Below are 57,671 nucleotides of genomic sequence, written 5' to 3'. Positions count from 1 at the left end.
TCTGATTCCTCGTTTGTGGCATTGCCGTCTTCGTCCAGGGATTCTGGGACAGCCGGATCTGCGTCATCGGCGACCGGAGCCAACGGAGTCGCCGTCGGCACGGAACCGGTCTGTTGCTGGCCAGGAACCGACTCGCTCCGGGTATGACCAGCGGAGTTGCTGGGCAGGCTCGGTGACTGGGTAGCGCTCTGCTGCTGGTCATCGTCGTTATCATCGAACCCGGCAGCAATAACGGTGACCCGCACTTCATCGCCAAGATTATCGGAGATGACCGCACCGAAGATGATGTTGGCTTCGGGGTGAGCCACTTCTTGCACCATGCGTGCTGCTTCGTTGATTTCGAACAATCCAAGGTCGGAACCGCCCTGGACTGAGAGCAACACGCCGTGGGCGCCGTCGATCGAGGCTTCCAGCAAAGGAGAGGCGATGGCGGCTTCGGTGGCTTTCACAGCGCGTTCTTCGCCTTGGGCGGCACCAATACCCATCAGCGCCGAGCCGGCGCCTTGCATCACCGATTTCACGTCGGCGAAGTCGAGGTTGATCAAACCGGCGGTGGTGATCAGATCGGTGATGCCCTGGACACCGGAGAGTAGCACCTGGTCGGCCAGTTCAAAAGCTTCCATGACCGAGATGGAGGGGTCAGATACGGTCAGTAACCGGTCGTTGGGGATCACGATCAGCGTGTCGACTTCATCGCGTAGTGCCTCAATGCCGTTCTCTGCGCTGGTCGCGCGACGGCGACCTTCGAAAGTAAACGGGCGGGTGACAACACCGATGGTGAGTGCTCCCAGCGACCGGGCCACGCGGGCCACCACCGGAGCAGCGCCGGTACCGGTTCCGCCACCTTCACCGGCGGTCACAAACACCATGTCAGCACCTTGGAGGGCTTCTTCGATCTCTTGGACGTGATCCTCAGCAGCCTGTGCTCCGACCTCAGGGTTGGCACCGGCTCCCAGTCCACGGGTCAGTTCCCGACCCACGTCGAGCTTCACATCAGCCGAAGACATCAACAGAGCCTGTGCATCGGTGTTGACCGCAATGAATTCAACGCCGCGCAGTCCAACTTCGATCATGCGGTTGACGGCGTTCACGCCGCCTCCGCCGACGCCGACGACCTTAATGACGGCTAGATAATTCTGAGGTGATGCCACGATGTGATTCCCTTATCTGATGTCGGGTATGTCAGGCCGGCCACGGCTCGGGATCATCCCGAGTCCATTAAGCCTAAAAGTTCTACCCATGACGTTAGAGTGCCACGGCAGTCACGGCAATGACCGCCGTCGCGTGTCGTGTCGATATTTTCAGCGAATTATCGCGTCACCGGGTGGTCAGGTGCAGAGACGTCGTATTCGGAGATCTGGGCAGATTCCTCGTCAGGTAACGCCAACAACGCTTGTACCACACGTCCTTTCTTTTCGGCGTCTTGGGCATTACCCCACACCACGGTTTTGTCATTGGCCAGGGTGAGCTCAATCGAATCGATGGACTCTCCGGAGGCCTGAGTGACCTCCTGTCGCAGATCGTCGGGCAAGGAACCCAAGACTTCGGTGATGGTATTGAACAGCACCGGATCTTCGACGTCTTCGGCTGAGGACACGACCGGTAAGGTCTGGTCCTGTGCTTGGGCTGCGGTGATCGTTGCGATCTCTTCGGCTGCGTCGTTGAACACGGCGTATCCATCGCCCTTGGGGGCCATGGCTACCGGGGTGAATTCGTGCACTTCGACGAACAGGGTGTCTGGTGGTTCTGCGCGAGTGCTGACCGAGGCCACCGCTGGTGAAAAGGAGAGTAGCTCCATCACTTCGTCGTCGCCAACTTGCGGCAAGGGGCGCTCTTTGAGCGGTCCTAATAGTTCGGTAGCGCGCTGTTCGCTGAGTATCGAGGTTCCGGAGATCTCAATATTCTTGATCGCCAAAATGGGCGAATAGAACAGCACGGCAATGGCAACCAGAGCGAGTACGAGGACCCCGGCCAAAGAGATCCCCATGAGTTTCAGTCGTTTTTTCGTCAGCTGTGTGGCAGTGGGGGGAAGTTCCACCACGGTCTGATCAGCCAAGGTGCGGTCAGTTTTCTCGGTCTTGTCTTTGGTAGGACGGGAGAATCTGAGCCGAGGTTTTTTCGCTGGTTTATCCCGTTGTTCATCCCGTTGCGCAACCGGCCCTCCTGCCGGTTTTGCCGTCGGTGTTAGCTTCTGCTGGGTCGGGTCGCGTTCAGCACTGAAACTCCGCGACGGTGTCGTGGACTCAGACTCTTCGGTCTGTTCGGTATCCCGCAGATGCTCAGGCAGGGGCTTCGAGGCGCTCAGCGAGTCGTCTTCCGAGCGCTGAGCCAGCCCCGGGTATTTCTGTACTACGTCCGCGTCAGTGCTGGTGGCGGTGCGTGCGTTGGTGTCGTGAGTCTTGTTGTTCATACCGGACTGTCCGTGCTCACTGTTGTGGTGACTGTGCCCTGGCGGCCAGCTGGTCGAGGATCGTCTGGGTGGAGGCGTTAATATCTCCGGCTCCAAGCGTCAGGACCAGATCCCCGGGCTGAGCGCGGTCCACGATGGTCTCGATGGCCTCGGCAGGTGTGATGGCAACCTGGCCAGCGGCGGGAAAACCGGACCGTAGCGTCTCGGACAGCTCCTTGGTGATCAGCGAGGCGTCCACTCCGGGGATCGGTTCTTCTCGGGCGGGATAGATTTCCAAAACCCGCACGCTATCAGCTGTAGACAGTGCATTGGCAAACTCGGCGGCAAAATCCCGGGTACGAGAAAACAGGTGCGGTTGGAAAATGGCATGAACCTTTCCGCAACCGCTCAAGGTCTGGGCGGCATGGATTGCTGCCCGGACCTCAGTGGGGTGATGCGCGTAGTCATCGTAGACCTTCACCCCGGCGACTTCGCCGTGGAACTCAAAACGACGAGCCGAGCCGTGGAAGCGACGAAGACCGCGAGTACTCTCATCGGGTGAGATGCCGATCAGGTGTCCGGCTAAGACCACCGCCGCGGCGTTGAGTGCATTGTGGGTGCCCGGCTGGGCCAATGCGACACTGAGTTCCCCGGCATCGGCCAGTCGACCGGCGAAACGGTAGCTCACCCGTTGTCCGCTACCTGCTGGTTCAGAGTCGCACATCTCGAGATCCACCGGGTGGTCGCCACGACCATGTCCATAGAAATACACCTCGGGCACCGACGGGTTGTCAGCGCGAGTAGCCCTCAGCTGGTCTGCCAGGTGTCGGCAGCCGGGGTCATCTGCACACAGGATGAGCGCCCCGTCAGAGCTGACCAGGTGAGAGAAGTCTTCAAAGACCTGGTGGACGGCTTCTTCGGTGCCGTAGAAGTCGAGGTGATCGGCCTCGATGTTGGTGATGATAGCCATATCGGGACGGTAATTGAGTAGGGTTCCATCGGATTCATCGGCTTCGGCTACGAACCACTCGCCGGTTCCAGAATGGGCATTCGGGCCCAGCCCAGCCACCGCTGCTCCCACCGCGTAGGTGGGGTCCAGTCCGGCTTCGGTCAACACGGTGGCAGCCATTGACGACGTGGTGGTTTTACCGTGGGTTCCGGCCACGGTCAGGACCTTGTGGCCCTGCATGGCCATGGCTAAACCTTCCGAGCGGTGTAGCACCGGAATCCCGGCTGCCTCAGCGGCGTGGCGTTCGGGGTTTTCGGCGGTGGCTACCGAGGAGGCAATAACTAGCTCGATGGGTCCCAGTTCAGAGTCATGGTGAGCAGCGGCGAAGTTCTCGGCCCGGTAGCCCATGAAGACTCGGGCACCCTGCTCCGCCAATTCGTCAATCACGGGCAGGTGTTTGGCATCGCTACCGGAGACTTTATAACCCTGGGAGAGCATGATCCGGGCAATGCCGGAGACGCCCACTCCACCCAGTCCGAGGAAGTGCACGTGTGTCACGGTGTCGAAACGGTGGTCGGTCATCACGGGGCTCCTGGGGTTGGCACATCGGTTGTGGTCGGTGTACGGGAGGTGTTGGTCGGTGCTGGTTGGGTGCGAGCTGGTTGGCTACGAGCTGGAGCGAGACGTTAGTCGCCGGCGTGCTGGGTGACCACCTCGGTGACGATCTGGGCCATCACCTCATCGGCATCGGTCACCCCTTGCGCGGCGGCGGCCTCCGCCATGGTGGCCAGCCGTTGCGGATCGGTGAGCAACGCCGGTAAGTGGGTCCGGACCCACTCGTCGGTGAAGTCCTGGTCGTCTACCATCACTGCGGCCCCAGCATCGACGAGCCCGGCGCCGTTGAGGCGTTGCTCGCCGTTGCCGATCGGTAGCGGCACGAGGACAGCGGGTTTGCCCACGGCTGCCAACTCGCATACGGTGCCTGCTCCGGAGCGGGCTACCACCAGATCGGCGGCTTGAAAAACGGTTTCGAGCCCGTCGATATATTCGACTTGCCGGTACCCGTCCTGGCGGATCGGTGCGCCGTTCTCGTCCAATATGGTCTTGCCTTTTCCGGTCAGGTGCAGGATTTGGGCACCCGTGGCAGTCATCGCCTCACGGCTGGCAGCAATGGTCTCATTGAGGTGCTGGGCCCCGGAGGACCCACCGGTGACCACCACGGTGGTGCGGTCGGGGTCTAATCCAAGACTCTGACGTGCCCGGCGTTGGGCTGCGACGGAGGTGTCCAGGGTGGTGATTTCACGTCGCAGGGGCATGCCCACATGACGGGCACCAGGTAGCGGAGTACCTTCAAAGGCGGTGGCGACCGCGGCGGCCCGACGGGCACCGACCTTATTCGCCAGTCCGGGGCGAATATTGCCTTCGTGGACCACCACCGGGATCCGCTCGCGTTGTGCTGCCAAGTAGACGGGGGTCGCCGCGTATCCCCCCACGCCAACGACCACCTGCGCGCGCCTATCACGCAGGATCTCACGGGAGGCTTTGATCGCTGCACGCAACCGGAAAGGCATGGAGAACAGGTCCTTATTCACTGTTCGTGGCATCGGGACTTTGGGGATGGTTACTAACCGGAAGCCAGCTGCAGGCACCAGGTCGGCTTCGAGTCCTTCACGGGTACCGACCATGGTGATCTCAGCCTGTGGGTGGGCGCGCTGGATGGCCCGGGCGATTTGAATCATCGGTGACACATGGCCTGCGGTGCCACCGCCAGCCAAGACCACCCGGAGCACGGGTGGGGTGGCTGTTGAGGCGGTCGAAGTCGTGCCGGATCGTGGGCTCATCAGGAATTGACCTGCTTTCTACCAGGACGCCGCAGGGGCGAGGGTTTCTTCGGTGTGGTGCCAGGCACCGGGGCCGTCATCGACATGTCCTCGGTACCGGTGACTTCAGAGTGGTTGGCGTGGTGCTGTGTGCTGGGTCTTTCCGCATCGGCCGGCGGTGGCCCCAGCGGGGTGGTATCGTGGCTTGGCTCGTGCTCGGCCAGCTGGTCCCGGCGTTCTTGTCTGGTGAAGCTCAGCACTACCCCGACCGCCAACATGGCCATCATCATTGCCGAGCCACCGCGGGAGATAAACGGTAGTGGCACTCCGATGACCGGAAGCAGGCCGGTCACCATTGCGATATTCAAGAAGGCTTGGCCGATCAGCCAGGCGATAATGGCACCGGTGGTGATGCGCACGAAAGCGTGCTGGGTGCGAATAGCGACCCGAAACATCCCGATGGCCAGCACGATAAATAATGCCAGGGTAGCCAGTGCCCCCAGTAGCCCGAGTTCTTCACCGAGGATCGTGAAGATAAAGTCGTTTTCGGCTTCGGGGATATAGGACCATTTTTGACGCGATTGGCCCAATCCGACCCCCCACCAGCCTCCCGAGGCGAGGGCGTAGAAGCCGTGGTCGGACTGGTAGCACGGGTCCGAGGGATGATCGCAGTTACCGAACCAGGCGCCGATGCGCAACATGCGGTTATCGGACTGCATGGTGACCACCGCAACCCCGATTAGCCCGATTATTCCGGCCAGCGCGAGCCAACGGAACTTAATCCCTGCCATAAACAACAGCACGGCCAGCACCAGTAGCAAAACCAGCCCGGTGCCGAGATCTCGTCCCACCAGCACCAGGAGGATGATCATCCCGCCAACCGGCACCACCGGAAGCACCAGGTGTAACGGGTGGGTCGCATAGCGACCTTTGAGGGCGAGCACGTGGCCACCCCAGAGCGCCAGACCCAGCTTGGCTGCTTCAGCCGGCTGGAAAGAGAACCCGCCAATGCGCAACCAGTTACGATTCCCGTTAACTTCATGGCCCAGCGGGGTGAACACCAGGACCAACAGCAAGATGGAAGCGAGCACGATCCCCCAGGCCAAACGTCGCAGGGTTTCGGGTTTCAGTCGGGCGACCACCACCATCAGGATTACCCCGGCCAGGGCGTAAACCCCGTGGCTGAGCAGTGAGTCGTAGGACCCCACGGTGCCAATGTTTTCAACCGAGGAAGCCGAAAGCACCATCAACACTCCGAGAGCCGACAGCGCCAAGGTGGATCCCAGGATCAGCCAGTAGGAGGTTTTAGGCGATGACCCTTCAAGCCAGCGCCACACTCGTGAGTCCGAGGAGGAGTCAGCTGTGCTCATAACCTCGGTCTCCTGTCTGCGCTGGTGGTGGCTGAATGTCTACGACTCGTCGTCAGGTGCGTCGGTCGGCGGTGGGGCGATCCCCAGGTGTTGTCTCACGGCGTGCTGGAAGGCGTCGCCACGGTCTCCGTAGGAGCTGAACTGGTCGAAAGAGGCCGCAGCCGGAGAAAGCAACACCGTGTCTTCGTCGTCTGCCAGTTGCGCGGCCAACTCGACCACGTGCGTCATCACCGACCAGCCATCGGTGGGGTCACTGTTAGTGTCTCGCAGATACTGGGTGTAGACGGGGACCTCGGGTGCGTGTCGTGTGAGTGCCTCGGTCACAGGTGCTGGATCAAGACCGATCACGATAACAGCTTTCAGTCGCGAGGCGTGATCTTTCACCAGTTGGTCGTAGCTGAGTCCCTTGGGTAGGCCACCGGCCACCCAGATCACCGAGTTGAAGGCTTTCAGCGCCGCGTCGGTGGCATGCGGGTTGGTGGCCTTCGTATCGTCAATCCACAGGGTTTGCAGGGTCTCCCCCTGAGGCCCCCCAGCAATGAGTTCCACCCGGTGCGGTTCGGGAGCGTAGTTGCGTAGTCCCTGTTTCACCGCTTGGGGTGGGACGTCAATAGCCCGGACCAGCGCGGCGGCAGCCAGGGCGTTGGCGACCTGGTGCTCGGGGACGATCACGCCAATATCGGTAATGGCCGCCAGTTCCAAAGCGGAGTGGTGGCGGTCTTCCAAAAAGGCCCGGTCAACCAGCAACCCGTCGACCACGCCAAACATGGACCGAGCTGGTACGTCGGTGGTGAAGGAGATCGCGCGACAGCCTTCCTGCACATCGGCGTTTTCAACCATTCGCATCGTGGCCGGCTGGTTCTCGTTGAAAATACAGGCCACCCGGGTGTTCTCGTAAATCTTGGCTTTATCAGCGGCATAGTTATCGAAACCGCCGTGCCAGTCCAGGTGGTCTTCAGCTATGTTGAGCACCGCTGAGGCAGCTGGTTCGAAGTGGTGAGTCCAATGCAACTGGAAACTCGACAGCTCGATGATGAGCACATCGAAGCCTTCGGGACGGCGGATGGCATCCAGAATTGGGGTGCCGACATTGCCGACAGCAATGGCGTCGAGGCCGGCTGCTTGGGCCATGGACTCGGCCATGGTCACCACGGTGGTTTTTCCATTTGTTCCGGTCAGGGCCAGCCATTCAGCGGTGCGCCGACCCTCACGGATACGCACCCGCCAGGCCAAATCAATTTCTGACCAGATCGGTACCCCGGCGGTGGCTGCGGCAGCTAGGACGGGTTGAGCGGGGTTCCAGCCCGGCGAGGTGACCACCAACTCCAGGGGCCCGTCCCAGAGGTTCTCATCGGGTAGACCGGATACCGCCTGGTGACCGAGCAGTACCTCGCGCACGCCGACAATTTTCAGCGTGTCGGCGGCGTGACGGCGCTTGTCGTCGTCCTGGCCGTCAACCACCACGACCTCAGCGCCAAGTTCGGCCAGCGTGTCGGCCACCGAAAACCCGGTCACACCGAGCCCGGTGACCAGCACGCGAAGCCCGGCCCAGTCGGAGTCCCAGGTGGTCAGGGCCGATAGATCATGATGCACTGTCACCGCACGATCACCCATTCTGCGTAGAACATGGCCAGACCGGCCAGCGCGCACACCAATCCGACCAGCCAGAACCGAACGACCACGGTGACTTCGGCCCAGCCTTTGAGCTCAAAGTGGTGTTGTAACGGGGCCATCAGGAACACCCGCTTACCACCGGAGAGCTTGAAGTATCCGACCTGAATAATCACCGACAGCGCAATGGCCACCATCAACCCGGCCAAGACCACCAGCAACAATTCGGTGCGAGACAGAATTGCGAAGCCAGCCAGGGCACCACCCAGGGCCAACGAGCCGGTGTCTCCCATGAAAATTTTGGCAGGATTCGTGTTCCACCACAGGAATCCGATCAGACATCCGGTCAGGATAGCGGCCAGCAGGGCTAGGTCCATGGGATCGCGGGTCTGATAACACCCCGGCAGGTCTTCTGGCCCGCTACCGCAGGCCTGGTTGAGCTGGAAGACTGTGATAGCCCCGTAGGCCATGGTCACCAGCGCCACCGCGCCAGTGGCCAGACCGTCGAGCCCGTCGGTCAGGTTAACCGCGTTGGTGGTGGCGGTGGTGATCAAATTAGACCAGATCACAAACAGCACTACACCCACCACAGGTCCGGCAAAGGCCAGGTCGATACTGGTGTCGCGGAAGACAGAGATCGCAGTGGAGCCGGGAGTTAGTCCTCGGTCGTCGGGGAAGTTGAGCACCAGGATTGCAAAAGCAATACCAACCACGCCCTGCAGGATGATCTTGGCCCAGGCAGTCAGTCCCAACGAGCGTTGATTAGAGATCTTCGCGAAGTCGTCAAAGAAGCCGACCAGCCCCATTCCGGCGGTCAAAAACAGCAAGAGGAGCCCGGAGGCGGTGACTCCGGCATTGCCCAGCCCCATCAGGGACATGATGCCGTGGGTCAGGAAGTAAACGATCACCAGGTTCCCGACAATCACTGCCCCACCCATCGTGGGCGTACCGCGTTTGGTCTGGTGGCTGGTGGGCCCATCTTCACGGATGAATTGGCCGTAGTGTTTTTTCACCAAGACTTTGACCAGTAGCGGGGTGCCAATCAATGTCAGCACTAGCCCGAGCGCCAGCCCGATCAGGAGTCCGATCACTGCAGGTCACCTTGCCTTGGGGTTGTTGGGTCAGCGGTGAGCCGGTCTGCAAGTTTCCACAGGCCGGTCGAGTTCGATCCTTTAATAAATACAATGTCGCCGGGCTGAAGGCGCTGGTTGAGTAACTGTTCGGCCTCGTCGATGTCAGCCACATGGTCCACTTCGTCGCCCCAGGAGCCTTCCATAACCGCTCCAGTATAGAGCGGTCTGGCTTGTTGTCCGACCACCACCAGCTGCGAAATATTCAACCGGACCACGGCTTCACCGATGTGGATATGCTCTTTGATGCTGTTGGAACCCAGCTCGAGCATCTCCCCGAGCACCGCCCAGGTCCGCCGGCCGGTGCTACGTCCGGTGAGGGCCAATGTTTTCAGTCCGGCCCGCATGGATTCGGGATTGGCGTTATACGAGTCGTCGATGATGGTAATGCCGTCTGCTCGGTCGGTGCGGGCCATCCGGTGCTTCGAGACTGGCCCGCGTCCGTGCAGGAGGCCCCCGACCGTCTCCGGGTCGAGACCTGCCGTCACAGCCACGGCAGCGGTTGCAGCCAGATTCGTGGCGTGGTGGATACCGGTCAGTCCGCTGGTGACATAAGCTGTCGTCAGTTGTAGATCCGCCGGCTGCCCGGTGGGATTATATCCCAGGTAGAAGTGGGGGCGTTCGTTGTCGTCGGTGCTCAACTCGGCGGTGTAGACAATGGGTGCGTAGGCACTGTCATGGCGGTTGGCGGTGGAAAACCACAGCACCTCAGCCCCCTCGGGGACACGCTCTGCCATGGAGGCCACGCGCGGGTCATCAGCGTTGAGCACAGCGACCCCACCCTGGCTGAGACCTTCAACAATTTCGCCCTTCGTTTTGACAATATTCTCCACCGACCCGAAGGAGGCGGTGTGCGCGGAGCCAACGGTCAGTGCCACGGAGATATCCGGGCGCACCATCCGGCACAGGTCGGCAATATTGCCCACATGGTCGGCTCCCATTTCGACCACTAGATACCGGGTGGTGAGGCTGGCGCGGAAGATGGTCAACGGCACGCCCACTTCACCGTTATAGGAGTTTTGTGGGGCGATAACCGCGTCCGGGTCATCGGAGGCGACCGCCTCGGACAACAGCCCAGCGAGGAGATCCTTGGTGGTGGTTTTTCCGACCGAGCCGGTAATGCCAATCACCGTAGTGGGTGAATGTTCACGAATCCGGGCCACAATGTATTCGGCGAGATCACCCATGGCGACCACCGTGTCAGCGACGATAATACCGGGAACCGGGGTCCCGTTGTCATCGGAGACTTCGCGTTGCCCCAGCATCAGTTTCGCCCCGCGCTCCCGTGCGCTGAGCACAAAGTCGTGACCGTCGGCAAATTCTCCCGGTTTGGCCACAAACAATCCACCGGCGGTGATCTCGCGGGAGTCGGTGGTAGCTGAGTTAACGCTCGTGTCCGGATCGGTGCCAGCAACGAGCTGACCACCGGTCGCATCGGCAATCTGAGCAGCGGTGAGTTCAATCATAACGAGACGAGTTTATCCGTTACGGCTTTCGACCTGCTCACGACGCGACGAGTCCTCTCGTATTGTGACATATCCGTAATCCATCAGAGCCTGTTCTAAGGCCACTCGGTCGTCGAGCTCTACCGAGTGGGTGCCAAAGTCCTGGGAGGTCTCGTGCCCGCGACCGGCGGCCAGGATGATGTCGTGTTCTCCCGCCAGCTCTACGGCGTACGCCAGGGCCTTGTTGCGCGGGGCGATTTCGTGCAATGCGGTATCCAGCCCGTGTTCCTCGATGCTTTGGCGGGCCCCGGCCATTACGTCCAAGCGGATGGCAGTCGGGTCCTCGGAGTGCGGATCGTCATCGGAGACAATGACAATGTCGGCTCCGCGCACCGCAATGTCTCCCATCACCGCACGTTTAGTGGTATCGCGTTCGCCGGTGGCACCGAAGACCAGGATGGTTTTGCCCGGGTGCTCTGCAATCTGGTGTGCTTGGTTGACCGCTTCCAGGGCCTGGTAGAGCCCGTCAGGGTTATGGGCAAAGTCGACAATGGTGGTAGGAGCATTGGCGACAATTTCCATCCGCCCGGGCACCCGCACCGCACGGAAGGCACCGGGCTGGTCTTGGGTGGTTTCAGTCAACACGTTGGTGATCTCATCCCAGCGTTCGGTGGGATATCCGGTGAACAGCATCACCGCGGCCAGGGCGGCGTTGGCGACATTGAATTCACCGGGTAGGCCCACAGCGAGGTCGAGACAGAACCCGTCCCGGTGTTGCAACGTAAACACCGATCCTAGCCGGCGTGGCTGCAGATCGGTCACCTGCCAGATGGCGGGAATCTCTGCTTTGGTCAGCGCCGGATCAGCGATCTCGTGGGAGACGGCCGCTGGGCCGAGATCCAAGGTAATCACATGGTCGCCAAATGTATCGTCGCCATAGGCGGCCAACGCATGCTGGGCCATGTGGTAGCCGTAGTCGATCTGTGGGCCACCGTTGAGAGTGATCACCGAGGTCTGGGAATATTCGGGGGTGAACAGTTGCGCTTTGGCCAGGAAGTACTCCTGCATGCTCCCGTGCAGGTCCAGGTGATCCTGGGTGAGGTTGGTGAATCCGGACACAGCGAACTGCACGCCAGCCACCCGGCGATAAGACAGCGAATGGGAAGAGACTTCCATGGCGGTGGCTTGAATCTCACGCTCGCGCATGCTGGCTAATAACGCGTGCAGGTCGGGTGCTTCCGGGGTGGTGAATTTAGCCGGCACGTTGGCCCCACCGACCTGGATCTCGATCGTGCCGACTAGCCCGGTGGTCAACCCCATACCAGATAGCCCGGATTCCAGCAGGTAGGTCGTCGTCGTCTTGCCGTTGGTGCCGGTGACCGCATAGATCTGCGGGGCCCCGGGCGTGGCGACGGTGCCGTAGATCAGTGCCGAGACCGCACCGATCACCTCGCGGACCTGCTTGACCACAATGACCGGCAGTTGCTGACCCGAGGGATGTTCGCGCAGGATTTCCAAGCCTTCCGCATCGGTCAGGATGGCGACAGCGGGGGCGGCCACTGCGGTTTCGATAAACCGTGCGCCATGGACTTTCGCGCCGGGGACCCCAATGTAGAGGTCTCCGGATTGCACGTCGCGCGAATCCAACGCCACACCGGTAATTTCCGGGGTGTCCGTGCTGTGGGTTTGGGATGACTCGTCCTGGCCCGGGGGCACCACAATGGCCGGGGAGCCGGCCTGCTCGAGCACCGCAAGTACCTCGTCGATGCTATAGGCAGGCTGGTGCTCTGGTCGGAAGGAGGGGTTGTGTTGAGTCAAAGGATCTACCATGGGCGCTTCTGTGGGTCGTCGACAAATACGTCGTAGGCTTGCGAATCGGTTGTGGAGTGAGGCACCGAGTTCTTATTCAGAACGTAGGACATTACATCTGCTGCAGTATCGGTGACCTGCCAGGATTTCCAATTCCCCTCGGGGCGATACACCGTAACGGACACCACGTACTCGGGGTCTTCCAGCGGTGCCACCATCGCGTAGGTGGTGACGTGGCTATCATAGCCACCCGATTCACCGGCGACCTGACCGGTACCTGTTTTACCGCCAACCCGGTAACCGGGAATCTTGGAGGCACCACCGCTGCCGTTTTCGACCACGCCCTCCATGAGTTTCAGCATCTCGTCGGCGGTTTCTTCGCTGATCACCCGCTGGTCTTCACCGGCATCGTAAGCGTGCTCGGTGCCGTCGGGGTCCACGTAGGCGTCAATGAGTCGCGGATTCTTGCGCACTCCCCCGTTGGCCACGGTCTGGAAGATTTGGGCAGTGTGCAGGGCGGTCACGGAGTAGCCCTGACCGAACGTGGTGGTGAACTGTTGACGGCGGTCCCAGTCTTGCCAGTTGGCAAACTGCCCGGAAGAGGAATAGGGCAATCCGAGATCGATCGGATCTCCGATACCGAATTTTTTCATGTAGTCGTACCGCTGTTCTTTACTCAGCGTTTCGGCCACCTGCACCGTGCCGGTGTTATAGGACCGGGCGAAGATCCCGGCGGTGGTCATGTCATAGGTATCGTGTGGCATCGAGTCATTAATGACCTCGTGATCGAACTCCTGCTTATTCGGCACGGTATGGGGAGTAGTCGGGCCGACACCCCCTTCGTTCAGCGCGGCAGCAAAAATCGAGACTTTTCCGGTCGAGCCGGGTTCATAGGCCTGAGTCACCGAGGTAGGGCGCCAAAACAGTGAATCCGTTTTCGATGGATCGGAAGGATCAACCGTGGTGGAATCCGCGAGAGCGAGAATATTGCCGGTCTTGACTTCCTGGACCACAATATTGCCCCATTCGGCGTTGTACTCATCGACCTTTTCTGCGATCGCTTCCTGGGCGTACCACGAAACATCCTGGTCAATGGTCAACCGCAGGTCTTGGCCGTCGACCGGCTCGGTTTCTTCAAACGTGGCATGAGGGATCCGTACCCCGTTGGCGGCGATTTCAAACGTTCGCTCCCCGGGGGTACCTTCCAGAGAGGCTTCCTGGGATTGTTCCAATCCCTCCAGCCCGTGGCCTTCTTGGCCCAAGAAGCCCAAAATATTACCGGCCACGGCGCCATTGGGGTAACTACGCTCGGCGACAGGTTCAGCAATCAGACCGGGAATGTCCAGATCCAAAGCTTCATCACGGACCTCGGGGGTGACCCCGCGGGTGATGATTTGGTAGGGGCTATCACCCATCATTAATGCCCGCAGATCATCTGGGTCCATGTCCAGAATGGTGGCCAGTTCATCGATCCGATCATCGATGTCGTATTCTTGATACGAGCGACTTTCTTCGTCCCAGACGCGATAATCCTCGTTCAAGCGTTGATCGGCCACCAAGTTATAGCGGGACACTGATTCGGCGAGCACGTTGCCGTTCTTATCCAGGATCGAACCGCGTTCGGCCGGCAACGGAACCGACCGCAGCCGTTCATTCATGGCTTCATCGGCAAAACCTGCCGCATCGACCCCCTGAACCCAGACCAGACGAGTGGCGAGGACCCCTAGCAACACCAGAGCGACGGCAATGATCCACCGAATCCGCAGACGCGTGGTCATCGCGGGGTGCTGATGCTGTGATGTCATGCCACACTCATCCTTTAACGTTCTAGCCTGTTCGTCATCACTGCTGTGACTGGTTGGCCCTTGTTGGCCATGGCACCTCGTGGAAGGCATCAGGGGATGCTGATCTGAGGCGACGACATCCTCGTCTCATCCAATTCTGCATCACCGTTGGCCGATGACTCGGACCTTTGGCTCGTGTCGGAGGGACGACCAATCTCAGGGCCGTCCACCTTGCGGTCAATCTCGAGAGTTTTCGGGACCGGTTTGGCATCCACAGCCACCGGCTCTTCGCGTGCTTGGCGTTGGGATTCCGCGACCTCGACCTGGCGTCCTTCCGAGGCCGCAACCGTAGGTGATCCCACGAACTCCGTCGGGACGTTGTCGTCAGACGCCGCTTCGGTGGTACCCGAGATTTTCCCGCTGTCGAGATTGATGGAGGCGGAGGCTCCTGGCAACACCATTCCCATGTCGACGGCCTTCTGTGCCAGATTCTGAGGAGCTGCCAGATGAGCGACTTGCTGTTCGAGGTCCTCATTCTTTTCGCGTAACTCCGAGGTCTGAGAGTTCAAATCCAACAGCTCGTACTGTTTATTGGAGACCGAAATATTGATGACCAACACGACAATCAATGCCGCCAGTAGCACAGCAACGGAAAAGATGACTGTCCCCATGGGAGTGGCTCGCAACGGAGCCGTGACCACAGCAAGGTGGGGACGACGTCGCGTGGCTGTCTCGTGTTTTGGCTGGGTCGTCGGTAGTGGGGCCTTGACGGCACTCGAACCGTTGACCACAGGAAGCTTATCGGCCGTTGCCGACGAGGCTGTCTGGCGGATGCTCTGGGGGGAAGCGCTCATCCGTTACTCCTGGTGGGTCTAATTTTTTCAATGACCCGGACGCGGGCGGCTGCAGCCCGGGGATTCTGCTCGATCTCAGTCGGTGTGGGTTTTTCCGTCCCTTTGCTGAGAATTTTCACCACCGGCGCGTACCCTTCGACTTCCACGGGGAACCCAGCAGGAGTCAGTGATTGCGCCTGGTGTTGAATAGCTTTTTTGACGATTTTGTCCTCTAGGGATTGGTAGCTCATGACCACCATGCGTGCGCCGATCGTCAGGACCGCCATGGCAGCGGGTATAGCGCGGGTGAGGACCTCGAGTTCGTGATTGACTTCCACGCGTAGGGCTTGGAAGGTTCGTTTGGCCGGATGACTGCCTCGGTGCGCCGCGGCAGCTGGGATAGCGCGGATAATCGTCTCAACTAGTTCTTGACTGCCACGATACGGGCGCTGTCGTCGCGTTTTGACGATCTCTGTGGCAATTCGTCGGGCGAATTTTTCATCGCCGTAGTTGCGCAACACTCGTTCCAGGTCGGCTTCCGAGTACGTGTTAACCACGTCGGCGGCGGTGAGCTGATCGGTGGGGTCCATGCGCATATCCAGCGGAGCGTCATAGGAGTAGGCAAAGCCACGGGATGGTTCATCGAGCTGATAGGACGAGACACCTAGATCAAACAGGATTCCGTCAACGCCGTCCAACCGGGTCTGCAGTTGCGTCTCGGCGGCCTGGATCGCAGCAGAGATTTCATCGTAGGTGCCGTGAAAACTCACCAGCCGGTCGGAAAACTCCCCAAGCCGTTGTTGTGCCATCTGCAGAGCCTGAGTGTCACGGTCAATGCCGATTATTCTCAGATCGGGATTATCGGAGAGCAAACGGTGAGTGTGCCCGCCCATACCCAGCGTGGCATCGATGACCACTGGGCGACGCTTCTCAGACCGCGCAACCGCCAGCCCCTCATTCAGATAGGACACCACGCGATCGATCATCACAGGAGTGTGGCGACGTGCAGCGTTTTCGTCCGGTGATACGGAATGATGCACGGTCGCCTCCTTCACTGATCCGATGCGCGTTACTCCTCTAGACGGTTCTTGATCCAGATCCCCAGCCGGATACCCTGGCCCAGGGGAAGACAGGCCAGCGAATCCTTCGGCTGGAGGTCTGAATCAAGACACCACGTTCGAGATGTCCCCATCTCGTCTGTTCAGTTATGGTCGGACCGTTTTAGAAGATTCCGGGAAGAACTTCCTCATCGGTTTCCGAGAAGGCAGTTTCTTGTTCCTCGAGGTAGTTGTTCCAGGACTCAAGATCCCAAATCTCAGCGCGTGTACCAGCACCGATGACCGCGACATCCCGGTCGAGACCGGCATATTCGCGCAGTGACACCGGAATAGTGATCCGTCCCTGCTTATCCGGTACTTCGTCCGAAGCACCCGAGAGGAAGACACGGATGTAGTCGCGTGCTTGGCGTGATGACAGTGGCGCTGAACGCATCTGTTCATGCACTCGTTCAAACTCCCGAGCCGAGAACACATAAACGCAATGCTCTTGACCGCGAGTGAGAACGAGCCCATTGGCCAATTCCTCCCGGAATTTCGCCGGAAGAATCAGTCGTGACTTCTCATCAAGGCGAGGAGTGTAGGTGCCCAAAAACATGACCCCACCACCTCTTCCTTGTTGAGTGTCTCAGAGCGTCCTCTGAGCCACCGCCCTCTACCTGCCTCCACTTTACCCCACTTCGCTCCCCCCGCAACCAAATCCGGGCGTTTTCAACTCAAAAAATGCTGAGAATTCTCGAGAGCACGGACGATGCAGCCACCGAAATTTCCCCAAAATCGGCATGATTCTGCGGTTAAACGGACGGTAGAGCACAGTGGGGATGACCTTGGGAGCAAAGTGGAGGGATTTTTCGCACAGGCCGTCAAGCGTCGTTAAAAAAACCGTCGACGCCAGCACCACCGGCTGCCAACAGCAAGGTGGAAGGCCGCTGCTGGCGACGACAGTCAACCCCATCGAGATCGGCCAAATGCGCGTGATCATGCGGATCCAGCGCAAACATCGAGGTTTTGTCCACCGAGTTCTTGAACGCCCGGTCAGCTCTTGCCCCCATGGGCAGACAGACCTCGCTGCCCGAGTGGAGGAAGGTGGAGGGGAGAATGCGGAGGGCGGTGGGGTGGGGTGTGGAGCACTATAAGCAGACCAGTTAAGCGCATGAAAAAACCGTGTCGCCGATGCGTGATCCGCACTGCGGACACATCAGGCGACACGGCCTTTTGTCTGAAGTTTTTGCCGCGTCGTTGAGACGCGGTTAGGGCTGTTGGTTACGACGCTGTTCCCAACGCTCTTCAAGACCGCTCATGAAACCCGACGATTGCTTAGACGAGGACTTCTTGGACTGACCTGTTGAGTCTGACGCGTTGGCCTTTTCGGTTTTGCCACGCAGCGTCGTGAAAAAGACACCACCGGCCATCATGACGAACCCGAGAACACCAACCCAGATCTGGTTAATGGTCACCCCGGTAAGGAGCACGACCAAACCGACCACGGCAATCAGCACGCCCAAGACGATATTTCGAGTGGAGAGCTTCCGGGCGGAGGAACCCTCTTGTATCTCCATCTGTGACGCAAACTGAGGGTCGTCACTGAGTTGCTGCTCAAGTTGGGCAAGAACCTCTTGTTCACGCTCTGATAACGCCACGATAGCCTCCTCGTCCAGCACATCAACCCGGAAAATGCGCTTCGACCACTGTCCTTGTACCTATAGTAAGTCTTATAGCTGGAAGAACGCCAAAAAAGCAGAAATACTTCCCGAGGCCTTGATCACTCGGAATCTTCACCGATTCGTTCTTGTCGGTGATGTTTAAGTAACGTAGCTGGTTTCAGCCCAGCATCAGGGAATTTGGTGTGGATTTCGTCCATCACAGCATCGGTTCTAGCCAGAGACTCCCCGGAGTTTCTGCGGTCAGACGGCTGTGAGTCTTCACTGACGTGCCAGGAAAACAAAGCCTCCTGTGCGGTGGCGGTTTCGTCGCTTGTCTCAAGGGAATCGGCATCGATCAGGCGTTCCCCACGCACCCCTAGGAGGCGCAATGGGTGCCACCGTTGTTGCATCAGCTCAGCCAAGAGCTCCTCGGCGACCGTAACGATCTGTGCACCCGAGGCGGTGGGGTGCCTCAGTCCCCGGGACTTATTGCGAGTGGCGCGGTGGTCATCTTTGACCTTCACCACAATACCTCGAGCCTGGGCGCCTTCGCTCCGTAGCCGGCGAGCGCATTCATAACTGAGATCGAGCAGATATCGGTGCACTTGCTCAGCGGAGACCAGGTCCTGATCAAAGGTATGCTCGACGCCGACTGATTTCGAGTCGCGTTGTGGCACCACCGGTCGCGGATCAATACCACGGGCCAACTGGACGAGATCGGGACCGACCACCCCCAGCCACCGACGCATTCGTTGCGGGTCCTGAGTTGCCAGATCACCAACCGTGAGGATATTGGCACTCTGGAACCGTTCGAAGAGTTTCGGCCCAACGCCCCAAATGACATTCACCGGCAGAGGGGCGAGGTATTCGGCTGTTTGTATTGCCGGGACCACACCTAACCCATCGGGTTTTGACCGGGTGGACGCAATCTTGGCCACGGATTTGTTCATCGCGACCCCGACGGTAGCTGCCAAACCTGTTCTCTCACGCACTGCCTCCTTGACCTGCACTGCGATCTCTGCCGGAGGACCGAGGCGTCTACGCGCTCCTGAAATATCGAGGAAAGCTTCATCAATAGAGAGCCGTTCCACCAACGGGGTGAAAGAGGTCCAGATCTCAGTTAGTTGAGCCGAAATGGCCGTGTACTTCTCCCGGTGTGGTTCCAGGACCTCCACCTGAGGGTACAGAGCTTGAGCGTGTGCGAGGGGCATCGCTGATTTGATGCCATATGCACGAGCCTCATAGGAAGCCGAGGTCACCACCGATCGAGGGCCATGGTGCGCCACCACAGCGGGTTTGCCTGCCAATTCGGGGCGTTGCAATAACTCCACTGACAAAAAGAACGCGTCCATATCAATATGCAAAATGGTGGAATCCCAGCTGGGGTCTTGCTGTTGATTCCTGTCTGTCTGCGCGCCCATGTCTCCACTGTAGTCACATGGCAGGTAGCGTGGGAGCAGAGCGCCGCCGACCACGTTGGCATCAAGGTAGGAGTATCGTGTCGTCCCAAGCATCCTCATCCGCCGGCAGAACTGCCGAACAGTTTCGTACCAAGCTTGCCTCCTATCTGGACACGTTTCTTCAGCAGTACCGTGACCGGGCTGAGCAGATGTCCGAACAAGCGGTTGACCTGGTCGATGAAATCTCCCGTTTGTGCTCCGGCGGTAAACGCGTTCGCGGTTTGCTCGCTTGGTATGGCTGGCGAGCTGCTGGGGGCTCAGCAACAGATCACCGCATCGTTGAAGCAGCGGCAGCATTGGAACTTTTTCAGGCTGCTGCCCTGATTCACGATGACATTGTGGACCGCTCCGATACCCGTCGCGGTGGCCCCTCGGTCCATAAATCCTTTGAGGCCTTGCACAGCATCAAAGGTTGGACTCAGGATGGCTCTCACTTTGGCGTAGCCGCCGCGGTTCTGGCCGGAGATCTGGCCCTGTCGGCCAGTGAAGAGTGCTTTAGCGCCGTGGCGGATGCCACCCCGTATGCAGCAACCGCCACCTCGGCATTTCAAATGATGCGCTTCGAAGTGATGACCGGGCAGTATCTGGATCTCGTCTCGGAAGTAGATGTATCCGCTATTTCTGCTGAAGCAATGTTGCAAAGGGCTCGCACTGTGCTACGCCATAAATCAGCCCACTACACCACCGTGTGGCCGTTTGAAATCGGTGCTATTCTCGCTGGGGCCGATGAAAATACCCTGAAAAAACTACGACGTTTTTCCACCCCCCTTGGCATTGCCTTCCAGCTTCAGGACGATATTCTCGGCGTCTTTGGCGATCCCGAACTGACCGGAAAACCCGCGGGAGATGATCTTCGGGAAGGCAAGCGGACCGAGTTGGTCGCTCACGCGCTGTTATCCCTGGACGCCGCCGGCCGAGAAACGTTGACCTCAGCTTTAGGGACCGAGGACCTCAATGATGTCTCGGTGGCTGAGATTCAAGATCTTCTCAAAGACTCAGGTGCCCTGCAACGTGTGACAACGGAGGTCTCACAGCTCGGTTCGGAAGCGCTAACCAACCTGAATAATCTCAACCTCGATGATCGCACCCGATCCGAGATCATCGATCTGACCCAACGGCTCCTGCACCGCAAGAGCTGACCTGTCAGCGTTACTGTCCTGTGAGCCAGTTACCAGGCCAACGCCTGTGCGCGACGCCGGATTTCAGCCTTCTGACCAGCGCGCAACGCATCAATAGGACGACCCGGAAGCGACTCGTCCTCGGTAAACAACCAGCGCACGATGCCTTCGTCATCAAACCCTGAATCCGACAGCACGATAATGGTCCCTTTGAGCGAGCCTAATAAACCTCGGTCGTCGAAGAACTGCGCCGGCACGCTCCGCACGTTATTCTCTCCGCGACGCAGAGCGATCAGACGGCGGTCACGAATCATGTTGTGAACCTTGGTGACCACCACGCCCAAACGCTCTGCGACCTCTGGCAGGGTTAACCATTCCCCGACCAGGTGATCGAGATCTGATGTTTCTGCTTCTTGAGTCATGCCTTAAAACTATCGGATAACCATCAATTCACAATGCCCCATGTCACCCGGGAATCACGCATTCTCCGGATTTCGCGAACATTGCACGGCGTGTCGCTAAAAAAGTGTCTCCCTCACTTCACATTAGCCCCATCAGTGTTGTAACTTTACATAGGTAACATTTTCATCAACAACACCTTGTTGCTACTCCTGTCACATTGATCTCGGGAGAACTTCCCCTGGCTACAGGTGCCTGACGCAAGAGGATATATCTATGTCTCAGCGCGCATCCGGTGCCTCCCGGCTCTATACGACCGCCATCGCAGGGACCACGTTGCCCCTGGTCACTCTGGGGTCCGTGGCCGCAGCACATGCTGACGTTCCCGCGGTCCAATTCGAACCAAAGACCGCGTCGCCAGCCAATATTGCCTCCGCACAGCAGATCATCACCAAGCGGGTCAGCGCTTCCCGAGGCACTGTGACCGAGCTCCCGGCCTCTCTGAGTTCAGCTAAAATCCCGGCCGGGCGTCAGTCTGAAAAGATTTACACCGTGAAACCTGGTGACACTCTTTCTCACATTGCCGCCCGGAACAACGTTTCGTTGTCTCAGCTGCTACGCTGGAACCCGGACCTGAGCACGCGTTCTGTGATCTACCCGGGACAGAAAATCAAGCTCTCTGGCACCAGCACCGGCTCAAAGAAACCCTCACGTCCAGCAACCAACACAAAAACCACCTCCGGCAACGCAGGCTCATCACAGTCCTCGACCTATACCGTCAAACGAGGAGACACCCTCTCCGGCATCGCCGCCCGCCACGGAGTCTCACTCTCGACACTGCTCAACGCCAACGGACTGAAGACCAGCTCGATCATTTACCCGGGACAGAAGATCAAGCTCTCTGGCACCAGCACCGGCTCAAAGAAACCCTCACGTCCAGCAACCAACACAAAAACCACCTCCGGCAACGCAGGCTCATCACAGTCCTCGACCTATACCGTCAAACGAGGAGACACCCTCTCCGGGATCGCCGCCCGCCACGGAGTCTCACTCTCGACACTGCTCAACGCCAACGGACTGAAGACCAGCTCGATCATTTACCCGGGACAGAAGATCAAGCTCTCTGGCACCAACACCGGCTCAAAGAAACCCTCACGTCCAGCAACCAACACAAAAACCACCTCCGGCAACGCAGGCTCATCGAAGTCCTCGACCTATACCGTCAAACGAGGAGACACCCTCTCCGGCATCGCCGCCCGCCACGGAGTCTCACTCTCGACACTGCTCAACGCCAACGGACTAAAAGTCAGCTCCCCCATCTATCCGGGTCAGCAACTCAAGCTCTCCGGGTCATCAAAAGCAACCACCGGATCCGTCGGAACCGCAAGCGGGTCCACCAACTCGGGCTCCGGCCAGCCGAAGCAGTTGGTGGGTAATACGTTCTTGCACTACACCTACCCGGATCACGTGGTAGCGAATGCGAATGCGAATAAGCAGGCTCTACTCAATGCTCCAACCCCTTCCCGGGCGGAAGTGCAAGCGATGGTGCGTGACACCGCCATCCGCATGGGCGTCGATCCGAAACTCGCGTTGGCTCACGCCATGGCAGAGTCGAGTTTCGATGCCACCGCGGTCTCCCCGGCCAACGCTATTGGTGTGATGCAGGTGATTCCTTCCTCCGGTGAATGGGCATCCCAGATGGTTGGTCGGAAACTGAACTTATTAAATCCTCAGGACAATATCACTGCGGGGATCGCCATCATCCGCCACTTGCAACGGACTTCCAGTTCCCTGGACATTGGCATTGCCTCCTACTATCAGGGACAGGCCGGGGTGCGGAAGAACGGTATGTACCCCGACACCAAGGACTATGTGAAGAAGGTCCGCGGTTACATGCAACGGTTCTAAACCGGCTGAAAGCCACCCCGCTCGGCGCTGTCTCATCAACCATTAAGACTCAGCCATTATCCTGGTGGGGTGACTTCCTCAGCTCAAGACACTCTGATCGGGGTACTGGTCGACGACCGGTACCGGATTCTCGATCGACTAGCTCGTGGCGGGATGTCGACGGTCTACCGGGCCCTCGACACCCGCCTCGATCGCGAAGTTGCGCTGAAAGTCCTGTATCCGCACCTAGCCGAAGACCGTGCGTTAGTGGCTCGATTCGAACAAGAAGCCAAGACAGCTGCGAAACTTTCCCACCCCAACGTCGTCAACGTCTATGACCAAGGCGAAGGGCACACTCCCACAGGGACTGTGGTCTACTTGGCCATGGAGTATGTCAGTGGTTTTACCCTGCGTACCGTAGCGACCCGTCAGGGCGCGCTGAAACCGGATACCGCGATGACATACCTCACCGCGATGGTCCGCGGTATTGCCGCTGCGCATCAAGCGGGACTGATTCACCGCGATATTAAGCCAGAGAACGTTTTGGTGTGTCCTGAAGATGGTCGCATCAAGGTGGCAGACTTTGGCCTGGCGCGCGCCGCCACACAACACACCGGCACCGGGGCCACGTTGATGGGTACGGTGGCCTATATTTCGCCCGAACTAGTTTCGGGGAAGAAAGCCGACCAGCGTTCCGATGTTTATGCCACCGGTATCGTTGCCTACGAGCTACTGACCGGGCGTCAGCCTTTCGTCGGCGATACCGCCGTACAGGTAGCGTTCCAGCACGTCAATGCGCGAGTGCCATCGCCCGCCAATCTGGTTCCGGAATTACCCGAACTGCTCGTCGACTTCGTGTTGGCATGTACGGAGCCAACCCCGGAAGACCGACCCCACGATGCCCTGGAAATGCTCACCATGCTCGATGCCGCCCAACAGTCGCTAGACGCTCTGGGTCATCCCGCGTTGAGTCCCCGACAGGTGGTGCAAGACTCGGCTGGAATTGTCCTGCCCACCCCACCGACAAGCCCGCCTTCACAACAGCAACCGACACCAGCTCATCCCACCAGGATGAGCCCGGAGGATGACGCTACCGCTGTGGTGGCTCCCGAAACCGATGCAACGGTTCCGGCAACCTCAGCACCGGTTTCTGCGCACGACGACGATGCAACACAGCAACCACAGCATCCAAGTGTCACCACGCAACGGTGGGTTGCTGATTCTCCGGAGGTAATGCCTCCAGCAGACCGCACCACTATTTACGCGCAAGCCACTCCCCGACCGCCAGAGACGACCCCCTCGGCTGCCGCACCCCAACCGTCCTCGATGGCCACGCCACGGCAACCCCGGCTCAAAGGCCGGGCACTGACACCCACACACCGACTGTCTCAGCCCGAACCACTGCGCGGGTTGATGATCAGCATTGTAATCGTGATGCTCGCAGCCGTTGCTTTACTCGTCGGCTGGATGCTGGCCGGACATTTATTCCTCAGCACTAGTGCTGGCGTTCCTGCCCTTTCAGCACAGGCCGAAGTTCCCATACGGGCCGAGATGGACAGCACACCCCCGGAAACCTGGTGCAAGTTCTCGACGGCTTCCGAGGGCGATAACTGATTGATGGTGACTTAGTGGCGTGCGTCGTTTCGCGGGTGGGACAGAGCCTCGGAAACCAAAAACGCTAATTCCAGCGACTGCTGATGGTTCAGGCGCGGGTCGCACAGGGTCTCATACCGATCAGCGAAGGCCGATTCGTCAATCGCGCCGGCACCGCCCAAGCATTCAGCGACATCGTCACCGGTCATTTCCACGTGCATACCGCCGGGGTGAGTGCCTAAGGCGTGGTGGACTTCGAAGAAGCCCCGCAACTCATCGACAACATCGTCAAAGCGACGGGTCTTGTATCCATTGGCTGCGGTCACCGTGTTGCCGTGCATCGGATCGGTCACCCACAGCGGGGTGGCTCCCGAGTCACGAACGGCTTCGACCAACGGCGGGAGGTTCTCCCGAATCTTGGATGCGCCCATCCGGGAGATGAAGGTGATGCGTCCCGGCTCGCGCTCTGGGTCGAGCTTATCAAGTAGCTGTAGTGCGTCCTCAGGTGTGGTGTTCGGGCCGAGCTTGACCCCAATCGGGTTGCGCACCTTGGACAGGAACTCCACGTGAGCCCCGTCAATGTCGCGGGTGCGCTCCCCGACCCACAGGAAGTGTCCGGAGGTGGCGTAGGGCAGACCAGTACGTGAGTCCAACCTGGTCAGGGCACGTTCGTAATCCAGCAACAACGCTTCATGGGCAGCGAAGAATTCGGTGGTGCGTAGCGCCGTGAAATCCGCCCCGGCTGCGGCCATGAACCGCACGGCACGGTCGATTTCTCCGGCGAGTTCGTCGTAGCGAGCGTAGGCCGGGTTGGACATAAAACCTTTATTCCAGGCGTGCACAGCCCGTAGGTCGGCAAAACCTCCCTGGGTGAAAGCACGAATAAGGTTCAGGGTCGATGCCGAGGTGTGGTAGGCCTTGAGCATCCGTTCCGGATCATGGCGGCGGGCTTCTTCGGTGAATTCGAAGCCGTTGACGATCTCGCCGCGGAAACTGGGCAAGGTCACTCCATCACGGGTTTCGGTGTCCGAGGAACGGGGCTTAGCGAACTGGCCTGCCATCCGGCCCATTTTCACCACTGGCATGGACGCGCCGTAAGTCAGCACCACCGCCATCTGCAGTAGGGTTTTGACGCGATCGGAAATTTTATTCGCGGTGGCTCCGGCAAAGGTTTCGGCGCAGTCACCGCCTTGGAGCACGAAGGCGTCTCCGGCTGCGGCGGTGGCCAACCGCGAGCGCAATACGTCAACCTCGCCGGCGAAAACGAGCGGAGGCACCACGGATAGTTCATCAATCACGTGCTGTGCGAGCTCGGGGTCATACCACTCAGGAGCCTGTTTGATGGGCTTGGCCTGATAGTCGTCCAATCCTGGATACTGTGCGGCACCTTCAGAGAAGGTGGTTCCGAACGGTTGCACTCCTGCTGTGGCGTCAAAACTCATAGAATGAGTCTACGAAGTTGAGGACCGGTTGTCAGGTGCATGAATCTAAAAGACAAACCTCCCGAGAAGACCCCGGGGAGAAGGAGAACAACCGTGACGAGTAACCCGCAGCAACAGCCCCTGGACCTGGTGGGCCGTCCTTCAGGGATGCTGGCCGAAACGAGCACCGGTGTCTCGATGACGGCGGTAATTTTCCACGGTTTTACGTCTGGCCCGGCCTCCATCGCTCCGTGGGCTTATGACTTGGCCGAACATGGCGTCAACGTGGTCGCTCCCTTACTTCCCGGACACGGGACGCAGTGGCAAGATCTTGCCCGCACCAGCGCCGACGAGATTCGTGCCTCAGCGGCAACCACCGTCTTAGCGGTTCTCGACCGCCAGGGCCAGCAACGCCATGCCGGACACACCACCCGGCTAGTGGTGGGCGGACTATCCATGGGAGGCCTCCTGGCTCTAGATGCGGCCGCGCATCTGCCTGAAATTGACCGAGTATTTCTGGTCAATCCCGCGCTTGAACTTCACAGATGGACCAGCATCGCCGCATGGTTCACGCCGTTGCTGGCCCCTCTGGTACCCACCATTGGCTCTATCGCTGACGATATAGCCGATCCATACGCGCTGTCTTCTGACACCGAGACACCGCTGTCAGAACATGCCTATCCGCGGACCCCGCTGGCTGCGGTCGAGCAACTCGCCCGTTTGATGCGCACCATACGTGGCGAGCTCTCAAAGATTTCCACCCCGGTGACCGTCTACCGTTCTACCGAAGATCAGCTGGTCTCAGATCGGTCCCTGTCGACCTTGCGTCGGCACATGGCAACAGAGCTTTTGGAGATCGTTCCACTACCCCATTCTCGTCACGTGGCGACACTGGACGCCGATGCTACGCTGATACACCAACACAGTCGCGCAACGCTATTACACGAATTCAGTCTGACCAGAGCCGGGAGAGCAGATGCCTGATCGTTCACCTGATGAGCCACACAGCGAGGAGCAACGGTGGCGGGACATCGTCTTAGAGCTCGGTGGGAGCGACACGCAGGCCACAGCGCCGGCTCCCGTCGACAGGACAGCTCACCAACACGGCGAAACCTCCACCACAACAACGCCCCGCGGACCAAGGGATTACACTCTGGCCGAGGAACCCGATGAAGATTTCGTCCCGGCGACACCCCGGCCGATTTTTTCTGGTTCTCCCCGTGCTGTGCTGTCCTGGGTCACCGTCATCGGTATCCCCCTGATCTTTTTCGTGCTCTGGGTACTACCCGGCGTGCAGCTATCGTGGTGGTTCACGACAGGACTGTGGTTCGCCTGGTTCGGGGCCGCGGTCAGTTTATTTTATCTGTTACCGCGAGATCGATATAGTCGCCGAGACAGTGATGATGACCATGGGAGTGGGGCCAGGGTTTAAGTTACCGGCTTGTTTTTGGCTCCCTGACTTGCAGTGTAGGCGGAATCCGCTCCGTGCTAAGAGGTTACCCGTCTTTCGTAAATCCTGGCCATACGGACTAATATTGTGAGTTGATACACATCTCTCTAGCCACATTTTGGACAGCGCCAGGAGGATTTTTATGAAAGAAATCGTCACCGAATCAGCCAGGACCGTTGATCGGACGGAAAATATCACCGATTTGCTCGAGCACCAAGTGGTAGCGGATCGCAACCGCGCTCTTTTTGCTCGGCAAACTTCTCCTGGCGAATGGACCGACATTTCCTCTGCGACCTTCCAGGCCGAGGTGAAAGAACTCGCTCGGGCTCTGGCCGGCATCGGCATTGCACCTGGTGACCGAGTGGGCATCATGTCCGCCACCCGCTACGAATGGACGCTGGCCGATTTCGCCATCTGGTACGCCGGAGCGGTGACTGTCCCGATTTACGAAACCTCATCGCCGTCGCAGGTGGCCTGGATTCTGGAAGACTCCGGTATTAAAGCTGTGCTGGCAGAAAACCCCACTCACCAGCAGGTCGTCGAGCGAGCAGTGCGCCAAGAAAATCTCGACCCTCTAGTGGGCATCTGGCTCTTCGACGAAAACCTCGACGAACTGCGTGCTCACAGCCAAGAAGGCCCCGACGCCGAGGAAATGGAACGGCGTCGCACTATTGCCACACTGGAAGACCTAGCGACGGTAATTTACACTTCGGGCACCACCGGCAAACCGAAGGGGTGTGAACTCACGCACGGCAACTTCTCCGAACTCTCCCAGCAAGTCCTGTCCACAGAACTGGGCGACGTGGTGCGTCCGGGACACTCCACGGTGCTATTTATCCCCCTAGCTCACGTCTTCGCCCGTTTTATCGCGGTAATCGCTGTAGCCGGGGGCGCCCGGGTGGGACACACCGCCAATATCAAACAGCTGGTCCCAGATTTGCAGAGTTTCAAACCAGACTTCCTGTTGGCCGTGCCCCGGGTATTTGAGAAGGTCTACAACGCTGCGAAAATGAAGGCCGATGACTCCGGCCGTGGCAAGATCTTCGAAGCCGGCGCCCAGACCGCGGTGGATTATTCGACCGCTCTACAAGATGGCAAGGTACCCCTCGGCCTCAAGCTCAAGCACGCTCTGTTCGATAAGCTTCTCTACAACAAGATCAAAGACGCCATGGGCGGTCGAGTGACCCACGCGGTCTCCGGAGGTGGCCCGCTCGGTGCCCGATTGGGGCACTTCTTCCGGGGTGTGGGGGTCACCATTCTAGAAGGCTACGGACTCACCGAGACCACTGCTCCGATCACCGTCAGCATGCCCTCGGAACTGCGCATCGGTAGTGTGGGACGCCCCATCCCGGGTAACGCCATCAAGATTGCCGACGACGGTGAAGTACTGGCCAAGGGTGTCTCCGTGATGCGTGGCTACCGCAACCGTCCTGACCTGGCCGACAGCACCTTCACCGACGGCTGGTTTGCCACCGGTGATCTCGGCGAGCTAGATGAGGACGGGTACCTGTCCATCACCGGCCGGAAGAAAGAACTGATTGTCACCGCCGGTGGTAAGAACGTTTCGCCCTCACAGCTGGAAGACGTGTTACGTTCCGACGTGTTGGTCTCTCAGGCCATCGTGATTGGTGATCAGCGTCCCTTCGTGGCCGCCCTCGTTACCATCGATGAAGAAACCGCCCCGGACTGGTTGCGTCAGCAGAAGCTGGACCCGGAGATGTCAATCAAGGAGATGTCCCAGCATCCCGACATCATTGCCCACGTCCAGACACTGGTGGACAAGGCCAATGACACCGTGTCTCGGGCCGAATCAATCCGTGAGTTCCGCATTACCACCGAGGACTTCACCGTGGAGTCCGGACAGATGACCCCGTCGTTGAAGATCAAACGTGAGGTCGTCACCCGCGACTACGAGGACCTGATCGAAGAGATCTATGCCAAGCCCAAGCCGAAAACCTCCTAAGCTGGGGTCAGACCAGCCCGGAATCCGGGACCTCCAAACCCAGCAGTGCGTTTTCGACAACTTCCGCCAAAGCCGGGTGAATCCAATACTGGCCGCGTGCCATCGTGTGGGCGTCGATGCCGAGGCTCATTGCTTGAACCAACGGCTGAATCAGGTTTGAGGAGTCCTCACCGATCAGGTGGGCACCTAACAGGGTTCCGGTACTGCGTTGGGCAATGAGTTTTACGAAGCCGAAGGCATCTCCCATCGCCCAACCATAGGCAACATCGGCGTACTGCTGGACCTTGATCGTGAGATCATCGTCGTCGTATTGGGCGCGGGCCTGTGCCTCGGTGAGTCCAGCACTGGCTATTTGGGGCCGGGAGAACACTGCGGCCGGAACCGGGTCCAGCCGGGCGGGCTTAAGCTGGTCCGGGTGGTCCATATTGTGATTGACCACCCGCTGTTCGTGATTGGCCACGTGCTTGAGCTGGTGGTCATTGGTGATATCGCCCAGCGCCCAGACCCCGGGCAATACCTCACCGTTGGAGAGCACCCGTAAATACGGGTCGGTGGAAATGCGGTGGTGTTCGTTGGTATCAATGCCGGCGGCGGTCAGGTTCAGTCGGTCGGTATTGGGCACCCGGCCGGTGGCGATCAGCACCACATCGGTTTGCACACTGAGATCCGCGCTCTGGGACTGATCGGCAGAGTTCTCTTCGGTGTTGACTGCAGTAAAATCAGCAACCACCTGATCCCCGTCAGTTTGGCGGATACCGTTAAGTGTATACCCGGTGGTGAGCTGCCATTGTTCCTGGGCTCGTTGGGTAAAGGCCACCGAGATCTCCTCATCCTGGTGACGTAAAAGCCGGGGACTGCGGTTGACCTGGTGCACGGTCGAACCGAGACCGGAAAAAATGGCGGCAAATTCGGCGGCGATATATCCCCCACCAATGATCAGGATGTGTTCAGGCAATTGTTCGAGACGCATCACCGTATCGGAGGTGTGGACCTGTGGCAGATCCACACCGGGCACGTCAGGAATCCGCGGACGCGACCCGGCGGCAATCACGATCTGTTCGGCTTCGATCACCCGCCCCGATGCGCTGGTGAGCTGGCGTGGTCCGGTGAAATGGACTTCTTCAGCAATCAGAGTCGTGTGTTCGAGTTCTTCATCGCGGTAGGCACGCCCTGAGTCAGAGATCGCGTCAATGCGGGAGAATACTCTGTCTCGCAGTCCCGACCAGTCAGCCCCATTGAAACTGACATCGACGTTAACCTCAGCGGCAGGTTCTGGGGTGGAGGCCACGGTGGAAGGATAGACATACATTTTGGTGGGGATACACCCTTTATTCAAACAGGTCCCACCAAATACCCCGGAATCGATGATGGCGACCTTCTTGTCATCCCAGCTCTCGGTGATCACCGAGTTTCCAGAACCAGACCCAATAATCGCTAAATCGTAATGTTCAACGCTCATGCCCCCATCCTAGTGGGTGCTTGTCACGGTGAAGAGGCCACTGAAACATCACCACCTTTCGGCGCACTTCACATCGTTAAGCCTGAGCCGCACAGATGATCACGGCGCCCGCCGACCCGGGGATACCGGCCGACAGGCGCCGTTGGTATGGTTCGTCGGTGATTGGCCGGTGCTGGCCTAGTTCTCCGGGTCGATGACCAGGACCAGATCGCCACCGTCGACCGGGGTGGGCTCGGTGAGAACCACGCGCTTAACGATGCCTGCCACCTGGGTGGTAATCGCAGCTTCCATCTTCATCGCCTCGATGGTGGCCACAGTGTCACCGGCGTCAACGGTGTCGCCTTCTTCGACCTGGACGGTCACCGCACCGGCGAACGGGGCAGCGATGTGTCCGGGTTGGTCGCGGTCTGCCTTTTCGGCCGATCGGACGGTGGACTCCACGGAATTGTCGCGGACCTCAAGCTGGCGGGCCTGGCCGTTGAGAGTAACCATCACGGTGCGCATGCCCTTTTCGTCAGGCTCAGAGATCGACTGCAGGGTGGCCAGCAGGCGCACACCGGTACCCAACGAAATCACGTGTTCCATGCCCTTGGTCATACCATAGAGGAAGTCGCGGGTATGCAATACAGAGGTGTCACCGTAACGACGAGTATGCTCCTCATACTCGCGGGTGGGTCCGGGAAACAGCAGTCGGTTCAGCGTTTCTTGACGTTCCCGACCGGGGCGCTTGAGCGCCGCGGAGTCCTCGGCCGAGACCGTCTCGTCCTGTTGCGGGGAAGTCTCCCGACCCTGCAGGGCCTTAGTGCGGAAGGGCTCAGGCCATCCTCCGGGAGGATCGCCCAACTGACCGGAGAGGAAGTCGATAACCGAGGAAGGGATGTCGTAGTTCTGCGGGTTTTCTTCGAAATCGGCTGGGTCGGCCTGTGCCGAAACCAGAGTCAGGGCCAGGTCGCCAACGACCTTCGAGGACGGGGTGACCTTCACTAAGTTGCCCAGGATCTTATTGGCGGCACCATACATATCCTCGATCTGTTCGAAACGATCGGCTAGACCTAGCGAAATGGCCTGCTGACGCAGGTTGGACAGTTGTCCGCCGGGGATCTCATGCTGGTACACACGACCGGTCGATGCCGGGATGCCGGATTCGAACGGCGCGTAGATACTACGCACGGTCTCCCAGTAGGGTTCCAGACTGGCAACGTCGTCCAAACCCAGACCGGTCTCGCGGTCGGTGAAATTGGTGGCGGCCACCAATGCCGACATCGACACCTGCGACGTGGTACCCGACATGGACGCGACCGCCACATCCACGGCATCCACTCCAGCTTCGGAGGCAGCCAACAGGGTAGCCAGCTGACCACCGGCAGTGTCGTGGGTGTGCAGGTGTACCGGTACATCGAACCGGCTACGTAGCTCGGTGACCAACCGGCGGGCGGCCTCCGGACGCAACAATCCGGCCATGTCTTTAATACCGAGCACGTGTGCCCCGGCGTCCACCATGCGTTCGGCCAGATTGAGGTAGTAGTCCAGCGTGTACAGCTTCTCATCTGGGTCCAGCAGGTTACCCGTATAGCACAGGGCCGCTTCTGCGACCGCACTGGTGCGCTCCCGGACCGCGGTGATGGCGGGGATGATCTGTTCGACGTCATTCAGCGCATCGAAGATCCGAAAAATATCGATCCCGGTTTCAGCAGCCTCAGCCACGAAGGCTTCGGTCACTTCTTGCGGGTACGGCGTGTACCCTACGGTATTGCGTCCACGCAACAGCATCTGTAGCGGGATATTCGGCATGGCTTCACGCAAACGAGCCAATCGGTCCCAGGGGTCCTCAGCCAAGAAGCGCAATGCCACGTCGTAGGTGGCCCCGCCCCAGACTTCAGCCGAGAACAATTGCGACAGACGGTGCGAGACCGCAGGGGCTGCGGCCAGCAGGTCGCGAGTACGGATACGGGTGGCCAAAAGCGACTGATGGGCATCACGGAACGTGGTGTCGGTCACGGCTAGCCCCTGATGTTCACGCAGGGCTGTGGCAAAACCTTCGGGGCCCTTGTCCAGCAAGACCTCCCGCCAGCCAGCAGGTGGCTCGACCTTATGGGAGACACCGTCAAAGGGAGAACGCTCCGGCTCCTCACGCTTATCCCCGGGGAAGCTGGGCAACTTATCGCGAGGGTCAATGCCTTCGACACGAGGACCATGTGGCTGATTGACAGTAACATCGGCCAAATACTGTAAGGCCCGGGAACCACGGTTCTTGGAACGATTAATCTGGGTCAGCTCGGGGTGCTGGTCAATGAAGTCCGTGGCAACATCACCGGCGATGAACTGAGGGTCATCCAGCACGTTAAGCAAGAACGGGATATTGGTGGCCACCCCACGAATTCGGAATTCAGCCAAGGCCCGGCGTACACGGCGACGGGCGGCGGCGAAATCGCGACCGCGACCGGTGAGCTTGACCAGCATGGAGTCAAAGTGCGGGGAAATCTCGGCACCGGTGTAGATGGTGCCACCGTCGAGGCGAATACCTGAACCCCCCGCAGAACGGTAAGCCGACACGGTTCCCGTGTCCGGGCGAAAGTCATTGGCCGGGTCTTCGGTGGTGATACGGCATTGGATGGCCGCACCGCGCAAACGCAGGTTCTCCTGGGTGATGCCGAGATCCTCCAGGGACTCACCGGTGGCGATGCGTAACTGCGAGGACACCAGATCGATATCGGTGACCTCTTCGGTCACGGTGTGCTCGACTTGAATGCGGGGGTTCATCTCAATGAAGAAGTGCTCGCCGGCACGCTCACCGGCGGTATCAACCAAGAATTCCACGGTACCGGCGTTGACGTAGTTCATGGACTTTGCGAATTTCACCGCGTCCCGGTAGAGCGCCTGCCGGATGGAGTCATCCAGGTTCGGGGCCGGCGCCATCTCCACTACTTTCTGGTGGCGACGTTGCATGGAGCAGTCACGTTCAAAAATATGAACCACATTACCCTGGGAATCGGCCAGCACCTGGACCTCGATGTGACGAGGACGCACCACGGCCTGCTCAAGGAACACGGTGGGATCTCCGAAAGCAGTGTCGGCCTCCCGCATCGCCGCCGACAGCGCATCAGGAAGATCTTTGGCATGCTCGACACGGCGCATCCCCCGACCGCCACCGCCAGCAACTGCCTTGACGAACAGCGGGTAGCCAATGTCGTCAGCCTGAGCAATCAAGGCCTCGGCGTCATCGGTCGGATCAGTCGACTGCAACGTCGGGATACCAGCCTGACGGGCAGCCCGGAGTGAGGCCACCTTATTACCGGTAACTTCCAGAACATCGGCCGGCGGACCCACAAAGGTCAAACCAGCTTCGGCAGTCTTGCGCGCCAGTTCCGGGTTCTCGGAGAGGAAACCATATCCGGGATAGATCGCTTCGGCGCCAGCTTGCTGGGCCACGCGAATGATCTCGTCCACATCCAGATAGGCGCGAACCGGGTGCCCCTCTTCACCAATGAGGTAGGCTTCATCGGCTTTCTGCCGGTGAATGGAGTTGCGGTCTTCATACGGGAAAACCCCGACCGTCTTTGCCCCCAGCTCATAGCAGGCACGAAAGGCACGCACCGCGATTTCTCCGCGGTTAGCCACCAGTACTTTCGAAAAACCGGTCGGCTGATCGGACTGTGCCGGTCGGTTCGGCTGGACTGAGTCTTTACTCGCCACGAGACCTCCAAGGTTGCGCCGTTTCCACGCCCGGGTCGCACCACGGCTCACCCAAGCTAGCGTGGTTGATTCGTCACCGGCTCAACCCCAGCAGGGCACGAGACGGTGGGTCCTCCCATAGTTTAGCGACTCGTCTGATCAATCTCTCGTATGAGGCGTTCATGACCAGCGATAACAGCTGGTGGCGTATCTTTTTGTCAATGGCCCGCTGTGAAAACTGTTCATCATCATGGTGGTAAGCACGCTAGACTATGGTGTTGTTTCGTAACGTCTACGTGAGGATCCCTAACGGTGCAGGTCATTTCCATCTCGAGCCTCAAGGGTGGAGTCGGTAAAACCTCGGTCACCCTCGGGCTGGCGTCAGCAGCTCGAACCGCCGGCATGTCGACGCTGGTGATCGACCTCGACCCACACGCCGATGCCACCACCGGGTTGGGAATGAAGCAGGGCTTGAACACCCAGGATATCGGGACGTTATTGCGTAAGCCGAAGAAAGCCGATCTGAACACCAATGCCGAACCGGCCGGTTGGACTGAGTCTGACGCCGAACCTTCCTCGCCCATCAACGGTAGCCGGTTGGATGTGGTCCGTGGGTCGTCCACGACCTCCATGTTCGAGCGTATCTCGACTCGTTCTCGCGATGTGAACCGTCTGGCCGTGGCCCTCGATCGGGTGCGCGGTTATGATCTCGTGCTGATCGACTGCCCGCCGGCATTGAACGGAGTGACCAGGATTGCCTGGGCTGCTTCCACCGATGTGGTCCTGGTTGCTGAACCGTCGCTGTTTTCCGTAGCGGGTACTGAACGTACCTTGCGAGCTTTGGATCAGTTCCGCCGCGAGTTTGCCCCCTCTATTAAGAGTATTCGTGTGCTGGCAAATCGTGTGCGCACTGCCTCAACCGAGCACAAGTACCGGCTTACCGAAATGGAGCGGATGTACGGTGACCGCCTATTGCCACTGAGCATTCCCGAAATCTCCAACTGGCAACAGATCCAGGGCGCAGCATGGCCGATTCATCTCTGGCCGGGTGAGACCGCAGCGAGAACGGCCCGACAGTTCGACCAGCTCCTGCAGGAAATAACCCAGCACCAGGAGTCCTCCCGTCGATCTCGACGAGCCCAGTAATCCGCGGTGTCGAGAGTGCTGACAACCTCGCCCGTCGTCATTGCCTGCGGGTAGCGCCCGGACCGCGGGAACAACAGTCCACCTCAACCAAGCGGGCTGTTTCCATATCGTGTGTGTCTTTCGGCTTCCCAGCACCCCAGGCTGGAAAGCCACGCAACGAGTGGCTTTAAGAGGCCGACTGACGGCGGGCTTCCCGGCGTGCCGACAGCTCGTCGCCAGGGAACGACTGCACGCCACGAGGATGCTGGGCGTCTTCGACCAAATATTCTGCTGGCAACTCGGCCAACGTGCCTTCGACCTCGCGCCATACCCGTCCGACAGCAATACCATAGACACCCTGTCCGCCCTGCACCAGGTCGATCACTTCATCTGCGGAGGTGCACTCGTACACCGAGGCACCATCAGACATCAGGGTAATTTGAGCGAGATCTTCGACACCGCGCTCACGCAGGTGCTCAACAGCGCTACGAATCTGTTGCAGAGAAACGCCGGTATCCAACAGACGCTTAACCACCTTGAGGACCAAGATGTCACGGAAAGAATAGAGGCGCTGTGACCCTGAGCCCTTAGCACCGCGCAGGCTCGGCACGACCAACCCGGTGCGAGCCCAATAGTCCAGCTGGCGATAGGTGATGCCCGCAGCGTTGGAGGCAGTGGGGCCCCGATAACCGATCTCTTCAGCAAGCCAGGGCGCGTCATCACTGAAAAGTACGCCTTGAGCCTGGCGCTCGGCGTCTGTCTGTCCCGCGTCATGGATACCTGACACGATTCCTCCTGTTTCCGCGCTCCATTGTGGGGAAGTTTCTGAGTCGCGTAGACGGGCTGAAACTACCCTTGAGACTATGGTAGCCCTCGACCCGACAGAACTCATGAGGTGAGTGATCTGGAACGTCTAAGATAACGCTATGCGGTGAGCTGTCCCGGGTCAAAGACCCTGCCCATTTTTCTCCAGCGTGTCGCTCGAGTTTACATTTGTCACAACAGTATCAGTAGCGCGGGAGACTCGCAGTCGGCACTTCCCTGGGTCCAGTGGTGGCATTATTCGTCAGTGGCCTCGGCGATTTCTGCACCGATCACCGCCGCATGTAGTTCAAGACAGGCCTGAGAGATATCGCGGGCAATTTCTTCACGCTGCGATGCCGCCGTAGTCTGGGCGGAGTTTTTCAGCCCGGCGGTGGCTTGTTCGATGAGCCCCAATTCTCGATCAGCCATCATCCGGAACGGGCGGAGGTGGCGGGCCTCAAACCCATGAGTGGACAAAACCATAGCCGCCCGCACTACTTTCAGAGCGTGCTCCGTGTAGCGACCGGAGTCAGTGGGCCAGATCAGTTTATTGGCTTCAAGTCCGGCGATCAGTTGTTCATCGGCACCAGTGGTGCCGATAAGCTCCGAACGGGTTAGGGGGCGGGCATGACCGGCAATTTCTTGGGCGAGCTGTTCGGAGACGCTACGAGGTTCAAACCGTAGCCCCCCGGGCAAAGATTCAGGGTGTTGTCCAGCATCCACAGCGTCCAGATAATCTTTGATCACCCGCAGGGGAAGGTACTGGTCACGTTGGACCGAGAGAATGAACCGCAACCGCTCGATATCGGTATGGGAGTATTTGCGATATCCTGCCGGTGTCCGTCGTGGGGTGATGAGTCCCTTTTCTTCCAAGAACCGAATTTTTGAGGCCCGCACCTCGGGGAACTCATCATTGATTTCAGCCAGAACCTCGCCGATGGTCAGCAGTCCTGCCACTCCACGCGAGGAACCGGAGGGATAGGCATTCAGAGCAGAAACGGGATTCACAACACGACCTTCAGAACGTCAGTCACGGGTACAACAGATCACCACTCGGTTCCCGCACAGCGAGCCGATCGCTCTAGCACATCACGGGAGTCACCCTCGAGCTACGCCAGCCAAGGTGGCGCTACTGAACCGGTTGAATACCTTCGTAGTAGGTCAACCGGAATTTGCCGATCTGAACTTCCATACCGGACCGAAGCTTGACTGAATCAACGCGGTCTTGGTTGACATAGGTGCCGTTAAGCGATCCGGTGTCGTAAAGAACGAAACCGTCTTCGACGCGCTGGAACTTCGCGTGCTGGCGGGAGACAGTGACGTCATCGAGGAAGATGTCAGCCTTGGGGTGCCGTCCGGCGACGACTTCATCACGGTCGAGCAGGAATCTGGACCCTTGGTGTGGACCTTCGTGGGCGACCAAAAGAGCCGAGCCGACGGGCAGAGCATTAATTGCTGCCCGATCTTCTGCGTTCATAGAGCGTTCACTGATTGGCTCAAATCGAGGCAAACCGACCGTGGTCGTCTCGATTGATTCGTCCTGGGGCTCTCCTCCAGGGACCGCACCGTAATGTGCCATACCGCTCGCATGTCCTTCCTCAACGTGACGCACACGATGTGATCGCGTGTGACCTCTGAAGTCCCTATTCTATCGGTTTCACAGCCGTGATGCACTGAGGAATTTTGACGACATTTTGTCAACGAGAACCGGTTACACCGCCGGCAACAGCACATCAGAAAAGCCCAGCTCAGACATCGTGCCTGAGCTGGGCTTGTTGCTGATCTATTCGGTCGGGCTGACAGGATTTGAACCTGCGACCCCATCACCCCCAGTGATGTGCGCTACCAAGCTGCGCCACAGCCCGAATCGTGTGGTCTCCGAAGAGCACCTGGAATATACTACACCAGGTTAACCCGGAATGACGAAACGGAAGGTCGACGCGGAGATGACCGGCACGGACGTGGTGCGAACACCGTAGACTGGAGACCATGCAACACTCCCCGGTTTCCACCGCAGAACTTGATCGTGCGCTGTCCTTGATTCGTTCGGTACCGGACTATCCAGAACCGGGGGTGACATTCCGCGATATTACTCCACTCTTGGCCGACCGGCGGGCCTTCACCTCTTGCATGGCAGCCTTGATCGAACCATATGCTGGTGAGTTCGATGTCGTCGCCGGAATCGAGGCTCGGGGGTTTATCTTGGCTGGTGCCTTAGCGGTCGAGGCCAACCGTGGCTTCATCCCGTTGCGCAAAAAGGGCAAGCTCCCCCAGCCGGTTGCCTCAGTGAACTACAACTTGGAATACGGCACGGAAACCATGGAGGTTTCGGCCGACCTGGCCCCGGGGATGAAGGTGTTGCTCGTTGACGATATTTTAGCTACCGGCGGGTCGTTGCGGGCCGGAATAGATCTGATCCAGGCCCGCGGTGCCGAACTGGTCGGTATCACGGTGTTGCTAGAACTGGCAGGTCTCGGCGGTCGCGAGATTATCCCCGATGCCAAGGCCCTGTTTAGGCTCTAATCCTGGCCACTGTGTGGCGTGTGTGTTAACGCTTGCGCTTTTCGCGGATCCGCATGGTGATCTCAATCGGCGTCCCGGTAAAGTCAAACGTCTCCCGAAGCCGACGCTGAATGAACCGACGGTACCCGGGGTCCAAGAACCCGGTGGTGAACAACACAAATTTTGGAGGCCGGGCTGAGGCCTGGGTGGCAAACAGGATGCGAGGCTGTTTGCCCCCACGCACCGGGTGCGGATGGGCCGCGACCAGTTCCCCAATAAAGGAGTTGAGCTGACCGGTGGGGATGCGCTGATCCCAGGACGTCAGCGCAGTATCAAGGGCCGGCACCAGCCGGTTGTTGTGCCAGCCGGTTTTGGCGGAAATATTGATGCGTGGCGCCCAGGACACGTGGCTGAGGTCCAGATCGATTTCGCGTTCCAGATCATCCCGGCGCTCCTCATCCATCAGGTCCCATTTATTGAAGGCCAACACCATGGCTCGCCCGGACTCCAACACCATCTGGATAATCCGCACGTCTTGTTCGGAGACCACTTCGGGGGCTTCCATCAGCACCACGGCTACCTCAGCGCGGTCCAGGGCAGATTTGGTGCGCAGTGAGGCGTAGTAGTCGGACCCAGAAGCCATGTGTTGCCGTCGCCGGATGCCGGCGGTGTCAACGAATTTCCAGGTGCGACCATCCAGGGTGATCAGCTCATCGACCGGGTCGCGGGTTGTTCCCGCGGTATTGTCGACGACCACACGTTCAGCATTGGCCAGCGTGTTCAGCAACGAGGATTTACCCACGTTGGGTCGCCCCACCAGCGCCACTCGGCGCGGCCCGGTGAGATCTGGAGCCTGACCGTAGGCGGATTCTTCCGGCAGGGTGGCCACCACCGCATCGAGCAGGTCACCGGTGCCTCGACCATGGATGCCCGAGACCGGGAACGGGTAGCCGAAGCCCAGGCCCCACAGCATCGCCGCGTCAGCTTCCTGGTTCATCCCATCGACCTTATTGGCCGCCAGGATCACCGGCTTGCCGGATTTACGCAACATGGTGACCACTGCTTCGTCGGTGGCGGTGATCCCCACGGTGGCATCGACGACGAACATCACCGCATCGGCGCGTTCCACCGCGCGTTCGGCTTGTTCAGCAACGCGAGCGGCCATACCTTTGACCCCGTACTCCCAGCCACCAGTGTCAACCAGGGTAAAGTCCACGCCGTTCCATTCGGCCTGATACTGCACCCGGTCGCGGGTGACACCGGGAACATCTTCCACGACGGCTTCCCGGCGGCCGATGATGCGGTTGACCAGGGTGGATTTACCCACGTTGGGGCGACCGACCACGGCCAACACGGGAGGAACATGGTTCGGTTGGAATCGGAGCGGATCCTCATCCTCGCCAGCTGCTAACAGGGCGGTGTCCTCGTCATCGAGGTCATACTGTTCCAGTCCAGCCCGATACGCAGCTTCACGGTTGCGGTAGTCCTCATCGGTCAGCGCCGCAAAGGACTCGTCGACGGTGTCGGGACCCGAGGGGGTGAACTCAGTGTCGTCGTGGTCGTCACGCTCGGTCATGATCGGTATGTCCTCTCCGCCAATTGAGTCTGCACTGCCTGCAGTGCACTGGCAATCGTCTCGTCCAGATCCAGCTCGGTGGAATCCACCAGGGCCACCCCGTCGGCCGGTGTCATGAAATCCACCACCGAGAGGTCTCGTTGGTCCCGCTCGGTAATTTCGGCGCTTAATGCTTGGGTTGATTCTTGCTGTTGTTGCAGTCCCCGTCGGGCCATCCGAGAGGTCTCGGAGGCGGTCAACAACAGTCGCGCATCAGCCTGCGGGGCGACCACGGTGGTGATATCTCGACCTTCAGCCACAATGCGCGGGCTACCAGCGATGAGCTGACGTTGCCGGGCAATCAGAATCTCGCGTACCTGGGGAATGGTGGACACCGCCGAGACCATCGACGAGACGTTTGGGTCCCGGATGGCCTCGGTGACATCGGAGCCATCCAGCAGGATGAGTTGGGCATCAGGGTCGAGGTCCTGGTGCACCGGGATGGTTTGGACCAGCTCGATGATTCGTTCGGTCCGCTCCGGGCTGGGCGCAGTAGCCAGGTCCACTCCCTGGTGGTGGCACCACAGCGCGGCGGTGCGATACATCGCCCCGGTGTCCAGGTAGCGAGCCTGGAAATGTCGTGCGAGAGCTTTCGCCACGGTGGATTTGCCCGACCCTGACGGCCCGTCGATGGCAATAACCAACGGCGCCTGAGCGGTGTGGTCAGCACGGGGTGAAGTCATCAGCTAGAGCACCTTCCATCCTCGAGAGGTCAACTCCTGCACCAGGAGATCCTTTTGGCCCGGCAACACCGAAATCTCTAACATTCCGACCTGGTACCCAGCGGAGTGGTCCATGCGCAAATCCTCGACGTTGGTACCGACCTCGGCGACATCCTGCAAGGCCGCGAGGATCTGGCCGGGCGAGTCGTCCACCAGCACGGTGATAACCGCAAAGGATTGCGCAGGGTTGCCGTGTTTACCCGGAATTCTGGCCTGGCCACGGTTGCCTTCATCGATCAGCTGGGCCACGTCCAGGCGCGCCCCGAGAGCGGTGGGGTCCTCCAGGGTGGAAATCAGGCGGTCGAGATCAGCTTTCATCCCGTAGAGGTGTGGCAGGATTTCGGTGGAGTTAGCTGCCAGAATCTGGACCCACAGCCTGGGGTCACTCCCAGCAATTCTGACCGTATCGCGCAACCCGTTGCCAGCCAGTTCCAGCGCCTGAGACGGAATATTCTGCAACCGGCTGGCCAGCAGACTCGCGGTGATCTGGGGCATGTGTGAGACCAGGGCCACCGCACGGTCGTGATCAACCGGGTCGAGGCGGTAGACGGTCGCACCTAGCACCCGAGCGAGATCTTCGGCAACGGCCAGGGCGGTAGCAGCGGTGTCTGGCCGGGCGCATACCACCCAGGGGGCAGCAGTGAATAGTTGGCCACGGGCAGCGACCGGACCAGATTTTTCGCGTCCGGCCATCGGGTGGGTACCGATATACCGAGTGGCGTCTTGATCCGCGATCACACCGGTCTGGACTGCTTGATGCACCTGATCGGCGATGGCGACTTTGACCGAGGCGATGTCAAGGACCACCGCATGCGGGTAGTGCTGGAGTGAGTCAACCACTGTCTGGCCGGTGACGTCCGGGGGTGCTGCGACCACCACAGTACCCGGCTGAGCTTGCGCGGGGTCACAGACCGCTCCCGCGCCAATATCGGCGGCCACTGCCAGGGCGGAGGGCGATGGGTCGGACAAGAGCACCTCGACTCCGGCGGCGCGCAGGCCCAGACCGATGCTGGTCCCGAGCAGTCCGGTGCCACGAATCAACACGGGTTCGGCAATGGCATGTCGCTGGGAGACTTCTTCGGTTGCCTCGGCCAACGCTTGGGTATCGACCCGCTGAGTGCGGGAAAAACGTGGCTGGCTCACAGTCCCACCTCGGCCATCAGGTGACCGATTTCTTGCTGGTTAAGTACCCGGAGGGTGCCTTGACGCTGGTCACCAAGCACAATGGGGCCGTGCGCGACCCGGACCAAGCGTTCCACGGGATAGCCGACGGCTTTCATCATCCGGCGCACAATTCGGTTTTGCCCCGAGTGCAAGGTGATTTCACACAGCACATGTCCGGGAGTCGAATCCACCACCCGGAAGGAGTCCACCGAGACGATGCCGTCCTCTTCGACCTCAACGCCGGCGCGCAGTTGGGCGCCCACCCCTTTAGCCAACGGCCCGCGAACCTGTACCAGGTAGGTTTTGGCAATCTCGTAGGAGGGATGCGACATCCGGTTGGCTAGTTCTCCATCGTTGGTCAGTAGCAACAGGCCTTCGGTCTCATTATCTAGCCGGCCAATGTGGAACAGGCGCTGATCGGTGGTTTCGACGTAGTCGGCCACACAGCGTCGACCCTCGGGATCGTGCATGGTAGAAATCACGCCACGGGGTTTATTGAACGCATAATAGACGGTTTCGGGGTTGGTGTGGACGCGGATTCCGTCGACGACGATCTCGGCGGTTGTCGGATCCACGCGGGTGCCCAGCTCGGTGACGAGCACGCCGTTGACTTCCACCCGGCCTTCGGTGATCAGGTCCTCACAGACGCGGCGGGAGGCTACACCGGCCGCGGCCATGACTTTCTGCAGGCGTTGTCCATCCGGGGTGTGCTGAGCGCGCGCTGAACCGCGTCGGGCGGAAGCCGACGCGGAGCGCTGGGACTTTTGGACGGATTTCACCGGGCCAAGGGTGCGGTCGTAGTCTGCTCCGGAGAAGGGCCCGCCTTTCTGCCCTGCTTTCGGGGTACGACGGGACGAGGAATGTCCGGAGCCTCGCGGCTTGCGGGTTGCCATACAGAGTTATCCTTCGGTGTCGTTGGGAATGTCCAGATCGGTAAGATCAGCCAACCCAGGAAGTAAGGGAGAAAGTTTCGGCAGGTCTGCGACAGAATCGAGACCTAGTAATTCTAAGAAATATCCGGTGGTTGTGTACAACACAGCCTGGGTGAGCGGGTCTTGACCCGAATCTTGGATCAAGCCTCGGGTTTGCAGGCTCCGAATCACCGAGTCGGAGTTCACGCCCCGAATTTGGGCAACTCGTGAACGCGTAGTCGGTTGCAAATAGGCTATCACTGCCAGGGCCTCAAAGGCAGCAGGTGACAGTTTAGCGGTGGCACCTCTGACCATGAATCGTTCCACAGTCTGCTCATACTCACCACGAGAGTAGATCCGCCAGCCTCCAGCGACATCGCGCAGTTCGAACCCCCGCCGGGGTCCGGTAGCTTCACCGTCGTAGTCGGCGCGTAACCGTTCGAGGGCCTGGAGTACCTCCGTTGGGGTGGCTTCGGTGGCTTGGACCAGCTGATCGATAGTCACCGGCTCTTCGATGACCATCAGCACCGCTTCGAGGCTGGCCCGTAGCTCGGCCAGAGACTCAGTCATGCTCCCCCTCCGTGACAGACGGCTCGGGGCGGAGCCGGGCATCACGTTCGGGGTGCCATTGCACCTGGATGTCATCTAGCGGATGGTCTTGTTCCAAGAAGATCAGCCGGTCCCGGTAGAGCTCCAAGAGACCCAGGAACCGTGCCACCACGGTCATGGTGTTGTCGGCATCGGCGACCAGCTCGGTAAAACTCATCCGTCCAGCCTGGGCTAACCGGGAGGAGAGGATACTGACTTGTTCCCAGACGGAGACCACCGGTGAGTGCAAGTGATCGGTACCAACCTGGTCAGGGCCATCCTCGACGGGAGTTCGGGAAAAGACTTGCTGCGCCAGTTGCGCGAATTCTTCGACGGTAGTGTTGAGCACCAGTGGTGGGAGAAAGTGGGTGTGGGCCGGTTCAGGACCGGGCCGTCGTGGCACCGCGCTGGCATTTTCGGCCATGCGCTGGGTCATCAGCGCAGCAGCCTGTTTGAAGGCCTTGTACTGCAACAGACGGGCAAACAACAGATCTCGTTCTTCCAGTAGCGCCAGTTCTTCGTCTGGATCCGAGATCCCAGCCGGCAATAGCCGGGCGGTTTTGAGATCTAACAGGGTCGCTGCCACCACCATGAACGAGCTGGTTTCATCCAGTGCATCAACCGTGGACTCAATGGTGCGCACATAGGCCAGGAACTCGTCGGTGACCTCCGCCAGGGCGACTTCGGTCACCTCCAGGCGTTTGCGGGCGATCAGTGACAACAACAGATCAAAGGGTCCCTCAAAATTTTTCAGGTGAAGCTGAAAACCGCCGTGGTCGGTCTCCTCGGAGTCTTCGGGGTGCGCTGTAGTGGTGAGGGCATCGCCGGAGAGTTCGGCGAGGCTCACGGTGCACCACCACGACAGATCAGCTCCCGGGCCAGTTGCCGATAGGCCTGAGCACCCGGGTGGTTGTGGGCGAAAGTGGTGATCGGTTCTGCTGCCACCGTGGCGTCGGCAAATTTAATCGTCCGGGAGATGACGGTTTCGAAAACCTTATCGTCAAAGGCTTCAACGAGTCGACCGACTACTTCTTTGGAATGCAGAGTACGCGCATCGAACATGGTGGCCAACACACCGTCGATTTCGAGGTCGGGGTTGATGCGGTCTTGAACCTTCTCAATCGTTTCTACCAGCAGAGCCACCGCGCGCAGTGCGAAGAATTCTGCGGTCAACGGGATGATGACACCGTGGGAGGCGGCCAGCGCGTTGACGGTCAGCAATCCGAGCGAGGGCTGACAGTCAATGATGATCACATCGTAGTCATCGCGTACCTGGCGCAGTGCCCGTTCGAGCACTTGTTCACGAGCCACCTCGTTGACCAGTTGCACTTCAGCAGCCGACAAGTCAATATTGGCCGGCAAGAGGTCAATATTCTCGTGTCGGGTGGGGATGATGGCATCGCGAGCAGTGATGTCTCGCTCCATCATCACGTTGTACACGGTCAGATCCATCTCGTGGGGATTGGTCCCGAAGCCTGCCGAAAGCGCACCTTGCGGGTCAAAGTCGACCATCAGCACCTTTCGCCCGTATTCAGCCAACGCTGCTCCAAGGTTGATCGACGAGGTAGTTTTGCCGACCCCACCTTTTTGGTTGACCATCGCAATGATACGTGCCGGGCCGTGGGTTTCGAGTGCCGGGGGGTTGGGGAAGTCGTGTTTAGGGCGTCCGGTGGGCCCCATCACCGGTTCTCCGGTGACCATCATGACGGGTAACGGTTGCTGTTGGTCGTTCACGGTCTAGACAGCTCCTGCAAAACTTCTGGTGTATGATCTCCCCGGGGTTAGTGACCCTCGAAAATTCTTCTGATACTACCCTAATGGGAAAGTCGCAGTTTAGCCGTTGTTCACTCTCTTTCTCGGCGAGCCTTGAGGTTAAAGTGCAACCTGAAGGTATACACTTTAGGACCTCATCGCCCGCGGGTGCGCGGTCGCATATACCTCGCGCAAACTCTCAGCGGTGACCAACGTATATACCTGTGTGGTGGTCACCGAAGCGTGTCCCAACAGCTCCTGGACCACCCGCACATCAGCTCCCCCAGATAATAAGTGGGTCGCAAACGAGTGTCGCAACGTGTGTGGCGACACCTCGTCGGTGAGCTGGGCCCGTTGGGCGGCTTTTTTCAGAATGGTCCACCCAGATTGGCGAGAGAGCCGGGAACCGCGCAGATTGACAAACAGTGCTGCTGTGCCCCTCCCCCGGGAGACGATGCCCGGGCGTCCCCGACGCAACCAAGCGTCTAATGCCCGGTAGGCGTAGGATCCCAGCGGCACGATGCGTTCTTTGGATCCTTTGCCGAACAGTCGCACCACCGGTTGGGAGGTGCCATCCAGAGCCTGGACAATATCGTCAACATCCAGGGCCACCGCTTCAGAAATCCGGGCTCCGGTCGCGTAGAGAAATTCCAGCAGCGCCCGGTCCCGTAGCCCAGCCGGGGTATCCGGTGAGGGTGCTTCCAACAGACGGGCAACCTCGTCGATGCTCAGAGCTTTCGGCAGGCTCTGTTCCAGGCTGGGTGGCGAAACCTCCCGAGCCGGATCGTGGTCCACCAACCCTTCGACCGCCCAGAATTCGTGTGCCCCGCGCACGGCGGCGAGCATCCGCGCGGCCGAACGGGCCACCACTGCGGTCTCGCCATCGGCCCCGGTGCGGATGGTTTGTAAGAACCCGGTGACGTGATGGGTGGTGACCTGGCTGATGTCGTTCAGCCCCTGGGAGACCAGATAGTTCACGTAGCGAGTCAAGTCATGTTCGTATGCTTTCAGAGTGTTCTCCGATAGGCCCCGTTCAATACTCACCGCATCGAGGTACCGCTGGGCTGGGGTGCTTAAACCTGCCGGGTACTCGCGCGGATCAAGCACCGCTACGACCCAACCACTTATCATCCAGCTCGCGCACCGGCCAGGATGGCTGGGTTGAACCCACGGTGTAACTCATCACCGCCATGATGGTGTTGGCATTGTGAATCTCGCCGGCCAGTACTGCCTGAATGACCCGGTCACGGTCCACCCAGTGCAGTTGCATCCCCACCTCTTCGGCGTGTAGCTCCGCCCGGTTCTCTTCGGGAATCTGGGCCACTTCGCGCGCCAGAAAGATTCGGGTCCCTTCGGTCGAGGCCCCGGAGGTGGAGAAATGATCCACCAGAATCTGCCAGTCTTTGGCTTCCAGGCCAGCCTCTTCGGCCAGTTCCCGTTGGGCTGCGGCTACCAGCGATTCGCCGCAGACGTCCAAGAGCCCGGCCGGGATTTCCCAGCAGAACGTGGACACCGGGTGACGGTATTGGCGCACCATCGCCACCTGATCCCGGTCGTTGAGTGCCAGGACGGCCACTGCCCCGGGATGGGCCATATATTCTCGGGTCAGTTCCTGGCGTTTGCCGCCGGCGTCCAGCTCGAAAGTATCGCGTCGGATATCCCAGACCACCCCGTGGAAAGTAGTTTCCCGGTGCCTCACCGGCGCCCGGTAGCGCCGATCCACACAGTCCTGGGTCTGGTTGGCGCGCTGATCTTCGTCACGGTTCTTCACGATTTCTCGAATCCTCTCTAGCACCGGGGCCTGACGGAGCGCCCGGGGTTCACTGAGTGAGTTAGTCGCAAAGTTGCGACTGGTCTAGTAGCTCGCGGGCGTGTTCCTGCGCCGAGGAGGAGTCAGCATGCCCGGCAAGCATGCGGGCCAGTTCTTCAACTCGTTCCCGACGGGTCAGTTCCTGTACATCCGAGGTCGTCACCCCGGCCGCGGTGTCGGGATTCTTCGTGACTTTCAGGTGGTGATCTGCCCAAGCTGCCACCTGTGGCAGGTGGGTCACCACAATGACTTGAACCCGACGAGCCAGGGCGGCCAGACGTTGTCCAATCTGTACGGCGGCCTCTCCCCCGACCCCGGCATCAATCTCGTCAAAAACGAAGGTCGGGACCGGGTCGGTATCGGCCAGTACCAGCTCGAGTGCCAGCATGACGCGGGAGAGCTCGCCTCCGGAAGCACCTTTGCCCAGTGGCACCGGGTCGGAGCCGGGGTGGGGCCGTAGCAGAATGGCTACATCATCTGCTCCAGAGGGCCCGAAGGTCTCTAACGGGCTGACCCGGACCGTCAGTTCGGCGGTGGGCATCAACAACCCGTGCAGTTCATCCGTAACTTTCTCCGATAGCATCTCACCGGCACCCTGGCGCAGGGAGCGGAGCTGTTCTGCTCCCTTCGTGACGGCCTGGTGGAGCTGTTGTTCTTCCGTCTCAAGCTCTTCAACGCGACCGGTATCGCCCTGTAGCTCATCGAGTCGGGACCGATGGGTCTGGGCCCAGGCCAGCACGTCTGTCAACTCGGGACCGTAGAGACGTTTCAGCCGGTCCAGTTCAGCTCGACGCTCTTGGGCCTGGTTCAACGCGTGCGGGCCTTCATCATCGAGCCCGGCCAGATAGCTGGCCAATTCGGTAGAAATATCGGCAAGCTGGATCCCCACTTCGCTCAGCCGTTGTGCGAGTTGCTGAAGCACCGGATCATCTCCCGGTGAACTCGCCAAGGACTGTCGAGCAGCCTCCACTAACGCTTCTGCGCTGGGCGCATTCAGATCGGTGTCGTCTTCACCGGCCAGCCCGCCACGGGCGGTAGTTGCTGCGGACCTGAGGTCTTCAATATTTTCCAGTCGCGCAATGGTGGAAGCCAACTCTTGGTCTTCTGCCTCGGTGATCTCGGCCTCGTCGATCTCCTCCAGTGAGCGTTGCAGGTTCTCGGCCTCTAGTGCCCTGTCTTGGGCTTGGGCGCGTAGCGCCTGGAGTTCGTCTCGAACTGCGTTCCAGCGAGAGAAATTCTTCCGATAAGTCTCCAGCGTGTCTTTCAGCTCGGCTCCAGCAAAGGAATCCAGAGCTTGGCGTTGAGCGGTCGCAGAACGCAAGCGCAATTGTTCGGACTGCCCATGAATGGCGATGCAGTGTTCGCCCACGGCTGCCAACAAGCTCACCGGCACACTCCGGCCACCGGCGGTGGCCCGGGAGCGAGTGGATCCGGAGGATTCGGTCACTGTCCGGGAGACCAACACCTGGACGTTGTCCTCCAACGGGTCTACGGAGCCACCAGCTTCTTCAACCAGCCCGGCCACGGGGTGATTCTCGGGCAGAATGAATTCGGCTTCCACCGCGGCCTTGCGGTCTCCGCGACGAATCAGCGACGCATCAGCCCGGCCTCCGAGCAACAGGTTCAACGCGGTGACAATCATCGTTTTCCCGGCCCCGGTTTCACCGGTCAGGGCAGTGAAACCCGGCCCGAGGTCGAGACCCCCGGATTCGATCACGCCCAGCGACGAAATGCCTAGGTGCTCTATCACGGTACTGGCCTCCCCTTTAGTCCTCGGACCGGTTTGACGTCCGGTCTGCTCGTAATTGCGCCCTGGTCACCAGCGGATTCTTCTCATCAGCTTTCGTCACCACCGGCAACTCGGTGGTGCGCGGCTCGGTGACTTCGACTTTGGGTGCCAAGTGGTGTGGCTCCACGACTTCAACCCCGGATGAGCCGGTGGAGGCTGCGGACTGACGACGCGCCAGGGATCGGGCGGCTATTTCTGCCCGATCGGCTTCTGAGATCGACCCACGCCATCCCTTGGTGGGAAGCTTGAACTTGCGGACCAGTCGTTCGGAGAAGGGCGTGTGCGACAGCCGTGCCAGGCGCACTGGCTGATCCGAGCGGGTGACTTCCACCCGAGCTGCCTGGGGTAGATCCACGGTTCGACGGCCATCGCACCACAGCACCCCGGCCTCATTGGTGCGTTGCAACACGTCCACGGACATGACCGAGCGCGGCGAAACGACCAGGGGCCGGGCAAAGAGCGCGTGGGCAGACAGTGGCACCATCAGCATCGTTTCGACTTCGGGCCAGACGACCGGTCCTCCGGCTGAGAAAGCATAGGCAGTCGAACCGGTCGGGGTAGCCATCACGACCCCGTCACATCCGAAGGTGGAGATCGGGCGATCATCGACCCCGATGACGACCTCGAGAGTGCGTTCGCGGTTGGATTTTTCGACCGAGGCTTCATTCAATGCCCACGTTCGGGCCACCAGCTGATCGTCAACTAAAACTCTGACATCGATGGTCATGCGCTCTTCAACGTCGTAAGCCTCTTCAGCCACCGCAGCCACGGTGGAGGGAATATCGGTGCGTTCAGATTCGGCCAAGAAGCCGATGTGGCCGAGGTTGACCGCCAGCAACGGCAGTTCGGTACCGCGCACCAGCTCAGCAGCGCGCAACACCGAACCGTCTCCGCCCAGCACCACGCACAGATCAATATCACCAAGCTGACCGGCATCTTCGAGAACGTCGGCCACCATGGTGCGACGGGGCACGGCCCCGGTGATAATGGCCTGATTGATCGCTTCGGCATCATCACGCATCATGACCGGTTGTAGCCCGTACGTTAACAGTTCGTCAGCAACATCGAGTCCGGATTGAATGGCATCTTCACGACCGGTGTGGGTCAGGATCAGAATCCTGCGTGGCGCCATTCCAATACCTCCAAGCTCGCGCGTCTCGCTTCAGATCACTGTACCGTCTCACGGGATCGGCGTGTACTTTTCGGCCAGCACTCTGTGGAGAAAACATCGGCACTGACCCGGTCAGTCAACCGTTACTCTCCCCAGTCTACGTTTTGGCGTCGTATCCAGTCGGCAAGCGCGTCGGCCGAGACGGCGGAGGGCCTTTTCACGGCGTGACAGAAGAATTCCCGGTTGCCATCCTGTCCTGGCAAAGTGGATGCGCTGAGCCCGACCGGGTCGAGCCCATGCCGGACAGCGGTATGCACCACGCGAGTCACCGCTTGCAATCGGGCCTGGGGGTCGGTCACCACTCCGGATTTGGGGAGTGCTTTCTTGCCGACCTCGAATTGTGGTTTGACCATCAGCATCACATCGGCGCCGTCGGCACACACTCCGGCCAGCGGTTCCAGCACCAAGGTCAGTGAGATGAATGATAGGTCGGAAACCACCACCTCCACGGGCTCCCCGAGCGTTTCGAGGCTCAGCGCGCGAATGTTCAGGCCTTCATACACGCTCACCCGGGGGTCAACTCGCAGCCGTGGCACCAGCTGGTCATGGCCCACGTCCACCGCGTGCACGTGTCCAGCTCCATGGTGCAATAACACGTCGGTAAATCCTCCCGTGGAAGCTCCGGCATCCAGGCAGGTAGCGCCCTTGACGTCTATTTCGCGGAAAATGTCCAAAGCACCGGCCAGTTTATGCCCGGCCCGAGATGCCCACTGCTGCTGGTCGGCCTGGGATTCCACCGTATCGCCGGAGGCAACTTTTTTCCCGGGTTTATGTACCACCTGGCCGTTGACGGTGATCACCCCCTGCTGAATCAGGCCTGCCGCCTGGCTTCGGGTGGGTGCCAGCCCGGCACTAACCAAATAGTGGTCCAACCGTTGCACAGGTGTCGAGGTCACAGCGTGGGCCCTGCCGCATTCGGGTCGTTGAGATGATCCTGGAGCTGATTCAGCACCTGCTCGTATCGCTGACGCTCGGTGGCGATGTCTTGGTCCTGGATCCCGTCGAGAGTTTGGAGAATCTCGAGTAACCTGGCATCCGTGAGTTCAACGTCGTCATTCATGGGCGCCCTCGACCAATTGTCCCAAATGATCAATGATCACGTCAGGTTGTTCTGTTCTGTCACGACCGGCTACGTCGGCTGGCTGGTGGATTCCGGTGGTCACCAGGGCCGCAGTAAATCCCGCCGCATGTGCACCTTTAATATCGGTATCGAGCCGGTCACCGACCATCAGCGGGCGGTTCATTCCCTGAGCTTGGGCGGCCAGCTGGAATAATTGCGGTTCCGGCTTGCCAGCCACCACATCGGGGCCTCTGCCCACGGCCTGGGTGACCGCTCCAATCAGCGATCCGTTGCCGGGAGCGATGCCTTGTTCTTGAGGGATCGTCAGGTCCAAATTGGTAGCCACCCAGAAGGCGCCCCGGTGGATTGCGAAGCTCGCTTCGGCGAGATTCTTCCACCCGATTCCGGGGTCGAAACCTTGAATCACCGCCTCAGGCAGCTGGCTCGCGTGGTCCACCACCTGAAATCCGGCCTGTGCTACCGCCTGTCGCAGACTGTCCGAACCGACGACGAGGACCGTTGCTCCGGGCTGTTGTTCTGCGCGCAGTATTTCAACACCGTCTTGAGCTGAGGAGTACACGTGAGCTGGCGCGGCGTGGATGCCGAGCTTCTGGAGTTTCGCTGCCACGGCCTCGGTAGATTTCGAGGCGTTATTGGTGACGAAGCCCACGGCCACACCGTGGTCGATGAGGTCATTGAGGATCTCTGCTCCGGCAATCAACTGGTCCCCGGCATAGACCACCCCGTCGAGATCACAGAGGAGCCCATCGTGTCCGTCACGAAGTTTCATCGGCGTAGGTTTCCTTGTCCCGAGTGTTTTTTCTGGGTGCGGGGACTTTTATCTGGCGCTGGCTCAAAATCTTCACCGAGGTCGATGATCGCTGGATCGTCGTCAGTCACCGAGAACCCGAGTGCTGATTCCGCTCGAGCGGTGCGTTGGCGCCACAGACGCGCTTCGCGCTCTTGTTTTGCGTTCGCTAATGCGTCCGCGTAAGCCGTAAATAGTCGCGGACTATAGCTAAAGGCCTTGTGCCGATCTAGTTCCGGAATCTGGAGCGCTGCAACGGCTTCCTGAGCGCGACCGAGGTCCTGCAAGATCCCGGAGACCACGATAGCAAGTTCGACCCGGACACGTTTGGTTAGTTTTTCTCGGTTGACTTCCGCGGCGGTTTGCAACGCTTTTTCGCCACGCCCCAGGGCACGCTCACAGTCCACGATCTCCGGAATATGGGTATCGTCTCCCGAAATACGTCGATACGTCCGGAACTCGCGTAGCGCATCCTGATATTTCTCTGCTTCGTAGGCGGTGATCCCGACTGCTTCCCTGACCACCCCGATGCGACCGCCACGGCTGGAGGCGGCGCGTGCGTGGTCAAAGGCGAGCTCGGGGTCTGCTTCTAAGTACCGGGCGGCCATCACCAAGTGCTTGGCGACCTTGACGCGGTTGTGCTCTTCTAAAGCCGCTAGTTCGCGGGTGACAGCCCCGTCCAGTTCCCGTCCGGTGACATCTCCGTCAATCTGTGGCTCCCGTGGGCGGTCCTTGCGCGGTCCCCGAACAGATCGCTGCCCGTGATGCCCACGCCCACGGTTTGGGTGTGACCGACCACCGTGGTTGTTGTGACGGTGCGGGCGCTGGCCTCCGTGGTCACGTCGTGGGGAGGACTGCTGTTCTGAATGTTCTGTCACTAACGAGCCGTTCTAACGATCGAAAATACCTTGCTACACGTCGGAGTTAGTCTACTAGAAAGCCCCTCGTGTTGTTCGGTCAGACGAGGCCGGCTGAGCCACTGATCGGTTGAGAAACATCCTCAGGAACTGAAATCACTGTGCTCGCCACTCGCGCTTCTTCAACAGCGTGCACAGCAGACGTTAAAGCACACATTTCACGGTCGCTGTCGCCGTACCAAAGTACCAACCCAACGACCGTGAAATGTCAGCGTGGAGACTCGCTACAGTAGCTTGTTCGGTTGCCCCAGAAGGTCAACCACCTCGGCAAGGAACAACGCCGCAGGATACCCATCGTTCAACCGGTGATCCACCGTCAAACTCAAGGGCAACTCGTGGCGCCACACGAAGCCTGACCCAAACCGTGTCGGCACTTCACGAACCCGACCAATTCCCAAAATCGCTGACTGTGGCGGGTTAATGATGGGGGTGAAGAAATCAATTCCTTGCCCACCAAGTGCAGTGATGGAAAAAGTTCCTCCATCAAAGTCATCAGCGCCCAGGTCCTGGTCACGCGCACGTGTGGCCAGTTCCCGCGTGGTCTCTGCCATCTCGGCCAGCCCGAGGCGTTCGGCGTTGTGGATCACCGGAACAACGAGCCCGTCCTCGAGTGCCACCGCAAAACCTAGGTTGATCACGCCCGGATCGACGATGGAGTCGTCTTCCAGTCGGGAATTCAACAACGGATGGTGCCCGAGAGCGGCCGCTACCGCCCGCAGAACGGCGTCCATGTAGGACGGTTTCGTCACTCCGCCACCGACATCACCCCGGAAGGTTTCAAAGTCCGTGATATCCGCTGTGGTCGTCAGCGTATATTGTGCGGTGTCGGACAGGCTGGCGTGCATCCGATCGGCAATGACTTTACGTAACCGTGGGATTTTCTCCCGCGTTTCGCCTTCTGGTGAGACGCCACCGGCTTCGGCCGTACTTGGTTGCTCCTGGGCTTGGTCATCGGCAGGTGCAGCGTCGCGACCTTCGATAACGTCTCGGACGTCTTGGGTCACAATCCGGCCTGAGGTTCCGCTGCCGTCGATCTGAGCAAGGTCGATGTCGTGTTCTTTGGCCAGTTTGCGGGCCAAAGGAACCACCCCGGTGATGCGACCGGATTTCTTGCGAGCTTCTTCAATCCCTCGCGGTGCACCCGCATCATGCGAGGTGTTCTCGCTGCTGCGCTGCTCAGATTCTGTCGGTGATGTCGAAGTGGTCTCAGACGGTGACTCATCCCCGTCCTGAGGCGCTGCCTGTTGCTGCACCGCACCATCACCCACGACGCACAGCACAGTGTTAACCTCAACGGTGTCGTCTACGTCAACCAAAATTTCCTGAACGGTTCCCGCTGTTGGAGAGCTGACATCGTCGGTGACTTTGGCAGCTTCTATTTCAACGAGAGGTTGGCCAGCTTCTACTTCGTCGCCAACACTGACATACCACTGCGTGACGGTACCTTCACCCATTGACATGCCCCACTGTGGGAGCTTGATTTCAGTCGTCACAACGGCCCCTCTCATTCCATGGTTTGGTGTACGGCCGCAACGATGCGGTCGGCGTTCGGATATAGCGGTTTTTCCATCGACTGCGCGTATGGAATGTGAGTGTGCGGAGTGGTCACTCGCTGGATCGGTGCTTCCAGGTCCCAGAAACCTTCTTGGACAACTTCGGCCGAGATCTGTGAAGCAATCGAGGAAAAGTCATGACATGGGTCGGCCACAACAAGCTTTCCTGTCTTGGCGACAGAGGTCAGAATCGCTTCCAGGTCCAGAGGCAAAATCGATCGCGGGTCCAAGATCTCGGCGTCAATTCCTTCATCGGCTAGTTGATTTGCTGCAGCCTCGGCAGCACCCAGTGCCCCGGCAACCGTCACGATGGTGACGTCTGAGCCTTCCCGTTTGATATCGGCCCGGCCCAAGGGAATCGTGAATTCCTCGTCGGCATCCGGAACTTCGCCACGTACACCGGTACGGGTGAAATCTTCCAGGACCACCACCGGATCGTCGGTTTGGATTGCTTGACGCAACAGCCCGTACATGTCTCTGGGCGTGGACGGCGCAATAATCTTCAGCCCGGGAATGGTTGCAAGGGTAGAAATCGGACGATCCGAGTGCTGGGCTGCGTTGCCCACGTTATAAATCATGGGCATCCGGATTGTTATGGGTAGCGATGCTTGACCACCGTAGATATATGTGGATTTCGAAATAATGGACACCAGTTGGTCCATGGCAACGTAGATGAACGGTGCAATTTCAATTTCGACGATGGGTCGCATCCCAACCATCGCAGCGCCCGCTCCAGTGCCAACATAGCCATTCTCTGAAATGGGAGCGTCCCGAACACGTTCTAACCCGAACTGCTCTGAGAGTTTGCCATTCTTGTTCCCCGTTGTTCCGGTAATGTTCCAAGACACGTCCAAGCCCATGAGGAACACGTTCTCATCACGGGCCATCTCGTCACGTTGTGCTTCGACGATAGCGTCGAGATATGTCAAAGTACGCATTGCCTGTATCCTCTTCTCACACAGCTAGTGTCTAATCTCGACGGGTTCGGTGAATAGGTGGGTGAACGCCTCATCCGCCGATGGCTCCGGCGAGGCTTTGGCAAATTCAACCGCTTCATTGACTTCATCGATAATCGCTTCATCAATGCTGTCTAAATCAGCAATATTCAGACCGAATTCCTCAGCCTTATCACGGAACAGGACCAGGGGATCACGGTTCTCTCGCCACTCGTCGATCTCTTCCTCGTCCCGATATTCCTCAACGGGCAACCCAATCGCATGGTTCTCGAAACGGTAGGTGCGAGTCTCCACCAGCGAGGGTCCTTCACCGGACCGTGCCCGATCAACCGCTGTCTTGACCGCCTCATACACAACCATGAACTCTTGTCCGTCAACAACAACGCCCGGCATATCGTAAGCCACGGAGCGGGCAGCGATTGATTCCGATGCCACTACCTTTCCCCAGGAGGTAAACTCACCATAACCGTTATTCTCACAGACGTACACGACGGGCAGATCCCAGATCGAGGCGATGTTGAGAGCCTCATGAAATGCACCTTCATTGGAAGCACCATCACCAAAGAAACATAAGGTGACCTGGTCTTTCCCCTGCAATTTCGTGCCCAACCCGGCGCCGGTAGCGACAGGCAGTCCGGACCCAACGATCGAGGTCTCCCCGAGCGACCCAACGGAGAAATCAGACAGGTGCATCGACCCGCCCTTACCTTCGTTAACACCGTCCACGCGGCCGAATAATTCAGCCATCAGCCCCTTGATATCGGCGCCTTTGCCGATAGGGTGCCCGTGTGACCGGTGTGTACCAACCATATAATCGGTCTCTTCAAGAGCTAAACACGACCCGACAATAGAGGCCTCTTGCCCCGACGAAGTGTGAAACGCTCCATAAAGCTGACCATCAAGTAATAAATCTTTTGTTACTTCTTCAAACTGCCGAATTCGACTCATCCGCCGATAGGCTTCGATGAGCCGGTCCTCCTCGAGTTTCATGTTCCCGCCCCTCAACGTTTCCGCCTGAGGAAAGTCACCACGGAAACGTTCCGATGTGCAACTTGGACATTCAACTTTATCAGTAAATCGTTATCTAAACGCTCTACCGATATATTTAATGTTACCAGGGCCACGCCCTCTGGGCCGACAGTTGAGGTGCTGATGCCCACAGCAACAACACGTCAAGAGCACTCAGGGAACGCGTTGCATTACCAAGAAACGCGCGGAAGTGATCGCCGTAGCATGAAGTCGGATAGAAACGACTGGACACTAGCTCATTGCGCCCGGGTAGCGGTCAGTGACAAACAATGATTGGAAGAGACTACAACAGGTACACATAAAATAGCACAGTCCGAAGCACTGGCACTTTTTTAGCGCTGAATACGTACCTGCGTACCTGAACACCTCGATCAGGTGTTTGGTGGGTTAAATAGTGGTCGGGGACGAACAGAGCCTGGGCGGTGGTGGCGTCGTTGTCACCAGGGTGGTCTGTTCGTCCCCGACCGTGTAATGGTTGTCCGGCGGTGTCCTACTCTCCCACACACTCCCGTGTGCAGTACCATCGGCGCTGTAGGTCTTAGCTTCCGGGTTCGGAATGGGACCGGGCGTTTCCCCTACGCTATAACCACCGTAACTCTTCTCACCAACCCCCAGGGGGTGGGGGTGGGAAACCTTGTCTTCGATTGTGTGGGCCTGTGTGTTTCACACACGGCGGTGTTTGTTGGGGTAATCCCATAGTGGACGTTGGCATGGTTGTGCTGGCTAGAACACGTTGGGTGTCGTGTTTTTTGTGTGTGCCGTGAGTGCTTGCTCGTGATCACCCTGACAGGCCACTCCCGGTTGGGGTGGTGTTGTGTCAGGGTGTGGTGTTGTGTCTGGCTTACGATCTCACACCCCAGACCCGTGATCCTCCACCAACCCCCGGCGGGCGGGGAGTGGTTTGTGGTTGGTTGGGGGTGTTTGTAAGTCTTTGGTCTATTAGTACCGGTCAGCTCAACACGTCGTCAGTCCGTGCTTACACACCCGGCCTATCAACCCAGTCATCTGCTGGGAACCTCTCACACCACAAGGGTGTCAGGAGAATTCATCTTGAAGCAAGCTTCCCGCTTAGATGCTTTCAGCGGTTATCTATCCCGAACGTAGCCAATCAGCCATGCACCTGGCGGTACAACTG

General features: G+C 59.3%; 49 protein-coding genes, 1 tRNA gene and 2 rRNA genes (1 of these 52 running past the window's edge). 8 read left to right on the top strand and 44 right to left on the bottom strand.

The features are described 5' to 3' along the window. The 16 genes from ftsZ to dinB all read right to left on the bottom strand — a co-directional run. Window positions 1-1,151, bottom strand: the 5' portion of a protein-coding gene (gene ftsZ / locus DCC24_RS07640; protein ID WP_110099327.1) for a cell division protein FtsZ. 73 nt of this gene lie to the left of the window's left edge; the window shows 1,151 of its 1,224 coding nt (coding positions 1-1,151); its start codon is at window positions 1,149-1,151; its stop codon lies beyond the left edge, outside the window. A gap of 158 nt (window positions 1,152-1,309) precedes the next feature. Continuing rightward, the gene (locus tag DCC24_RS07635) at window positions 1,310-2,410 is read right to left on the bottom strand and encodes a cell division protein FtsQ/DivIB (RefSeq protein ID WP_110099326.1); all 1,101 of its coding nucleotides are present in this window, start codon (window positions 2,408-2,410) and stop codon (window positions 1,310-1,312) included. 16 nt (window positions 2,411-2,426) lie between these two features. After that, entirely contained in the window at window positions 2,427-3,920 is a 1,494-nt protein-coding gene (gene murC / locus DCC24_RS07630) for a UDP-N-acetylmuramate--L-alanine ligase (protein ID WP_110099325.1), read from the bottom strand. 104 nt (window positions 3,921-4,024) lie between these two features. After that, window positions 4,025-5,179, bottom strand: coding sequence for an undecaprenyldiphospho-muramoylpentapeptide beta-N-acetylglucosaminyltransferase (gene murG, locus DCC24_RS07625; protein WP_110099324.1), 1,155 nt, complete (start codon window positions 5,177-5,179; stop codon window positions 4,025-4,027). Next, a complete protein-coding gene (gene ftsW, locus DCC24_RS07620; RefSeq protein ID WP_208392065.1) occupies window positions 5,179-6,528 on the bottom strand; it encodes a putative lipid II flippase FtsW in 1,350 nt (449 codons plus the stop codon). The genes murG and ftsW overlap by 1 nt, the downstream gene beginning before the upstream one ends. A 39-nt stretch (window positions 6,529-6,567) precedes the next feature. Then, complete coding sequence (gene murD, locus DCC24_RS07615; protein ID WP_110099323.1) at window positions 6,568-8,142, bottom strand: UDP-N-acetylmuramoyl-L-alanine--D-glutamate ligase; 1,575 nt, start codon at window positions 8,140-8,142, stop codon at window positions 6,568-6,570. Continuing rightward, window positions 8,124-9,230 (bottom strand): phospho-N-acetylmuramoyl-pentapeptide-transferase, encoded by a 1,107-nt coding sequence (gene mraY / locus DCC24_RS07610; protein ID WP_110099367.1) that lies wholly within the window; start codon window positions 9,228-9,230, stop codon window positions 8,124-8,126. The genes murD and mraY overlap by 19 nt, the downstream gene beginning before the upstream one ends. Beyond that, complete coding sequence (gene murF, locus DCC24_RS07605; protein ID WP_110099322.1) at window positions 9,227-10,735, bottom strand: UDP-N-acetylmuramoyl-tripeptide--D-alanyl-D-alanine ligase; 1,509 nt, start codon at window positions 10,733-10,735, stop codon at window positions 9,227-9,229. The genes mraY and murF overlap by 4 nt, the downstream gene beginning before the upstream one ends. A 12-nt stretch (window positions 10,736-10,747) precedes the next feature. Further along, window positions 10,748-12,544 carry a Mur ligase family protein gene (locus DCC24_RS07600; protein ID WP_110099321.1) on the bottom strand — a complete coding sequence of 599 codons (1,797 nt, stop codon included), beginning with the start codon at window positions 12,542-12,544 and terminating at the stop codon, window positions 10,748-10,750. Continuing rightward, complete coding sequence (locus DCC24_RS07595; RefSeq protein WP_110099320.1) at window positions 12,538-14,328, bottom strand: penicillin-binding protein 2; 1,791 nt, start codon at window positions 14,326-14,328, stop codon at window positions 12,538-12,540. The genes DCC24_RS07600 and DCC24_RS07595 overlap by 7 nt, the downstream gene beginning before the upstream one ends. An 89-nt stretch (window positions 14,329-14,417) precedes the next feature. Beyond that, complete coding sequence (locus tag DCC24_RS07590) at window positions 14,418-15,161, bottom strand: cell division protein FtsL (protein WP_110099319.1); 744 nt, start codon at window positions 15,159-15,161, stop codon at window positions 14,418-14,420. Then, the gene (rsmH, locus tag DCC24_RS07585; RefSeq protein ID WP_255410803.1) at window positions 15,158-16,180 is read right to left on the bottom strand and encodes a 16S rRNA (cytosine(1402)-N(4))-methyltransferase RsmH; all 1,023 of its coding nucleotides are present in this window, start codon (window positions 16,178-16,180) and stop codon (window positions 15,158-15,160) included. Before rsmH ends, DCC24_RS07590 begins: the two co-directional genes overlap by 4 nt. Before the next feature lie 181 nt (window positions 16,181-16,361). Then, window positions 16,362-16,793 carry a division/cell wall cluster transcriptional repressor MraZ gene (gene mraZ, locus DCC24_RS07580; RefSeq protein ID WP_110099318.1) on the bottom strand — a complete coding sequence of 144 codons (432 nt, stop codon included), beginning with the start codon at window positions 16,791-16,793 and terminating at the stop codon, window positions 16,362-16,364. Window positions 16,794-17,058: 265 nt separating this feature from the next. Beyond that, window positions 17,059-17,247 (bottom strand): hypothetical protein, encoded by a 189-nt coding sequence (locus DCC24_RS07575; protein ID WP_110099317.1) that lies wholly within the window; start codon window positions 17,245-17,247, stop codon window positions 17,059-17,061. 198 nt (window positions 17,248-17,445) lie between these two features. Continuing rightward, entirely contained in the window at window positions 17,446-17,835 is a 390-nt protein-coding gene (locus DCC24_RS07570; RefSeq protein WP_110099365.1) for a DUF3040 domain-containing protein, read from the bottom strand. A gap of 122 nt (window positions 17,836-17,957) precedes the next feature. Further along, window positions 17,958-19,259 (bottom strand): DNA polymerase IV, encoded by a 1,302-nt coding sequence (dinB, locus tag DCC24_RS07565; RefSeq protein ID WP_110099364.1) that lies wholly within the window; start codon window positions 19,257-19,259, stop codon window positions 17,958-17,960. A 77-nt stretch (window positions 19,260-19,336) separates the two neighbouring features. Between dinB and DCC24_RS07560 the strand changes: the two genes are divergently transcribed. After that, window positions 19,337-20,437: a polyprenyl synthetase family protein gene (locus tag DCC24_RS07560; RefSeq protein ID WP_233242844.1), complete on the top strand. Its 1,101-nt coding sequence runs from the start codon at window positions 19,337-19,339 to the stop codon at window positions 20,435-20,437. A 29-nt stretch (window positions 20,438-20,466) separates the two neighbouring features. On the opposite strand, the gene DCC24_RS07555 is transcribed toward DCC24_RS07560, so the two are convergent. Next, a complete protein-coding gene (locus DCC24_RS07555; RefSeq protein ID WP_110099316.1) occupies window positions 20,467-20,838 on the bottom strand; it encodes an Rv2175c family DNA-binding protein in 372 nt (123 codons plus the stop codon). 253 nt (window positions 20,839-21,091) lie between these two features. On the opposite strand from DCC24_RS07555, the gene DCC24_RS07550 reads away from it, so the two are divergent. Together DCC24_RS07550 and DCC24_RS07545 are read left to right on the top strand one after the other, a co-directional pair. Next, window positions 21,092-22,723: a LysM peptidoglycan-binding domain-containing protein gene (locus DCC24_RS07550; protein WP_110099315.1), complete on the top strand. Its 1,632-nt coding sequence runs from the start codon at window positions 21,092-21,094 to the stop codon at window positions 22,721-22,723. 69 nt (window positions 22,724-22,792) lie between these two features. Beyond that, window positions 22,793-24,316, top strand: coding sequence for a protein kinase (locus DCC24_RS07545; protein ID WP_233492025.1), 1,524 nt, complete (start codon window positions 22,793-22,795; stop codon window positions 24,314-24,316). A gap of 11 nt (window positions 24,317-24,327) precedes the next feature. Here the strand turns inward: DCC24_RS07545 and DCC24_RS07540 are convergent, their stop codons facing one another. Further along, entirely contained in the window at window positions 24,328-25,737 is a 1,410-nt protein-coding gene (locus DCC24_RS07540) for a class II 3-deoxy-7-phosphoheptulonate synthase (protein ID WP_110099314.1), read from the bottom strand. A 93-nt stretch (window positions 25,738-25,830) separates the two neighbouring features. Here DCC24_RS07540 and DCC24_RS07535 point away from each other — a divergent pair, with 93 nt between their 5' ends. The 3 genes from DCC24_RS07535 (at window position 25,831) to DCC24_RS07525 (ending at window position 29,129) form a co-directional block, all read left to right on the top strand. Continuing rightward, entirely contained in the window at window positions 25,831-26,700 is an 870-nt protein-coding gene (locus DCC24_RS07535) for a carboxylesterase (RefSeq protein WP_158524633.1), read from the top strand. Next, entirely contained in the window at window positions 26,693-27,148 is a 456-nt protein-coding gene (locus DCC24_RS07530) for a hypothetical protein (protein ID WP_110099312.1), read from the top strand. Before DCC24_RS07535 ends, DCC24_RS07530 begins: the two co-directional genes overlap by 8 nt. Before the next feature lie 160 nt (window positions 27,149-27,308). Beyond that, the gene (locus DCC24_RS07525; RefSeq protein WP_110099311.1) at window positions 27,309-29,129 is read left to right on the top strand and encodes a long-chain fatty acid--CoA ligase; all 1,821 of its coding nucleotides are present in this window, start codon (window positions 27,309-27,311) and stop codon (window positions 29,127-29,129) included. Between the two features lie 7 nt (window positions 29,130-29,136). On the opposite strand, the gene DCC24_RS07520 is transcribed toward DCC24_RS07525, so the two are convergent. Beyond that, window positions 29,137-30,588 carry a mycothione reductase gene (locus tag DCC24_RS07520; protein ID WP_110099310.1) on the bottom strand — a complete coding sequence of 484 codons (1,452 nt, stop codon included), beginning with the start codon at window positions 30,586-30,588 and terminating at the stop codon, window positions 29,137-29,139. Between the two features lie 177 nt (window positions 30,589-30,765). Further along, entirely contained in the window at window positions 30,766-34,281 is a 3,516-nt protein-coding gene (locus DCC24_RS07515) for a pyruvate carboxylase (protein WP_110099309.1), read from the bottom strand. A gap of 291 nt (window positions 34,282-34,572) precedes the next feature. Between DCC24_RS07515 and DCC24_RS07510 the strand changes: the two genes are divergently transcribed. Next, window positions 34,573-35,406 carry a ParA family protein gene (locus DCC24_RS07510; protein WP_110099308.1) on the top strand — a complete coding sequence of 278 codons (834 nt, stop codon included), beginning with the start codon at window positions 34,573-34,575 and terminating at the stop codon, window positions 35,404-35,406. 166 nt (window positions 35,407-35,572) lie between these two features. Here the strand turns inward: DCC24_RS07510 and DCC24_RS07505 are convergent, their stop codons facing one another. The 4 genes from DCC24_RS07505 to DCC24_RS07490 form a co-directional block, all read right to left on the bottom strand. Beyond that, on the bottom strand, window positions 35,573-36,172 hold the full coding sequence (locus tag DCC24_RS07505; protein WP_233242807.1) for a MerR family transcriptional regulator: 600 nt from the start codon (window positions 36,170-36,172) through the stop codon (window positions 35,573-35,575). A gap of 272 nt (window positions 36,173-36,444) precedes the next feature. Beyond that, the gene (locus tag DCC24_RS07500) at window positions 36,445-37,197 is read right to left on the bottom strand and encodes a MerR family transcriptional regulator (protein WP_233242808.1); all 753 of its coding nucleotides are present in this window, start codon (window positions 37,195-37,197) and stop codon (window positions 36,445-36,447) included. A gap of 121 nt (window positions 37,198-37,318) precedes the next feature. After that, the gene (locus tag DCC24_RS07495) at window positions 37,319-37,768 is read right to left on the bottom strand and encodes an FHA domain-containing protein (protein ID WP_110099306.1); all 450 of its coding nucleotides are present in this window, start codon (window positions 37,766-37,768) and stop codon (window positions 37,319-37,321) included. A 212-nt stretch (window positions 37,769-37,980) separates the two neighbouring features. After that, window positions 37,981-38,054: transfer RNA gene (locus DCC24_RS07490), tRNA-Pro, on the bottom strand. Between the two features lie 124 nt (window positions 38,055-38,178). On the opposite strand from DCC24_RS07490, the gene DCC24_RS07485 reads away from it, so the two are divergent. Next, complete coding sequence (locus tag DCC24_RS07485; RefSeq protein ID WP_110099305.1) at window positions 38,179-38,712, top strand: adenine phosphoribosyltransferase; 534 nt, start codon at window positions 38,179-38,181, stop codon at window positions 38,710-38,712. Between the two features lie 25 nt (window positions 38,713-38,737). Here DCC24_RS07485 and der read toward each other — a convergent pair whose 3' ends face one another. The 20 genes from der to DCC24_RS07390 form a co-directional block, all read right to left on the bottom strand. Beyond that, window positions 38,738-40,267 (bottom strand): ribosome biogenesis GTPase Der, encoded by a 1,530-nt coding sequence (der, locus tag DCC24_RS07480; RefSeq protein ID WP_110099304.1) that lies wholly within the window; start codon window positions 40,265-40,267, stop codon window positions 38,738-38,740. After that, window positions 40,264-40,989, bottom strand: a complete 726-nt coding sequence (gene cmk, locus DCC24_RS07475; protein WP_110099303.1) for a (d)CMP kinase — start codon at window positions 40,987-40,989, stop codon at window positions 40,264-40,266. The genes der and cmk overlap by 4 nt, the downstream gene beginning before the upstream one ends. A 3-nt stretch (window positions 40,990-40,992) precedes the next feature. Continuing rightward, window positions 40,993-42,123: a prephenate dehydrogenase gene (locus DCC24_RS07470; protein WP_110099360.1), complete on the bottom strand. Its 1,131-nt coding sequence runs from the start codon at window positions 42,121-42,123 to the stop codon at window positions 40,993-40,995. Between the two features lie 44 nt (window positions 42,124-42,167). Further along, entirely contained in the window at window positions 42,168-43,085 is a 918-nt protein-coding gene (locus tag DCC24_RS07465) for a pseudouridine synthase (RefSeq protein WP_110099302.1), read from the bottom strand. Between the two features lie 6 nt (window positions 43,086-43,091). After that, window positions 43,092-43,673, bottom strand: a complete 582-nt coding sequence (gene scpB, locus DCC24_RS07460) for an SMC-Scp complex subunit ScpB (protein ID WP_233242809.1) — start codon at window positions 43,671-43,673, stop codon at window positions 43,092-43,094. Continuing rightward, window positions 43,666-44,538 carry a ScpA family protein gene (locus tag DCC24_RS07455; RefSeq protein WP_158524632.1) on the bottom strand — a complete coding sequence of 291 codons (873 nt, stop codon included), beginning with the start codon at window positions 44,536-44,538 and terminating at the stop codon, window positions 43,666-43,668. Before DCC24_RS07455 ends, scpB begins: the two co-directional genes overlap by 8 nt. Continuing rightward, window positions 44,535-45,395, bottom strand: a complete 861-nt coding sequence (locus DCC24_RS07450; protein WP_110099358.1) for a ParA family protein — start codon at window positions 45,393-45,395, stop codon at window positions 44,535-44,537. Before DCC24_RS07450 ends, DCC24_RS07455 begins: the two co-directional genes overlap by 4 nt. Window positions 45,396-45,590: 195 nt before the next feature. Continuing rightward, entirely contained in the window at window positions 45,591-46,574 is a 984-nt protein-coding gene (gene xerD, locus DCC24_RS07445; protein ID WP_110099300.1) for a site-specific tyrosine recombinase XerD, read from the bottom strand. Further along, window positions 46,543-47,214, bottom strand: a complete 672-nt coding sequence (locus DCC24_RS07440; RefSeq protein ID WP_110099299.1) for an NUDIX hydrolase — start codon at window positions 47,212-47,214, stop codon at window positions 46,543-46,545. The genes xerD and DCC24_RS07440 overlap by 32 nt, the downstream gene beginning before the upstream one ends. A 61-nt stretch (window positions 47,215-47,275) precedes the next feature. Next, window positions 47,276-49,003: a DNA repair protein RecN gene (gene recN, locus DCC24_RS07435; RefSeq protein ID WP_110099298.1), complete on the bottom strand. Its 1,728-nt coding sequence runs from the start codon at window positions 49,001-49,003 to the stop codon at window positions 47,276-47,278. Window positions 49,004-49,019: 16 nt separating this feature from the next. After that, the gene (locus tag DCC24_RS07430) at window positions 49,020-50,174 is read right to left on the bottom strand and encodes an NAD kinase (RefSeq protein WP_110099297.1); all 1,155 of its coding nucleotides are present in this window, start codon (window positions 50,172-50,174) and stop codon (window positions 49,020-49,022) included. A gap of 122 nt (window positions 50,175-50,296) precedes the next feature. Continuing rightward, window positions 50,297-51,109 (bottom strand): TlyA family RNA methyltransferase, encoded by an 813-nt coding sequence (locus tag DCC24_RS07425; protein WP_233492023.1) that lies wholly within the window; start codon window positions 51,107-51,109, stop codon window positions 50,297-50,299. Next, the gene (locus DCC24_RS12070) at window positions 51,106-51,273 is read right to left on the bottom strand and encodes a hypothetical protein (protein WP_158524631.1); all 168 of its coding nucleotides are present in this window, start codon (window positions 51,271-51,273) and stop codon (window positions 51,106-51,108) included. The genes DCC24_RS07425 and DCC24_RS12070 overlap by 4 nt, the downstream gene beginning before the upstream one ends. After that, on the bottom strand, window positions 51,266-52,063 hold the full coding sequence (locus tag DCC24_RS07420) for an HAD-IIA family hydrolase (RefSeq protein WP_110099296.1): 798 nt from the start codon (window positions 52,061-52,063) through the stop codon (window positions 51,266-51,268). Before DCC24_RS07420 ends, DCC24_RS12070 begins: the two co-directional genes overlap by 8 nt. Next, a complete protein-coding gene (locus tag DCC24_RS07415; protein WP_110099295.1) occupies window positions 52,060-52,959 on the bottom strand; it encodes a hypothetical protein in 900 nt (299 codons plus the stop codon). The genes DCC24_RS07420 and DCC24_RS07415 overlap by 4 nt, the downstream gene beginning before the upstream one ends. A 263-nt stretch (window positions 52,960-53,222) precedes the next feature. After that, entirely contained in the window at window positions 53,223-54,491 is a 1,269-nt protein-coding gene (locus DCC24_RS07410; protein WP_158524630.1) for a dihydrolipoamide acetyltransferase family protein, read from the bottom strand. An 11-nt stretch (window positions 54,492-54,502) separates the two neighbouring features. Continuing rightward, the gene (locus DCC24_RS07405) at window positions 54,503-55,489 is read right to left on the bottom strand and encodes an alpha-ketoacid dehydrogenase subunit beta (RefSeq protein ID WP_110099293.1); all 987 of its coding nucleotides are present in this window, start codon (window positions 55,487-55,489) and stop codon (window positions 54,503-54,505) included. Between the two features lie 24 nt (window positions 55,490-55,513). Beyond that, a complete protein-coding gene (locus DCC24_RS07400; RefSeq protein ID WP_110099292.1) occupies window positions 55,514-56,497 on the bottom strand; it encodes a thiamine pyrophosphate-dependent dehydrogenase E1 component subunit alpha in 984 nt (327 codons plus the stop codon). Window positions 56,498-57,013: 516 nt separating this feature from the next. After that, window positions 57,014-57,130, bottom strand: a 5S ribosomal RNA gene (gene rrf, locus DCC24_RS07395). A 325-nt stretch (window positions 57,131-57,455) separates the two neighbouring features. Next, window positions 57,456-57,671, bottom strand: a 23S ribosomal RNA gene (locus tag DCC24_RS07390); the annotation flags it as partial.

It is taken from the genome of Auritidibacter sp. NML100628, from assembly GCF_003185985.1.
GTDB classification, from domain to species: domain Bacteria; phylum Actinomycetota; class Actinomycetes; order Actinomycetales; family Micrococcaceae; genus Auritidibacter; species Auritidibacter ignavus.
Note: the sequence above shows the minus strand (reverse complement) of the source record. Positions and strands in the feature narration are given on the sequence as shown.

Coding starts and splice junctions, on each gene's coding strand:
- DCC24_RS07635 (WP_110099326.1), bottom strand. CDS start 2,410: ATGAACAACAAGACTCACGACACCAACGCACGCACCGCCACCAGCACT.
- murC (WP_110099325.1), bottom strand. CDS start 3,920: ATGACCGACCACCGTTTCGACACCGTGACACACGTGCACTTCCTCGGA.
- murG (WP_110099324.1), bottom strand. CDS start 5,179: ATGAGCCCACGATCCGGCACGACTTCGACCGCCTCAACAGCCACCCCA.
- ftsW (WP_208392065.1), bottom strand. CDS start 6,528: ATGAGCACAGCTGACTCCTCCTCGGACTCACGAGTGTGGCGCTGGCTT.
- murD (WP_110099323.1), bottom strand. CDS start 8,142: ATGGGTGATCGTGCGGTGACAGTGCATCATGATCTATCGGCCCTGACC.
- murF (WP_110099322.1), bottom strand. CDS start 10,735: ATGATTGAACTCACCGCTGCTCAGATTGCCGATGCGACCGGTGGTCAG.
- DCC24_RS07600 (WP_110099321.1), bottom strand. CDS start 12,544: ATGGTAGATCCTTTGACTCAACACAACCCCTCCTTCCGACCAGAGCAC.
- DCC24_RS07595 (WP_110099320.1), bottom strand. CDS start 14,328: ATGACATCACAGCATCAGCACCCCGCGATGACCACGCGTCTGCGGATT.
- DCC24_RS07590 (WP_110099319.1), bottom strand. CDS start 15,161: ATGAGCGCTTCCCCCCAGAGCATCCGCCAGACAGCCTCGTCGGCAACG.
- mraZ (WP_110099318.1), bottom strand. CDS start 16,793: ATGTTTTTGGGCACCTACACTCCTCGCCTTGATGAGAAGTCACGACTG.
- DCC24_RS07575 (WP_110099317.1), bottom strand. CDS start 17,247: ATGGGGGCAAGAGCTGACCGGGCGTTCAAGAACTCGGTGGACAAAACC.
- dinB (WP_110099364.1), bottom strand. CDS start 19,259: ATGGGCGCGCAGACAGACAGGAATCAACAGCAAGACCCCAGCTGGGAT.
- DCC24_RS07555 (WP_110099316.1), bottom strand. CDS start 20,838: ATGACTCAAGAAGCAGAAACATCAGATCTCGATCACCTGGTCGGGGAA.
- DCC24_RS07550 (WP_110099315.1), top strand. CDS start 21,092: ATGTCTCAGCGCGCATCCGGTGCCTCCCGGCTCTATACGACCGCCATC.
- DCC24_RS07540 (WP_110099314.1), bottom strand. CDS start 25,737: ATGAGTTTTGACGCCACAGCAGGAGTGCAACCGTTCGGAACCACCTTC.
- DCC24_RS07530 (WP_110099312.1), top strand. CDS start 26,693: ATGCCTGATCGTTCACCTGATGAGCCACACAGCGAGGAGCAACGGTGG.
- DCC24_RS07525 (WP_110099311.1), top strand. CDS start 27,309: ATGAAAGAAATCGTCACCGAATCAGCCAGGACCGTTGATCGGACGGAA.
- DCC24_RS07520 (WP_110099310.1), bottom strand. CDS start 30,588: ATGAGCGTTGAACATTACGATTTAGCGATTATTGGGTCTGGTTCTGGA.
- DCC24_RS07495 (WP_110099306.1), bottom strand. CDS start 37,768: ATGGCACATTACGGTGCGGTCCCTGGAGGAGAGCCCCAGGACGAATCA.
- DCC24_RS07485 (WP_110099305.1), top strand. CDS start 38,179: ATGCAACACTCCCCGGTTTCCACCGCAGAACTTGATCGTGCGCTGTCC.
- der (WP_110099304.1), bottom strand. CDS start 40,267: ATGACCGAGCGTGACGACCACGACGACACTGAGTTCACCCCCTCGGGT.
- cmk (WP_110099303.1), bottom strand. CDS start 40,989: ATGACTTCACCCCGTGCTGACCACACCGCTCAGGCGCCGTTGGTTATT.
- DCC24_RS07465 (WP_110099302.1), bottom strand. CDS start 43,085: ATGGCAACCCGCAAGCCGCGAGGCTCCGGACATTCCTCGTCCCGTCGT.
- scpB (WP_233242809.1), bottom strand. CDS start 43,673: ATGACTGAGTCTCTGGCCGAGCTACGGGCCAGCCTCGAAGCGGTGCTG.
- DCC24_RS07450 (WP_110099358.1), bottom strand. CDS start 45,395: ATGATGGTCACCGGAGAACCGGTGATGGGGCCCACCGGACGCCCTAAA.
- xerD (WP_110099300.1), bottom strand. CDS start 46,574: ATGATAAGTGGTTGGGTCGTAGCGGTGCTTGATCCGCGCGAGTACCCG.
- DCC24_RS07430 (WP_110099297.1), bottom strand. CDS start 50,174: ATGGCGCCACGCAGGATTCTGATCCTGACCCACACCGGTCGTGAAGAT.
- DCC24_RS12070 (WP_158524631.1), bottom strand. CDS start 51,273: ATGAATGACGACGTTGAACTCACGGATGCCAGGTTACTCGAGATTCTC.
- DCC24_RS07420 (WP_110099296.1), bottom strand. CDS start 52,063: ATGAAACTTCGTGACGGACACGATGGGCTCCTCTGTGATCTCGACGGG.
- DCC24_RS07405 (WP_110099293.1), bottom strand. CDS start 55,489: ATGCGTACTTTGACATATCTCGACGCTATCGTCGAAGCACAACGTGAC.
- DCC24_RS07400 (WP_110099292.1), bottom strand. CDS start 56,497: ATGAAACTCGAGGAGGACCGGCTCATCGAAGCCTATCGGCGGATGAGT.